This is a genomic window from Spirosoma endbachense, from assembly GCF_010233585.1.
GTDB classification, from domain to species: Bacteria; Bacteroidota; Bacteroidia; order Cytophagales; family Spirosomataceae; genus Spirosoma; species Spirosoma endbachense.
Genome location: NZ_CP045997.1, coordinates 9,586,494 through 9,644,164, shown reverse-complemented (window position 1 = coordinate 9,644,164; position 57,671 = coordinate 9,586,494). Strand labels below are relative to the sequence as shown.

The 57,671-nt window shown below is 46.8% G+C and carries 49 protein-coding genes and 1 pseudogene; 34 read left to right on the top strand and 16 right to left on the bottom strand.

The features are described 5' to 3' along the window. Window positions 1–79: 79 nt before the first annotated feature. Entirely contained in the window at window positions 80–1,438 is a 1,359-nt protein-coding gene (locus GJR95_RS38810) for a PQQ-dependent sugar dehydrogenase (RefSeq protein ID WP_162390977.1), read from the bottom strand. A 99-nt stretch (window positions 1,439–1,537) separates the two neighbouring features. Between GJR95_RS38810 and GJR95_RS38805 the strand changes: the two genes are divergently transcribed. Further along, complete coding sequence (locus GJR95_RS38805; RefSeq protein WP_162390976.1) at window positions 1,538–1,879, top strand: tRNA-binding protein; 342 nt, start codon at window positions 1,538–1,540, stop codon at window positions 1,877–1,879. Between the two features lie 68 nt (window positions 1,880–1,947). Here the strand turns inward: GJR95_RS38805 and GJR95_RS38800 are convergent, their stop codons facing one another. The 4 genes from GJR95_RS38800 to GJR95_RS38785 form a co-directional block, all read right to left on the bottom strand. Further along, window positions 1,948–2,847, bottom strand: coding sequence for an oxidoreductase (locus tag GJR95_RS38800; protein ID WP_162390975.1), 900 nt, complete (start codon window positions 2,845–2,847; stop codon window positions 1,948–1,950). A gap of 78 nt (window positions 2,848–2,925) precedes the next feature. After that, entirely contained in the window at window positions 2,926–3,801 is an 876-nt protein-coding gene (locus GJR95_RS38795; protein ID WP_162390974.1) for a helix-turn-helix domain-containing protein, read from the bottom strand. Window positions 3,802–3,978: 177 nt separating this feature from the next. After that, window positions 3,979–4,827 carry an oxidoreductase gene (locus GJR95_RS38790; RefSeq protein WP_162390973.1) on the bottom strand — a complete coding sequence of 283 codons (849 nt, stop codon included), beginning with the start codon at window positions 4,825–4,827 and terminating at the stop codon, window positions 3,979–3,981. A 77-nt stretch (window positions 4,828–4,904) separates the two neighbouring features. Further along, entirely contained in the window at window positions 4,905–5,492 is a 588-nt protein-coding gene (locus GJR95_RS38785) for a TetR/AcrR family transcriptional regulator (protein ID WP_162390972.1), read from the bottom strand. Between the two features lie 430 nt (window positions 5,493–5,922). On the opposite strand from GJR95_RS38785, the gene GJR95_RS38780 reads away from it, so the two are divergent. Together GJR95_RS38780 and GJR95_RS38775 are read left to right on the top strand one after the other, a co-directional pair. After that, window positions 5,923–6,450, top strand: a complete 528-nt coding sequence (locus GJR95_RS38780) for a hypothetical protein (RefSeq protein WP_162390971.1) — start codon at window positions 5,923–5,925, stop codon at window positions 6,448–6,450. Between the two features lie 72 nt (window positions 6,451–6,522). Then, window positions 6,523–7,851, top strand: a complete 1,329-nt coding sequence (locus GJR95_RS38775; RefSeq protein ID WP_162390970.1) for an adenylate/guanylate cyclase domain-containing protein — start codon at window positions 6,523–6,525, stop codon at window positions 7,849–7,851. 14 nt (window positions 7,852–7,865) lie between these two features. Here the strand turns inward: GJR95_RS38775 and GJR95_RS38770 are convergent, their stop codons facing one another. Next, a complete protein-coding gene (locus tag GJR95_RS38770) occupies window positions 7,866–11,525 on the bottom strand; it encodes a BamA/TamA family outer membrane protein (RefSeq protein ID WP_162390969.1) in 3,660 nt (1,219 codons plus the stop codon). 191 nt (window positions 11,526–11,716) lie between these two features. Between GJR95_RS38770 and GJR95_RS38765 the strand changes: the two genes are divergently transcribed. From GJR95_RS38765 to GJR95_RS38745, 5 genes are all read left to right on the top strand, one after another. Next, complete coding sequence (locus GJR95_RS38765) at window positions 11,717–13,012, top strand: Pycsar system effector family protein (protein WP_162390968.1); 1,296 nt, start codon at window positions 11,717–11,719, stop codon at window positions 13,010–13,012. A 161-nt stretch (window positions 13,013–13,173) separates the two neighbouring features. Then, window positions 13,174–14,574, top strand: a complete 1,401-nt coding sequence (locus GJR95_RS38760) for a M28 family metallopeptidase (protein ID WP_162390967.1) — start codon at window positions 13,174–13,176, stop codon at window positions 14,572–14,574. Window positions 14,575–14,735: 161 nt separating this feature from the next. Next, complete coding sequence (locus GJR95_RS38755) at window positions 14,736–14,954, top strand: hypothetical protein (protein ID WP_162390966.1); 219 nt, start codon at window positions 14,736–14,738, stop codon at window positions 14,952–14,954. A 6-nt stretch (window positions 14,955–14,960) separates the two neighbouring features. Further along, window positions 14,961–15,374 (top strand): putative toxin-antitoxin system toxin component, PIN family, encoded by a 414-nt coding sequence (locus GJR95_RS38750; protein WP_162390965.1) that lies wholly within the window; start codon window positions 14,961–14,963, stop codon window positions 15,372–15,374. A 104-nt stretch (window positions 15,375–15,478) separates the two neighbouring features. Continuing rightward, complete coding sequence (locus GJR95_RS38745; RefSeq protein WP_162390964.1) at window positions 15,479–16,753, top strand: aminotransferase class V-fold PLP-dependent enzyme; 1,275 nt, start codon at window positions 15,479–15,481, stop codon at window positions 16,751–16,753. 30 nt (window positions 16,754–16,783) lie between these two features. Here GJR95_RS38745 and GJR95_RS38740 read toward each other — a convergent pair whose 3' ends face one another. Continuing rightward, a complete protein-coding gene (locus tag GJR95_RS38740; protein ID WP_162390963.1) occupies window positions 16,784–17,623 on the bottom strand; it encodes a hypothetical protein in 840 nt (279 codons plus the stop codon). A gap of 606 nt (window positions 17,624–18,229) precedes the next feature. Between GJR95_RS38740 and GJR95_RS38735 the strand changes: the two genes are divergently transcribed. From GJR95_RS38735 to GJR95_RS38710, 6 genes are all read left to right on the top strand, one after another. Continuing rightward, window positions 18,230–18,703, top strand: coding sequence for a hypothetical protein (locus GJR95_RS38735; protein WP_162390962.1), 474 nt, complete (start codon window positions 18,230–18,232; stop codon window positions 18,701–18,703). Window positions 18,704–18,815: 112 nt separating this feature from the next. Continuing rightward, the gene (locus GJR95_RS38730) at window positions 18,816–20,813 is read left to right on the top strand and encodes a S9 family peptidase (RefSeq protein ID WP_162390961.1); all 1,998 of its coding nucleotides are present in this window, start codon (window positions 18,816–18,818) and stop codon (window positions 20,811–20,813) included. A 368-nt stretch (window positions 20,814–21,181) separates the two neighbouring features. Then, a complete protein-coding gene (locus GJR95_RS38725; RefSeq protein WP_162390960.1) occupies window positions 21,182–21,658 on the top strand; it encodes an FKBP-type peptidyl-prolyl cis-trans isomerase in 477 nt (158 codons plus the stop codon). Between the two features lie 180 nt (window positions 21,659–21,838). Then, entirely contained in the window at window positions 21,839–22,399 is a 561-nt protein-coding gene (locus tag GJR95_RS38720; RefSeq protein ID WP_162390959.1) for a TetR/AcrR family transcriptional regulator, read from the top strand. Window positions 22,400–22,486: 87 nt separating this feature from the next. After that, a complete protein-coding gene (locus tag GJR95_RS38715) occupies window positions 22,487–23,038 on the top strand; it encodes a carboxymuconolactone decarboxylase family protein (protein WP_162390958.1) in 552 nt (183 codons plus the stop codon). 123 nt (window positions 23,039–23,161) lie between these two features. Next, the gene (locus tag GJR95_RS38710; RefSeq protein WP_174260290.1) at window positions 23,162–23,617 is read left to right on the top strand and encodes a nuclear transport factor 2 family protein; all 456 of its coding nucleotides are present in this window, start codon (window positions 23,162–23,164) and stop codon (window positions 23,615–23,617) included. Window positions 23,618–23,928: 311 nt separating this feature from the next. Here GJR95_RS38710 and GJR95_RS38705 read toward each other — a convergent pair whose 3' ends face one another. From GJR95_RS38705 to GJR95_RS38695, 3 genes are read right to left on the bottom strand one after another with little or no spacing between them, the layout of a single operon-like run. Next, window positions 23,929–24,084 carry a hypothetical protein gene (locus tag GJR95_RS38705; protein WP_162390957.1) on the bottom strand — a complete coding sequence of 52 codons (156 nt, stop codon included), beginning with the start codon at window positions 24,082–24,084 and terminating at the stop codon, window positions 23,929–23,931. A 32-nt stretch (window positions 24,085–24,116) separates the two neighbouring features. Further along, on the bottom strand, window positions 24,117–24,461 hold the full coding sequence (locus tag GJR95_RS38700; RefSeq protein ID WP_162390956.1) for a site-specific integrase: 345 nt from the start codon (window positions 24,459–24,461) through the stop codon (window positions 24,117–24,119). A 19-nt stretch (window positions 24,462–24,480) separates the two neighbouring features. After that, entirely contained in the window at window positions 24,481–25,386 is a 906-nt protein-coding gene (locus GJR95_RS38695) for an AraC family transcriptional regulator (RefSeq protein WP_162390955.1), read from the bottom strand. A gap of 293 nt (window positions 25,387–25,679) precedes the next feature. Between GJR95_RS38695 and GJR95_RS38690 the strand changes: the two genes are divergently transcribed. From GJR95_RS38690 to GJR95_RS38665, 6 genes are read left to right on the top strand one after another with little or no spacing between them, the layout of a single operon-like run. Continuing rightward, window positions 25,680–28,679 (top strand): SusC/RagA family TonB-linked outer membrane protein, encoded by a 3,000-nt coding sequence (locus GJR95_RS38690; RefSeq protein ID WP_162390954.1) that lies wholly within the window; start codon window positions 25,680–25,682, stop codon window positions 28,677–28,679. 13 nt (window positions 28,680–28,692) lie between these two features. Continuing rightward, complete coding sequence (locus GJR95_RS38685; RefSeq protein ID WP_162390953.1) at window positions 28,693–30,366, top strand: RagB/SusD family nutrient uptake outer membrane protein; 1,674 nt, start codon at window positions 28,693–28,695, stop codon at window positions 30,364–30,366. Between the two features lie 59 nt (window positions 30,367–30,425). Beyond that, window positions 30,426–32,126 carry a glycosyl hydrolase family 32 gene (locus GJR95_RS38680; protein ID WP_162390952.1) on the top strand — a complete coding sequence of 567 codons (1,701 nt, stop codon included), beginning with the start codon at window positions 30,426–30,428 and terminating at the stop codon, window positions 32,124–32,126. A 58-nt stretch (window positions 32,127–32,184) separates the two neighbouring features. Next, a complete protein-coding gene (locus GJR95_RS38675) occupies window positions 32,185–33,264 on the top strand; it encodes a bile acid:sodium symporter family protein (RefSeq protein ID WP_162390951.1) in 1,080 nt (359 codons plus the stop codon). A 1-nt stretch (window position 33,265) separates the two neighbouring features. Beyond that, entirely contained in the window at window positions 33,266–34,360 is a 1,095-nt protein-coding gene (locus tag GJR95_RS38670; protein ID WP_162390950.1) for a phosphotransferase family protein, read from the top strand. Then, window positions 34,357–35,091 (top strand): HpcH/HpaI aldolase family protein, encoded by a 735-nt coding sequence (locus tag GJR95_RS38665; RefSeq protein ID WP_162390949.1) that lies wholly within the window; start codon window positions 34,357–34,359, stop codon window positions 35,089–35,091. Before GJR95_RS38670 ends, GJR95_RS38665 begins: the two co-directional genes overlap by 4 nt. A gap of 170 nt (window positions 35,092–35,261) precedes the next feature. Here GJR95_RS38665 and GJR95_RS42440 read toward each other — a convergent pair whose 3' ends face one another. Together GJR95_RS42440 and GJR95_RS38655 are read right to left on the bottom strand one after the other, a co-directional pair. Then, a complete protein-coding gene (locus tag GJR95_RS42440) occupies window positions 35,262–35,426 on the bottom strand; it encodes a hypothetical protein (RefSeq protein WP_232541005.1) in 165 nt (54 codons plus the stop codon). Between the two features lie 388 nt (window positions 35,427–35,814). Then, a complete protein-coding gene (locus tag GJR95_RS38655) occupies window positions 35,815–37,053 on the bottom strand; it encodes a DUF4249 domain-containing protein (RefSeq protein ID WP_162390948.1) in 1,239 nt (412 codons plus the stop codon). A 486-nt stretch (window positions 37,054–37,539) separates the two neighbouring features. Between GJR95_RS38655 and GJR95_RS38650 the strand changes: the two genes are divergently transcribed. Continuing rightward, entirely contained in the window at window positions 37,540–39,192 is a 1,653-nt protein-coding gene (locus GJR95_RS38650) for a hypothetical protein (RefSeq protein WP_162390947.1), read from the top strand. Between the two features lie 232 nt (window positions 39,193–39,424). On the opposite strand, the gene GJR95_RS38645 is transcribed toward GJR95_RS38650, so the two are convergent. Next, complete coding sequence (locus tag GJR95_RS38645; RefSeq protein WP_162390946.1) at window positions 39,425–39,787, bottom strand: hypothetical protein; 363 nt, start codon at window positions 39,785–39,787, stop codon at window positions 39,425–39,427. Between the two features lie 541 nt (window positions 39,788–40,328). Here GJR95_RS38645 and GJR95_RS38640 point away from each other — a divergent pair. Together GJR95_RS38640 and GJR95_RS38635 are read left to right on the top strand one after the other, a co-directional pair. Beyond that, entirely contained in the window at window positions 40,329–41,144 is an 816-nt protein-coding gene (locus tag GJR95_RS38640) for an oxidoreductase (RefSeq protein WP_162390945.1), read from the top strand. 8 nt (window positions 41,145–41,152) lie between these two features. Continuing rightward, window positions 41,153–41,956 carry a helix-turn-helix domain-containing protein gene (locus tag GJR95_RS38635; protein WP_162390944.1) on the top strand — a complete coding sequence of 268 codons (804 nt, stop codon included), beginning with the start codon at window positions 41,153–41,155 and terminating at the stop codon, window positions 41,954–41,956. 353 nt (window positions 41,957–42,309) lie between these two features. Here the strand turns inward: GJR95_RS38635 and GJR95_RS38630 are convergent, their stop codons facing one another. After that, the gene (locus tag GJR95_RS38630; RefSeq protein ID WP_198424778.1) at window positions 42,310–42,972 is read right to left on the bottom strand and encodes an NUDIX hydrolase; all 663 of its coding nucleotides are present in this window, start codon (window positions 42,970–42,972) and stop codon (window positions 42,310–42,312) included. Window positions 42,973–43,450: 478 nt separating this feature from the next. On the opposite strand from GJR95_RS38630, the gene GJR95_RS38625 reads away from it, so the two are divergent. The 6 genes from GJR95_RS38625 (at window position 43,451) to GJR95_RS38600 (ending at window position 50,069) form a co-directional block, all read left to right on the top strand. Continuing rightward, complete coding sequence (locus GJR95_RS38625) at window positions 43,451–45,130, top strand: sulfatase family protein (protein ID WP_162390942.1); 1,680 nt, start codon at window positions 43,451–43,453, stop codon at window positions 45,128–45,130. Window positions 45,131–45,644: 514 nt separating this feature from the next. Continuing rightward, window positions 45,645–46,643: an aldo/keto reductase gene (locus GJR95_RS38620; protein ID WP_162390941.1), complete on the top strand. Its 999-nt coding sequence runs from the start codon at window positions 45,645–45,647 to the stop codon at window positions 46,641–46,643. 109 nt (window positions 46,644–46,752) lie between these two features. Continuing rightward, window positions 46,753–47,673 carry a helix-turn-helix domain-containing protein gene (locus GJR95_RS38615; RefSeq protein ID WP_162390940.1) on the top strand — a complete coding sequence of 307 codons (921 nt, stop codon included), beginning with the start codon at window positions 46,753–46,755 and terminating at the stop codon, window positions 47,671–47,673. A gap of 91 nt (window positions 47,674–47,764) precedes the next feature. Continuing rightward, complete coding sequence (locus tag GJR95_RS38610) at window positions 47,765–48,676, top strand: helix-turn-helix domain-containing protein (protein WP_162390939.1); 912 nt, start codon at window positions 47,765–47,767, stop codon at window positions 48,674–48,676. 127 nt (window positions 48,677–48,803) lie between these two features. Beyond that, entirely contained in the window at window positions 48,804–49,535 is a 732-nt protein-coding gene (locus tag GJR95_RS38605; protein WP_162390938.1) for an SDR family oxidoreductase, read from the top strand. 141 nt (window positions 49,536–49,676) lie between these two features. After that, window positions 49,677–50,069 carry a limonene-1,2-epoxide hydrolase family protein gene (locus tag GJR95_RS38600; protein WP_162390937.1) on the top strand — a complete coding sequence of 131 codons (393 nt, stop codon included), beginning with the start codon at window positions 49,677–49,679 and terminating at the stop codon, window positions 50,067–50,069. Window positions 50,070–50,559: 490 nt separating this feature from the next. Here the strand turns inward: GJR95_RS38600 and nhaD are convergent, their stop codons facing one another. Further along, window positions 50,560–51,855, bottom strand: a complete 1,296-nt coding sequence (gene nhaD, locus GJR95_RS38595) for a sodium:proton antiporter NhaD (protein WP_162390936.1) — start codon at window positions 51,853–51,855, stop codon at window positions 50,560–50,562. A gap of 270 nt (window positions 51,856–52,125) precedes the next feature. Between nhaD and GJR95_RS38590 the strand changes: the two genes are divergently transcribed. From GJR95_RS38590 to GJR95_RS42925, 4 genes are all read left to right on the top strand, one after another. Then, entirely contained in the window at window positions 52,126–52,407 is a 282-nt protein-coding gene (locus GJR95_RS38590) for a transposase (RefSeq protein WP_162390935.1), read from the top strand. Window positions 52,408–52,648: 241 nt separating this feature from the next. After that, on the top strand, window positions 52,649–54,010 hold the full coding sequence (locus GJR95_RS38585; RefSeq protein ID WP_162390934.1) for an IS110 family RNA-guided transposase: 1,362 nt from the start codon (window positions 52,649–52,651) through the stop codon (window positions 54,008–54,010). Between the two features lie 269 nt (window positions 54,011–54,279). Beyond that, the gene (locus GJR95_RS38580) at window positions 54,280–54,600 is read left to right on the top strand and encodes an IS3 family transposase (protein ID WP_162390933.1); all 321 of its coding nucleotides are present in this window, start codon (window positions 54,280–54,282) and stop codon (window positions 54,598–54,600) included. Window positions 54,601–54,804: 204 nt separating this feature from the next. Next, window positions 54,805–55,020: an integrase core domain-containing protein gene (locus tag GJR95_RS42925; RefSeq protein WP_162392024.1), complete on the top strand. Its 216-nt coding sequence runs from the start codon at window positions 54,805–54,807 to the stop codon at window positions 55,018–55,020. 23 nt (window positions 55,021–55,043) lie between these two features. On the opposite strand, the pseudogene GJR95_RS38570 reads toward GJR95_RS42925, so the two are convergent. Continuing rightward, window positions 55,044–55,973 (bottom strand): annotated as a pseudogene (locus GJR95_RS38570) (alpha-L-fucosidase); the annotation flags it as partial. Window positions 55,974–56,498: 525 nt separating this feature from the next. Here GJR95_RS38570 and GJR95_RS38565 point away from each other — a divergent pair. Further along, complete coding sequence (locus tag GJR95_RS38565) at window positions 56,499–57,374, top strand: helix-turn-helix domain-containing protein (protein WP_162390932.1); 876 nt, start codon at window positions 56,499–56,501, stop codon at window positions 57,372–57,374. Window positions 57,375–57,671 lie beyond the last annotated feature (297 nt).

Here is a 57,671-nt window from a genome sequence, read left to right as displayed (position 1 = left end):
TAAAAAAGTAATTTCACTATAACAGAAGCGGTTAAGGGCATGTACTGCATGCCCTTAACCACTTCTGTTTTTCTTTTTTTTACTTCTTCGCCGTGTACATAACACGCCATACTTTACCCTTCACCGAATCAGAAATATAAAGCGATCCATCCGGGCCCTGAGCCAGTCCTACGGGACGGGCTTTAGCATCACCTGGGCTAGCCAGGTCGAGTTTACCCGCGTTAACATCGGTACCAGGTTTACCTAGTTCGGCTACCCCCGCGAAATTCTCGGCAAATACTTCATATTTACCCGACGGGCGACCATCTTTCCCAAAAGGGATGAAAGCAACAAAGTAGCCTCCCTGCTTGAGTGGAGCACGGTTCCAGGAACCATGGAAACAGACAAATGCACCATTTTTGTAACGCGCCGGAAATTGACTGCCCGTGTAGAACAGTAAGTCGTTGGGTGCCCAGTGCCCTGGAAACGCCATAATTGGCTTATCTTTTCCAGCACAACGGTCTATTTTCGAGCCATCACCACCGTATTCGGGCGCTAAGAATTTCTGATTTTTATAATGATCGTTGTAACAATAAGGCCAGCCAAAATCAGAACCTTCTTTTACCATCAGAAACTCTTCGGATGGCAGTTCAGCACTCACTTCATCGGTAAACACACCACCCCAGTTATTGAGATTGTCGCGGCCATGTTGCAGTGCATACAGGGTGTTTGTCGCCGTGTTCCAGTCGAGGGCAACGGCATTCCGAATACCGGTTGCATACCGTTTGCCATCTGCTTTGTGCTGGTTGAGCTTGTTGGCATCGAACTGCCAGATTCCGCCGTACTCTTCCAGAATCGGGCAGGGGTCCATTCCTTTCGATCCTTTTTGCCGGTCTTTCTCCTGACAGGCATTGGAGGGTGCGCCAAAGTTCACGAATAACTTACCGTCTGGACTGATAGCCAATGATTTACTGGCATGTTGACGCTGGAGGGTCAATCCCGAAACAATCGGTTCGGCGGGTGACGTTTCCATTACTTTGCCATTGGTCAGTTTATAGCGATAAACCGACGTATCGGATGACGCATAAACATAGCCGTTGTAAATAGCCATGCCGGTGCCCGTGTTGTTGCCGAGCATGACAGTCTGATCGGCGCGACCATCGCCGTTATTATCGCTCAGTTCAACAATCCCTTTCCCATCATTGAGTTTCTCTAATTTCACGAATACCGTGCCAGCCTGATCGACAGCGATATGGCGGGCTTTACCAAGATTGTCGGCAAATACGAGCCCCCGGAAACCACTGGCAAGTTTAATACCACCGTTGTCGGGATCTGGCGCAGGCAGGGTTACCGCATTCTGGGGTGATTTCGAATTCCCCGTTTTGACAGGAGACCCGTCATGTCGACCGGTAAAAGCAACAGTTGCGGTCATAGCCAGCAACAGTAACGTTGATTTCATGATAGTAATTTGATTGTAGGAAGTGTTATCATGCGTGTAACGACGCGTCGTTCACAAAAGTTTTTGGCTTATAAAGCCATTGGATGACTAATTTGCGGCATGAGTAATGAACTACTAACCTGGTCGGATTTCGAAAAAGTTGAAATCCGTACTGGTACCATTATTTCGGTAGAAGCTTTTCCGCAGGCTCGCAAACCAGCCTACAAACTTACCATTGATTTTGGTGATTTTGGCACCAGACGTACGTCCGCTCAAGTTACTAAACTCTATCAGATGGACGACCTGATTGGTAAGCAGGTCGTGGCTGTTGTTAACTTTCCTCCGAAACAAATCGCGACGTTCATGAGCGAGTGTCTGGTGCTGGGAGCCGTAGCCGACGATGGCACCGTTACGTTATTGCAAACCGAACGTCCGACGACTAATGGCCAGCGGATTGGTTGATACCTAGCTCGAACAGCCAAATTAGTTAACCGCCTAAGACTTTCGCCCAGTTACGCATACCTGTCATCTTAAGGGTATATAACCCCCGTTAGTCGTTCAGCCGTTTGCCAAAGGTGAGCTGCAAGACTAGAATTCAGCGCAACAACGTCTAGTTCGGCCTTTGCCGGATAACCTCTCAGACCCCCATTCTGGTCGGGGCCGTAGAGACAGCCGCCTTCAACCTCTGACGATACGGCAGCATACAGGCTGGGCAAGGCTCCCTGCGCCGTTTCCATAAGGGCACCAAGCCGTTGGGTTGCTGCTTCTATGGCCGCCTTGTCCATATTACGGGAAAGGTCGGTTTTAGTTACGCCGGGATGGGCAGCTACTGACAGAACGCTGTCATGAGCCGTTGTAATTCTTTTCTGGAGTTCAATAGTAAACAGTAAATCAGCCAGTTTGCTCTGGCTGTATTCGCGCATGGCGTCGTATCCTTTTTCTGATCGCAGGTTATCAAAATCGATCGTTCCGTAGCGATAGGCAAGGCTGGTAAGCGTTACTACCCGAGCATTAGTTGTCTGTTTTAACAAGGGATACAGATAGCCCGTCAGTGCAAAATGCCCTAAAAAATTTACCCCGAATTGCAATTCGAAGCCATCGGCGGTTACTGACGCCGGAGGCACCATAACCCCGGCATTGTTGATGAGTACATCAAGTCTGGAATGGTGTTGCAAAAAATGGTTGGCAAACTGCTTTACTGAAACCAGGCTAGCCAAATCGACTACCCCCGCTTCCAGCGTGCCATTTCCAGCATGTGTGTTTAGGCTGACAATGGCATTCTGGGCTTTATTCTCATCCCGACTGGCAACCACTACATGCGCCCCAGCCTCATAGAAGGCCAGTGCTGTTTCATACCCAATACCGGCATTCGCGCCGGTAACAACGACCGTTTTACCGCTCTGATTCCTGATGTTTTCTTTTGTCCACATACTATTCTTAGTTCAGGACAAAGTTCCGGCGAAGTAAAAGCAGTATGGTAACACATTCCAATGTAAAATGTATACAATTCAAATAGACGCTTTTCGATAAGTGGCCGGTGTCTGACCGGTCTGTTTCTTAAAAAATCGATTGAAATAGGTGGCATACTCAAAGCCCAGACAAAAAGCAATGTCAGCAACCGGCCAGTCAGTATAGTGCAATAGCATCCGGGCTTCATTGGCCACCCGCGCCTGTATGTGCTGAATGGTTGGCTTGCCGGTAACCTGCTGAATGCTGTGATTCAAATGATTTACGTGTACATGAAGGGCGTTGGCGTAGTCGGCTGGTGATTTCAAGGCCAACCGTTGCTGCGACGAATGGATTGGGAATTGCTCCTGCATTAATTTGAAAAACTGATCCGTCAGCCTTTCTGCAGCCAGATTGTATACGGGCGACCTGTTGGCCTGGAGCTTAAGTGCTTCGTGCAGGATCAGGCTCACATAGTTCCGCATGACATCTTCTTTGTAGGCATAGTCAGAAACAGCTTCATGGCTTAATTTCTCAAACAGCGCGGTCAATTCGTTCCCCAACTCTTCATTGACGGGATAGGCAGGCACCACGTTGGCGCTGAAGAGGGCTGATCGCGCAAGCGTACCTAATTGCTCTTTGTTATGAAAAAACTCTTCGGTAAAAAGACATGTATAGCCCGAATGGACAGCCGAGGTGGGTTGCCAGGAGTATGAAAGCAGTGGATTGAAAAACAGCAGATAGGGCCCATCGATATCCACCCTGGTTCCGCTAAAGTGCATGACCCCGGTTCCCCTGGTTATAAACGATATTTTATAATAATCGCGCCGGTTGTAGGACACCGTCTTGTATTCATCCGACTCAATTTTTACAATGCGTATCGGACTAATCGGTAAACCTATTAACTGGCTGGTATCCATTCGTGTCGGTTGATGCATAAATTGCACAAATCAAAGTACGCTTAAACGCTCTGTACAGAGAAGTCGAACAAAGCAGGTTAATATAGAAGCTGCTTTGTTCGACTCATTGACGCTTCTTCAAAGATACTTTTGATCTGGCTAATTCAATATATACCAAACGGTATATATTGATGCAAAAAAAATACGTTAGCCGCTTTATGCTTTTAGATGATCGGTACTACTAGCAACTTCCTCCCATTCGGCCACTTCTTTTTCCATCTGCTCTGTTTTGCTTCTGAAAGCAGCCACGGCATCCTTCCCTACAGGCAGGTGAAGCGGTGGATTTTCGCTTTCTGCTAACTGGATAATAACCTGGGCTAATTTGGCAGGATTGCCCGGCTGATTACCATCCAGATGCCCGATTACCACTCTCATTTTCCCTACGGTATCCTGATAAGCATCCAATACAATTTCAGAGGTATTGTAGGAATCACTGGAGGCAAACTGGGTACTGAAAAGTCCCGGTGCTACAGCCGTCACATGGATACCAAACGGCCTGACTTCAAGCGATAATCCTTCGGAAATGCCTTCTACGGCAAATTTGGTAGACCCATAGATACCGAAGCCTGGAGCAGAAGCACCATAACCAAAGAGCGAGGAAATATTGATAATATGACCTGCTTTGGCTTTACGCATGAAGGGCAAAACGGCTCTGGTTACATTCAATAATCCAAAAACGTTGGTGTCATACTGCTTTTTAACTTCCGCATCTGTTATCTCTTCTGTTGCGCCCAACAGCCCATAGCCCGCATTGTTGACCAGAATATCAATTTTGCCAAACTGGGCAATTGCGCGTTGAACTCCTTCTTTTACCTGGTTTTCTTTGGTCACGTCCAGCACAACAACAAGTAGATTGCTATTGTCATTTAGCGCGGCAACAAGTTGTTCGGGATTTTTCCGAACGGTGGCTACTACTTTGTCGCCCGAATTCAGGGCAGTTTTTGCGATGTCGAAGCCAAAACCGCGTGAAGCTCCCGTAATAAACCATACTTTCTGGGTTTTCATGGCATTTAAAATTTAACTGATTGATAGGATTAAGTCTTTTAAAAATGACCGATCGGTCATTTTCTGATCAAAAAAAATTACACTTCTTTTTCCTCAATTTCTTTTTTCAATGAGCGGGCAATAACCTTCATCGACTTGTTATTACCTGCAATGCGTGACATCATGATGCCACCTTCCACCAAGGCAAATAGTTTGGTGGCAAATTCTCCAGGCTCCCAGTCCGATTTGAACTCACCCAGGGCAATTCCCTCCTGAATAATGCGCTCAATAGTTTGCTGAGCTCCTTCAATAACGGCATTTACTTTTTTTCGGATTACCTCATCTGTATCATCGGCTTCCATACCAAAATTAAGCATAGGGCAACCACCCTCAAGTGGTGGATCAAGTGGGTCAATAAATGTGTCGATGTAAGCGAATAGCTTTGCTTTTGCGGTCTGGTGCTTATTCAGCCCGGTTTCAACCACATCCGACAGTTTCGCCAGCTGATAATCGACCACGGCATAAGAAAGCTCCTTTTTGCTTTCAAAGTGTACGTATAAGCTTCCTTTCGCCAACTTTGTGACGTCCAGTATGTCGCTCATCGACGTACCTGCAACACCCTTGGTATTGAAAATCGGAGCGGATTTACTGATAATTAATTGCCGGGTTCGCTCTGCTTTAGTCATGTCATCTAATTGATAGCACAAAGAAAACTGACCGATCGGTCATTTCCAAACAAAACTTGACAAAATAAATTTTTCACGAACAGAAAATTGTATTAATAAGGCTGGTTATTGGGTCGATTGGCAGGAGTAGAAACAGGAAAAGTATGCGTAACTCCGGTTCTATGATTCAGACGCTCAATCGTTACAGATTGAGATGATGCACTTACTTACCATCGAAAGCCCAATGACCGATCAACAAAGACAGTCGACGTGGATTAAATTAATTTTGTCCAAATTCGGAACTGATAAATCAGAACAATTGGATTTGTAATTTACCGGTCCTACTGCTCACTAAACTTTTATGGCAGTAATGAAGTCTTTGTGTAAAGAAGGCAATATGACCGCAAAAAAAATCATTTTTATTTCTATGCCCTGTTTCCGTTTTACTTGTATGAAAACCCTTCTACTGATCGCTTTTTTCAGTTTATCACTCACTAGTTTTACCCACGCTCAACGCGCCGACGATACATCCCACTATCGTACCGCTCCCATTCCGGCGCACCTGTTACCCATTGAGCGCACGGCTGCCTCATCATTTGGTAGTGTCTATTTCTACGGGGGCAAACGACTTTCTTCGCCCTTTGCGCTCGAAGTACCCTTTTACGAACTCAATGATCCAACAGTTAACCACCATTTTCGCGCATTCCGAACGTTAACGACCATCAGCCGGCTCACTTCATTAGCCACGCTCGCCTATGTAATTTTCAACAAAAACGGCCGCAATAGCACCTACTGGATCGTTTATGGCTCGTCTATTGGTGCTTCACTTACCTTAGCGATCATCGGAAATGGCCACGTAAACAAGGCCGTAACGCGTTATAACGAAATGCTTCGACAACCGCGTGTGGGCATGTCCATTGCGCCAATTCCGCTAACGGGCCGGCAGGCTATTGGTGTGGGCGTTGCCTATCGATTCTGAAAGCGTAATCAATAGGAATCAATCCTGAAATGTCTGTGTTGAATTCTAACGAATCATCCTGTTTACTATGAAATGACATTTCCGTTTCGCTCAACGCAACAACCGCCGATAGAATCTTACTTTCAGGAGCATTTTTCGGATGAAAGCCTGAAACGGGAAGCCCAGCGGGCGGGCGTTTTATCGGCTTTGTTTCTGTTTAGTACGGTCATGCTGGCTCTTTTACAGCCGTTTCTGCGGGCCGACAACCTGATGTACCTTCCCGGCCCTATTATGCTCACAGTTGCCCCCTATCTGGTGGGTATGGGTATTTATGAGTGGGGTATTCGGCGGTTATTCAGGCAACAGCTGGAGCGCCATCAGGACTTACCTACATTTTTTAAGTTTGCCAATGCTACGTTCGAGATTACGTCTATTTCATTCATTCTGTTGATTGTATCGCGTCATCTTGGCGATCCGTTGCTGGTGTTGAACAGCCCGCTGGCCTATATTTATCTGTTTTTTATCATTCTCTCTACCTTACGGCTTAACTTATGGCTGTCGGCCTACACAGGTTTCATTGCCGGAGCTGAATTTATCGGCGTTTACTTCCTGATTGCCAAGCCCGGACTAGTCGAGCCTTATCTGGAAATAGATATGTTCCTGCATTTGCCGCTGATGTTTATTGCCAAAGGGGGACTGCTCATTCTGGCAGGGATGGCCGCCGGTTATGTGTCCCGGCAAATCCGGCAAAGCATTACCGACACCATTCGCGCAACCGAAACAGAGCAGCAAGCCGTAACGCTCTTTGGTCAGCAGGTATCGCCCGAAATTGCCCGCGCGGTACTGGAGCAAAAAGGAAACTACCAGAGTCATCGGATGCGGGTTGCGGTCATGTTTCTCGACATCCGTGATTTCACCAAATACGCCAGCCACGAAACGCCCGAGGATGTAATGGCTTATCAAAATACGTTCTTCGGTATTATCATCCGTATCGTCGAACAGTATGGTGGCGTTGTCAATCAGTTTCTGGGCGATGGCTGTATGATCACATTCGGGGCACCGGTCGAAGTCGACAATCCAGCCGAGGTGGCCGTTGAGGCTGGCTTCACCATTTTAAAAGAAATCCGCAAAGCCGTTACCGACGAGTTAATGATTCCAACAACCATTGGGATTGGCATACACCTCGGCGATGCGGTAGTCGGCAATATTGGCACCGAAACCCGTCAGCAATACTCCGTAACGGGCAATGTCGTGATTCTGGCTGCCCGCATTGAGCAGTTAAATAAACCCTTTCATACACAGTTTCTGGTATCGCGGGAAGTGTATGAATCATTGACAAACCCGCCCGAAACAGTTCGTGCTCTCGGTCCAACGGTCATTAAAGGTGTCGATGAAGAAATTGAATTGTATCAGTTGTTTTAGCCGTTCTGTTCTTCTTAGAAGAAAAATCCTACCCGAAGCATTGGGATACGATCTTCGCGGGAGACCGCATAGAGCAATGAAATAACCGCTGTATTGTAGGGCGATAACCAGAGGCCGCCACCGTAGCCATGATGCCAGACGTTTGACTTTTCGCCATCGACCCATACCCGTCCAACATCATTAAAAGCGAGAATCCCGGCATAAGCCGGAAACAGGTAGGTTTTAATCGTAAACAGGCGCATTCGCAGATCCAGGTTGTGGTAGAAGGCGTTCTCGCCCGCAAAGCGTGTCCGCCGGAATCCCCGTAGATTCGTTAGACCGCCGAGCGTACTGGCCTGGAAAAACTCATAGTTATCGTTTAAATTCAGGCTGGTACCTACGCGCGTTGCAATGGTCAGAATGGCCGGTAACCGAATGCTGGCATAAAACGAGAGATCAGACTGTAGTTGCGAAAATGATTTCGATTGATCATTCAACCCTCCGTAAGCCGTCAGCGATGTTCGCCATAGCAATCCACGCGTTGTCAGCAACGGATTATTGCGGGTATCAACCGTAAAACCAGCCTTCAATCCTCCATACAGAAATGAGTTGAAGAGTCGTTGACCATCTGGAATGCTCGCGGCATAGTCCTGAATAAACTTCTTCTGGCCTTCTTCCACTTCAATCCGCTCGACCGATGGGCCGTAGAAAAATGTGGCTTTCCCCAATTTATGCTGTAAAAGAGCATTTAAGCTCCAGTTCTCGAATCGGACCCGGTAATAATTGACGCCCAATTCTTTATTGAATACCGTTTCATTGCCGATGCCAAAGAAATTCTGGACGAAATTCGGGGCTTTTATATCGGCATTGAGTAACAAATCAGCCTTGCCCAGTAAGTCTGTAAATGTTCCGTCGTAATGAAAATTGTAAGCTTCGGTTGCAAACGCATGGCTGACCATGATTCGGTGTTGCTGAGCGAATGGCTCCTTGCGGAAGCCCTGCGTCCGACGCAAAATACCTCCGCCAATAAACAGACCATCATCGGGGTTGGCCTGCACGGTGGCCAGCGGCATGGTAAGGTTATACCGGAAAGCCGTACGGTCGTATTTATTGACATCTTTATTATCCGACAAGCGATTACGCGTTTCTGAACCTCCCGAAATGGTCGTGTTCTTGCGTAGATCATACACCCACGTTCTGCGTGATAGCCCCCGAACCGATGAACTATCCGTTATGACATCATCGCCTTTGCCGCCGATAATCCGGATCAGACTGCCTTCCGGGGCCGTACCATGAAGCACAAATCTGTCGTCGCCACCCAACCCATACAACCGTATCTCCTGCGTTTCGGCCGGATCGAATCGGCGCTTATACAGTTCCTGGGTTGGTTCTTTGTCTTTATTGAGTTTATAAACAACCACATCTGTCTGGCCGTCAGGTAGCCGGGTCAGATCGAAGAGTTCGTCCTTATCGCTACCCACTACATCAACGGCTTTGGCCAGAAAACGGTATTGTTCGTCGGCATAACGCAGCAGATCCGCACGACGCTGACGCAGTTTAGCCGCTATCGTTTCGGCGGTCAGGCTCCGCGATGGCTCAGGTAACTGACTCAGGGCTTTATTGATGGCCTCATCGGTCAGGCTTCGTTGCAGTGAATCGGCCACCGCCAGCCAGTCGGCGCGGCTTGGTTCGGTCAGAAATGAGCGGTCGAAAAAGCGGGCGTTGGTATTGAACCCAGGCACATACCGGATTTTATAATCAAATCCCTGTATTTTAGGCAGTAACCAGCGTCGGCTGACGATTTTCGGCAGAATACCTTCATTGACAAAAAACGCCTGATCGCGGTCGCGCGGAACAGGCATAAAGCGCAAACCTTTACTCGACTTAAAACTAGCCCACCGCCACTGATCGTCATGCCGGTCCCAATCGCCAATCAACATATCGAACAGCCGCGCCCTCAGCACAGATCGCTGATCGACCCGATTGTCGTTGTCGTCCTGTAGTTTCTCAAGGAGTTTGGGGGTACTATAAAGCTTTGACGTATTCCCAAACAGCCCCGTTCCTTTGTAATCACCGTCGGCCCGTTCTTCGAGCAACATGAGCATGTTGGCAAACGTATGCTGGTAGTCGCGCAATGCCGTATCATCGGGCATCACGACTACCTTCGGATTTGTATGATAGACGCCAGCAGTCTCGGCCAGTGGCGCTATGGCCAACGCGGCAAACGGATGCGAAGCCGAGATCTGATCCTGTACGATATCGTTGGCAAGTCCACTCCGTAGCGCTTCCGGAATCGCCTTCTCCGGGTATTTTTCGATGGATCGGATCGCAAATTCATGCTTCTTTGGGTCAACAAGCCGCAACGACAACGTCTGGAAACCGCCACCCCGCTCAGTAGGCACCAGGCCCGCCTTCTGCATATTCAGCACAGGAACGGTCAGGGGATTCGTCCATACATCGCGGTAATTGGCACCGAACCAGAACCGCTTACCCGATCCGGCGGCATAGCCAGCGCCCGGCACAATCCGCAAACTATCCGGTTGTTTCTGGGTCTTTTCGATTAGGCTCGGAATTGGGTCCGGACGAAGCTGGATCGTTGTCTGATACAATAGTTCGCCGGTTGGCTGCTGATCGCTCGGGGCAAAAAACGAAATGGTCATCTGGTTGCCAACCCCGAAATCCAGCCTAGCAAATCCCTGCTTTTCAAGCGCAAATAACGACTCGGCTTTTTTGGCAACCGCCGTATGTTTTGATCCACTGCCACTGGTCAGATAATTCAGGCTATCACGCCGGATCAGTTGCAGGTTATGATCGTGGCCGTTGGTATAAATCAGGTTGCGGTATTTCTTAAAAAGAGCAACCATACCATTCCGCATCTCGCGGTATACGGGGTTGGGCAAATCCTGTAAGCTTCCGAACACCGACCGATAGATTGGGTAGATCGAGCCAATAACGGGCAGCGGCACATATAGCCATTTACGAATGTCTGTCAATGGAAACAGGTGGTCTTTGAGCGTAAAATGCCCTCCATGCTCACCGTGGCTATACATCGGGTGGTGGCCCGCTACCACTACGCGCCGATGCCGGTTGCGGTACAGAATATCGTCTAGTTGAGTCAGAAATTCAGGAAGGCTCTTGGCTCCACAATCTGACTCTTCGCCAGGTCTGTCCCACGGATGCAGCCAGTACTGCGTGTCCATCAGCACCAGCGTCAACGAATCGGACAAAGGCACCTCAACCGGCCCAGGGCACCCGTCATTCGGAAAAAAGACGTCGTCCCGGCCGGTATATTGGCGCACAAAATCCTGCTGATTTTTAATCCGTTGCCATCCTTCCCGGCCGCTTTTGTCCCAGTCATGATTACCCGGAATGGCAAAAACCCGACCCGTAAACGCAGTCCGCAAATCGAGTTGGTCGCGCATCCGGCGTTCAGCGTCCGGCCGGTTCGGATTATCGGCATCCGGCAATCCAAATTGGTATATATTGTCACCTAACAGAATCAGGGAACTGTTCGATCCGGCCTTTTGTAGCTGTGCGCGAAGGGCGTTCAGTACGGGATCCTGACCGTTGGGCAGGGGCGCTCCGGCATCACCCAGCAGAAAGATACTGTAAGAAGTCTGTGCCCAGCCAGGCATGCCAACGCTAACAAGAGAACCGGCTATAAACAGAGAAATCACTATGTAAAGAGATCTCATACAAAGAGGAAATTTATCAGGTGTATCATCGAATCTGTCGGGCAGATTCATAAAGAGTCAAACAATCTACTAAAATTCACATTGAGGGTCAGGGCGATACAGGCGAACAAAATTAACATGAGACTCGTAACGGAATCCGTTTTTTATTCGTTACCTTGTAGCTTACCGGCAAGTATAGTTAAACAAACCGTATGATCGCACAGGAAACCACGTTGCTTCATCAAACCCGGATTTACGCCGAATCGTTGCTAAAGCAGCTCACATTAGATTATACCTATCATAACCTGAGTCATACGCAGGCAGTGGTAGCATTTGCCAATGAAATTGCAGACCACGAAGGACTATCGGACACTGATCGCGAAACGGTGCTGATTGCGGCCTGGTTACATGACACCGGCTATAAGGAAGGCTGTACCAATCACGAAGACAACGGTATCGACCTTGCCCGCCCTTTTTTGAAAGAACACGGCCTGCCGAGCAAGCGAATCGAGGAAGTAATCACCTGCATTGAAGCCACTAAAATGCCGCAGTCGCCTAATGGTCATCGGCTGGCCGAGGTGCTTTGCGACGCGGATCTGGGCCATCTGTCAACCGACGATTTTGTTGAACGCAGCGAGCAGCTACGGCAGGAACTAAAACATACCGGCAATAAAATCAGCAAGAAGAAATGGCGAAAGAAGACAGCTGGTTTTCTGGAAAGTCATCGGTATTTCACGCATTACGGCCAAACCGTACTAGGCCCGCGTCAGGCCGCTAATCTCGAACTTCTTCGTCAGCAAATAGCCGACGATGGCGACGATGATGATGACGATAAGCACGGCAAACAGGACAAGCATGATAAACACGACAAAAACGAGAAGCATGCTAAACAGGAGAAGCAGGACAAACAGGACAAACAGGAAGAGATTCTGAATCAACTGTTTGACGCTCCGGCGGCCAGTTCTTCGGCTAAAGTCAAAAAACCAGAGCGTGGGGTCGAAACCATGTTTCGGTTAACATCGCAGAACCATTTTCAATTGAGTGCCATGGCCGACACCAAGGCCAATATCATGATCTCGATCAACACCATCGTCATCTCGCTGGTGGTGAGTATACTGATTCGGAAACTCGAAGAATGGCCCGCATTAACGATTCCAACCGTTCTTTTCACGATAACCAGCGTCATTGCTACTGTATTGGCAGTGCTGGCTACCCGTCCTAATGTTACGAGTGGTGTGTTCAACCGGGAGGATATTGAAAACAAAACCTCAAATCTGCTGTTTTTTGGCAATTTCTATCGCATGGACCTTGCCGATTACGAATGGGGCATGCGCCGGATGATGGATGACGCTGATTTTCTGTATTCAAGCATGATCCGCGACATTTACTTCCTGGGAAAAGTGCTGGGCCGGAAATATAAGCTCCTGCGCTGGTCCTACTCGGTGTTCATGTTTGGGCTGGTTGTGTCTGTGATCGCATTCGGTGTTGCTGCTTACATGAGCCGCTAATCCAGGTAGTTAACCCGTTCTCAAGCGGTATCTTATCAGAAACAATCATTTTGCATAAGCCTTAATTGCCGGAATATTCATTGGCAATCAAGGCACTTAAAAGCGCAAACTAGGCTGGTTTGCGCTTTTTTATTAGCTTCGTTGATTCAATCATCAAACTCATGCAGACAAAGTCTTTACTTCCTCTTCTTCTCGTATTCTTTCTTGTTTCCCCTCTATTAAAAGCTCAAACTATCCTAAATCGTGACGCTCAGATTGCCGATTTGGTCAGTCAGGTTTCGGCCGACAGCCTGCGGGCGCACATCAATGGACTGGTTAGTTTCGGCACTCGTCATACACTGAGTGTACCCGCCAATGCAACCGACCAGCCCGCCAAAAAAGGACTGGGAGCAGCCCGGCAATGGATTCTGGGCAAGTTCAATCAATATGCCAAACAATCGGGTGGGCGTTTAACGGCCACTCTGGATACCTGGACGCTACAACCCGATGGCCGTCGTGTTGACAAACCTGCCAATATGGGCAATGTAATGGCAACGCTTAAAGGAACTGACCCGACCGATGATCGTATCTTTATTGTACAGGGCCACATGGATAGCCGTGTTACGAATGTCATGAATCGGGAATCTGACGCACCGGGAGCCAATGACGATGGCTCAGGAACTGCTGCTGTGATCGAACTGTGCCGGGTGATGAGCAAATCGTCGTTTCCGGCTACGATCATTTTCGTCACGCTAACGGGCGAAGAACAGGGCTTGTTAGGTGCCGAACACCTTTCAGAGCGAGCCATTAAGGAAAAATGGAATGTTGAAGCCGTACTCAACAACGACATTATGGGCAGCAACAACAGCAGCGATACCCGCATCATCGATAACACCCGGCTCCGGGTTTTTAGCGAGGGCTTACCTGGTGTTTTGCTGAAAGATACTACCGGACGCATTGGGCAAATCCGGCAGTTTGGGAATGAAAATGACGGCAAAGCCCGTACCCTTGCGCGTTACCTCAAAGAAATTGGCGAACGCTACGTCGAAAACCTGGAGGTTGTGATGGTCTACCGCAACGACCGCTATCTGCGCGGGGGCGATCATACGCCTTACGTACAACGTGGTATTGCTGCCGTTCGCTTGACCGAGATGAACGAAAACTACGAGCATCAGCATCAGGATCTGCGAACTGAAAACGCCGGAACGCCAGCCGCCATCGAATACGGCGACTATCCTAAATTCATGGACTTCGAATACCTGCGCAAAAACACATCAGTTAATCTGGCTACGCTAGCCAACCTGGCGAAATCGCCAACGGTACCGCAAAAAGTGACCGTTGATGTTCGCAATCTGACCAACTCGACGGTACTCTACTGGCAGGCACCTCAATCGGGCAAGGTAAAGGGCTACTATGTGCTCATGCGCGAAACCTACTGGCCATTCTGGCAGAAGAAATTCTTCACCACCAAACTTGGCATGACGCTGCCTTACTCGAAAGACAATTATTACTTTGCCGTTCAGGCAGTTAGCGAAGATGGCAACGAAAGTTTGCCGGTGCTACCCGTGCCGAATTTACGGTAACAGTTAATGATTAAGCGACGGTGAACCTTGACTCATCGTCGCTTAATCATTAATTCGTCGGCTATTTTTGAGGTTGGCCTGGTAGCCCATCTCAAGGTCTTGCCCAGTTGGCTCACCCCTGATTATTTATTAGCTTTGAGAAAGTAAGCATTATACATATCATGGAAACGCTCACGATAGAAATAAAGACCGCTAAAGCTCGAAAACTCATCGATGACCTGATTGATCTGGGTATTATTTCCATAAAAACGGATCAGCCCACGTGGACAGACATATGGAATAAAGTCGATAGCCAACTGCCCCAAACCGAACCAGACATCACCGAGGATGAAATTATGGCTGAGATCAAAGCCTATCGGCTCGAAAAACAAACGAAATAATCCTGCATGAGAATTGTGGTAGATACCACTGACTTTATCAGTGCATTGATTGGTAAAAAACATCGTGAGAAATTAAAATCAGTTTTAGACAAACCTGAGATTGAGTTATTTGCCGACAATAATTTACTGACTGAACTTTCAGAAGTAGCCCATCGGGATAAATTTCGAAAGTACGTCAGTTTAAGTGAAATAGCCCTTTTTCTGGAAGTGATTCAGGCACGACTTACGATGATTACACCGACCACCGTTGTCACAGATAGTCCTGATCCTGACGATAATTTTTTATTGTCGTTAGCAATAGACTCACAGGCTGAATACCTTATCACCGGAAACAAGAACGACTTGCTTGCACTCAGTCCATATCGGGGGATCCAAATCATACGTCTACAGGCATTTTTAGAAATACTGTCAATCTCGTGAACGTAGTATAGTTCATTCATAAAGATGGCAATGAAAGTTTGCCGGTGCTACCCGGAATTTACGGTAAACTCCAGTGCCCGTTACCTCAGCCCACTTGATCACTCATGTCTACCTTATCGAAGCGGAAGTTTTTGAAAAGCATGATCGGGGCAACCAGCCTGCCGATGATGCAATGGCCTGACCTGACTGATTGGGTGGGTCAGGTGTCGTACGTTCCAGCGGTAGAGCTGGCGCAGCAGGAAGACTTCTGGATAAAAATCCGGGCTTCATTTCCGGTCACAACGGACTTCATCCAACTCGAAAACGGCTACTATTCGCTGGCGGCTCAACCGGTGCTCGATAACTACCTTCAGCATATTCAGCAGGTCAATGCCGTATCGTCCTATTACATGCGTACGCACCAGTTCAACGACAAACGGGAATCGCAGGCACAATTGGCCCGGTTGCTGGGTTGCTCGTCCGACGAACTGATCATTACCCGCAACACCACCGAATCGCTGGATACGGTGATTGCGGGTCTGAACTGGAAAGCAGGCGACGAAGCGGTGATGGCCGAGCAGGATTATGGAGCCATGCTCGATATGTTTCGGCTTCAGGCCCGGCGACACGGTACGGTCAATCGGTTGGTATCGTTACCCAATCACCCTCAATCCGATGCGGAGATCGTTCGCTTATACGAGAACGCGATTACACCGAAAACCCGGCTATTGATGGTTTGCCACATGGTGAACATTACGGGGCAGATTCTGCCAATTCGCCAGATTGTCGACATGGCGCATAAGCGTAATGTAGAAGTGTTAGTTGATGGCGCTCACGCATTCGGGCATCTGGCCTTTACGATGGCTGATCTTGGCGGCTGCGATTACTACGCCAGCAGCCTGCATAAATGGCTCGGCACGCCCCTCGGCGCGGGTATTCTCTATGTCCGCAAGGATAAGATTCCGGCGCTCTGGCCATTGTTCGCCGACAGTAGCGTTCCCGATGACGACATTCGGAAGCTGAACCATACCGGAACCCACCCGGTTGCAACGGATCTAGCCATTCAGGACGCGATTCGGTTTCATGAAGGAATTGGTATCGAGCGTAAAGAAGCCCGGCTTCGCTACCTGCAACGTTACTGGACGGATCAGGTACGGCACCATCCAAACATCATTCTGAACACGCCCGAAGCACCAGCCCGTTCCTGCGCGATTGCTAATGTTGGTATAGCCGGGAAAAAGCCAGCGGAGTTGGCCAAGCTCCTGTTCGATACCTATAAAATCTTTACAGTTGCCATTGACAGCCCAGCCGTACGAGGGGTACGCGTTACGCCACATCTTTATACAACCACATCAGAATTAGATACCTTTGTAAAGGCGTTGAAGGAACTAGCCGGTTGAAGGTTAAATAGAGAGTAGTAGAGCTGATGATTAGGGGCAGATATAGGTAAAATCTATTACTTCGATAAAATCACCGCCACCACCGTATAGGTATGGATGCTCACCATTTTTTCCCTGAAAAATTTGGCGTTTCACGAAGCCATTTTCGTTAAATACATAAGTATATGTAGCTTGATACACATCAGGATATGTCCCAAAAGGGCCATTCTGCTGAATTGTATATTTAACAGGTAAGTTGCGAGATGCTTTCCCATAGAAGGATTGAGTAGAAAGCAAACCTGATTTATTCAAATCATACTCAAATCGATAAGTATGGTTTGGGGTAGCATCTTGGCCTAAAATTTCCTCTTCTATAACATTCCCATTATTGATCTTTGCCGTTGTCCCATATTCATCCGTTTGGCTTATCAAATACCCATTCTTGTCATACGTTACATGATAGCCAAAGGGCTTTTTCTCAGCATACCCCTGGCTGTTTAAAGCTACAACCAGCGTATCCACTGTTTTAGGCGTAGTCAGTTTCACCGTCCGAATCGTTACTGCTCCTGGACTGTACTGATACAGCACCGAGTCGGCTTTGTTACCCGCATACTGATTATATTCGGTCAGGATACGACCTTGCGTATCGTACGTGTAGACACTCTTTTTGGTGGTCGTGACCTGGAAGGATTCACCGTTAATCGTCACCGTTTCGGGGTCGAGAGTGGAGGGTTGACTTGCGCTAACCAGTTCTTTAGTAGTTTGTGTGGCAATCAGGCATGTAGACGGCTTTAGTGTCGTTCCTTCGTCAATTGTGGACTGCTTCTTACAGCCAGAACAAGAAACGATGAAGAAAACAAATAGCAGATTGTAAGCAAAGGAAGCCGTCATGGGTTCAACGAGTTTATTATCGGTTTCGGAGTTTTACCCCGCTATCGTCAGAAAGATAACTTAGTTGAATGCGTTTTGGATGAACACGACAAAAGTAGGAGGAGTCATGGCAACCCACGAGCACTGCCGATCTGATTTGCAGGAATGCAACCCACAGAAGCGTGTTTTAGGGGATTGTTGTGAGGAAGGGGTCAGATGAGGCATTCATCTAATTTGCTACAAATATATATAAATTAAAATATAAAATACAAACTTTATATTTTAAAAATGATAAATGTATACTATTGGTGGTAAACTTCATGACTATCCTTTTAACAAAAAACAATATACACCTGATGATCAACTACTAATGGCTTCCTTCTCGTTAGTCAGGCAAGCTTTAAAGGGTCAGAAAGTGTGTTCTATTTTCGGTACATTTTCGGATCAGTCCATAATAAGAGTTTGGCCCAGAGCCAAACTCTTATCTACTTATCGGCAAATTTTGTTCTGGCCTAAAGCAACATTAAGTCATATTTCAGCGTACTGAACGTAGTGCCCTATTCGTTTTTTTCGTAGTTTACGCTCACTTGTCTCTTTTCATGCTCTGACTCCAAAATCTAATTCCTTATGAAACGTTACATCTATTTATTCAGCCTGGTAATCTCTCTTGCGGGATTAAACTCTTGTAGTAAAAGCAGTGACCCAGCACCAGATCCAGTGGTGGTGGGCAAATGGGCATCCGATTATCTTTTGACAAGTGGTTTCGTTGCTCCTTATACATCGAGCAATGCACTGAAGCTTAACCCCTTAGTTTACGGGATTAATGATGTTTATGATATAAAAAGCGATAAGACCTTTGTTGTAACAGATCGTTCAACCAGTGTTATTCAGACATTCCCAGGGACTTGGGACTACTCAGGCACTCAATTGAATTTGAAGTATAATGATGGTAATACAGAAACATTGACTTATGATGCGTCAACTACCCCTGCTCACTTATCATTTGCCCCCGTTGCAGTTCAGGACACCCTACAGAATCCCACAACGAAAGTGAAGGAGGTGGTAAAATTCAATCTTCAACTGGTTTACACTAAGCAATAGTGGTACTTACCGACAATTAGGACTTCGTCATTAACATATACTTTATCAAAGCCGGTGGATACCCACCGGCTTTTTTCGTAATTTGTAGCCTTCTTTCCTGTTTAACACGACCATGACAAACCGCCCTCTACTTGTCTCTCTATTTGCTCTTGCCAGCCTTAGTTGTTTCGCGCAGACAGTACCTAAAAAACGACCCATCACCCCCAAAGATATTTATCGGCTTCAAACCATCAGCGATCCGCAACTATCGCCCGATGGAAAATGGATAACTTATGGCTTATCGACGGTCGATACCACGAAAGACAAACGGAATTCTGATTTGTGGATGGTGAGCTGGGATGGTAAAGAATCCGTTCAGCTCACCAATAGTCCGGATGGCGAGTCGAAAGCCCGATTCAGCCCCGATGGAAAATACATTTCATTCGTATCGGCGCGGCAGGGAGCCACCAAAGGCCAGATCTGGCTCATGGATCGCCGGGGCGGTGAAGCGAAAAAATTAACCGACCTGAAAACCGACCTCGACGATTATGTCTGGTCGCCCGATAGCAAGCGGCTCGCGCTCGTCCTGCGTGACCCCGACTATGCCGATTCAGCGAAAACAAAGGTCCGGAAGCCCTATGTGCTCGATCGCTACCATTTCAAGGCCGATATCAAAGGCTATCTGGAGAAAGGGTCGGTTCATTTATATGTTTACGATATAGCCGACAAAAAACTGGATACGCTGACAACCGGCATTTTCGACGAAACCTCGCCGGTCTGGTCGCCGGATGGATCGCAACTGGCGTTTGTGAGCAACCGTAGCGAAGACCCCGATCGGAATCAGAACACCGATATCTATGTCATCGATGCGCATAAGGGCGCCAGCATGAAGCAACTGACCAACTGGTCTGGCTCCGACAACAACCCGGTCTGGAGTCCCGATGGCAAGCGGATCGCTTATTTGCGGTCAACCGCTTCGGGCAATTTCCTGATGTATGACCAGCCCATACTGGCCGTCATGAATCGGGATGGTGGCGAGCCTACGCTACTGTCGAAAGCATTGGACCGTCCCGTTCGGAATCCGCGCTGGGCGAAAGACGGCCAGACGATCGGTGTACTGGTTCAGGATGATCGCCAAACCTATGTTGGCAATTACACACTATCAGACGGCAAATTCACTAAAGTAGTAGCAGGCAATCGGTCGTTCAGCGAGTTAGAAGCTGTAACGGCTGGCAACTGGCTAACTCAGCTAAGCGATCCGCAAACACCAGCTGAGTTATATGCCATCGAAAATGGAACACCCCGCCGGTTAACGCACGTACATGACGCGTTCCTGGCCCCGCTCGAACTGGCCACCGTCGAAGGATTTACCTCAAAGAGTAAAGACGGAGCGCAGGTGTCGAACATCTTGCTTAAACCTGCCAACACACCCGCCAACAAAAAACTGCCGACCGTATTTTATATCCACGGAGGCCCCGTTTCGCAGGATGAATTCTCGTTCGATCTAACACGCCAGTTACTGTCGGCGGGTGGTTATGCCGTGGTGGCGGTCAACTACCGGGGTAGCAATGGGCGTGGCCTCGACTACACAAAGGCGATCTACGCCGACTGGGGCAACAAAGAAGTGCTGGACATTCTGGGCGCGGCCGATTATGTCGTTGAAAAAGGCATTGCCGACCCCGACCGCTTGGGCATTGGCGGCTGGAGCTACGGCGGTATTCTGACCAACTATACCATTGCCACCGACACCCGGTTCAAGGCCGCAGCCAGCGGAGCCGGTAGTTCCCTGCAACTATCAATGTATGGTGTCGATCAGTATACCAACCAATACGAGAATGAATTGGGAGCGCCCTGGAAAAACACCGACAAATGGTTAAAACTCTCCTACCCATTCCTGAAAGCGGACCGGATTAAAACGCCAACGATGTTTATGGCCGGCGAAAAAGATTTCAATGTGCCCGCTGTAGGGAGTGAACAAATGTTTCAGGCCCTTCGGTCGTTGGGTATACCAACCCAGTTGATTATTTACCCAGGCCAGTTTCATGGCATCACAGTGCCCAGCTATCAGAAAGATCGCGTTGATCGGTATTTGCAATGGTTTGATAAGTATCTGAAACCTAAAACGCTGTAGGTGTCGGCTATCACGAAACCGTTTAATCTTTCTTTTACGCTTAATACTGCATTTTTAGTCCCGGCGGGGAACTGCGACAAACCTGATTCTGACGTACCTGTTTATTAAATCTGAAGAAACCAGTTTTTCAGTACAAAAAAGCAGCAAAATGCTGAATATCAGCAAGTAAGATAGCGATTTAGCCATAACGACGGCCATCGACAAAATCGTTGAAAGAGCAGGGAATAAAGACACGGTTTTCGCAGCACTCATTTCTAAAGGCAGCAATCATTCATTTAGCTTAATTTTACACGTATTAAACGCCCGTTAATGGACGACTGTCCTGGCTAAACGCTGCTTTCCCGAGACAGTTGTCTAAATTTGCTTGTATGAAACCCTATATCTTAGTGCTGTTGCTGGGAGGGATGATCGCCGTGTCTTGCCAGTCCGCGGATCAATCCCCCTGCTCACAAACCACTGTTACGACGAAAGCTCCTGAAGAAGAAGTCGCTGCCCTCAAAAAATTGATTGACAGCCAAAAGATTTCGGCTCTCCTGGATGAACGGGGTTTCTATTACCACATTCAGTCGCCTGGTTCTGGTTTGAAACCAACTGGGTGTTCGACCGTGACAGTCAATTATAAAGGCACACTCACCAGCGGAACAACCTTCGATAGCGGATCAGGAGTGCGCTTTGGCCTGAATCAGCTCATTGTAGGTTGGCAGGAAGGCATTCCCTTAATTGCCCCTGGTGGCTCTATCACTTTATACCTGCCACCCAGCCTGGCTTATGGCCCCCAGGCTCAGGAAGGCATTCCCGCTAATTCAATTTTGATCTTTAAAATTGATCTGCTGGAGGCAGAGTAAGGGTACAGCGCTATGACTGTCGGCTACTATCAGGAAGCTAAATGCATTCGGCAAGCCAGGACTTTGGCCAATTTTGAACTCAATTAATACATGGATTTTTAAGCCACTTCACTTTTATAGTATTGGCTGAACTTATTATATTTACCGAACGTTCGGTAAATATAATAGCAGATGGATGTTATGGCAAATGTAAAAGTAGAATCCGATGTGGTCATTGACCGACTAATGGAAGTATTCCGTTCGGTTGGGTACGATGGTGCCAGTATGGCCCAACTGGCTGACGCCACCGGTTTGCAGAAAGCAAGTCTGTATCATCGCTTTCCGGGTGGGAAACAGGAGATGGCAACGGCCGTTCTTGATCACGTATCTGAATGGAATCAACGTCAGCTAGTGGATGTGCTGTACTCATCAGCTTCGCCTAAAACCCGGCTTACAACAGCGCTTCGTTCAATTAGCCAGCTTTACGATGGTGGGCGATTAGCTTGTATTCTTCGGGCTTTATCTCATGGTACGGCTGCTGATTTATTCCGCCAACCGATTGCCTCCATTTTTACCAAATGGGTAGATGCCTTTGCTCATCTAGCGCAGGATTTGGGCTTTGATCAGCAAACGTCAAGGCATCTGGGCGAGTCGACCTTAGTTCGAATTCAGGGCTCGTTAATTCTCGCTCAGACCCTCAATCAGCCTACACTATTTGAGCAGGCCCTACACGATATAGAAACTGATTTTCTCATCAACTAACAAATTGAGCAGATAAAGTCTCATTTGCTGGCCCACAATTTTTACCAAACGTTCGGTAATTTCTATTCTACTAAACAACTTTATTGTATGTCATCTTCACAATTCACCGTCCCAACCCGCGATCAGGTATCGCCTGCTTCACAACAAGCCTTTGATGGCTTACTTAAAGCGGTTGGCTTCGTGCCCAATCTCTACGCTGCCATCGCTTACTCTGAAAATGGCCTGCCCCGCTATTTGGCTTTTCAGGGAGCCAAATCCTCGCTCTCCAATAAAGAGAAAGAAGCAGTTAACTTAGTGGTCAGTGAGGTGAATGGTTGCCAATATTGCCTAAGCGCTCATACGGTTCTGGGTAAAATGAACGGATTGGCCGAAGCCGACACCTTGGATCTTCGGGCTGGGCACAGTACCAATCCTAAATTGAATGCCCTCGTTAGCCTGGCCAAAGTCATTACCGAAAACAAAGGACGGGTCTTCCAGGAGCAACTCGACGCATTTTTCGCAGCGGGCTACACCCAGGGTAATCTAGTGGACGTGATCCTTCAGGTGAGCGACAAAATTGCCATGAACTACCTACACAACCTGACCCAAATTCCTATTGATTTCCCCCTTGCACCAGCTCTGCAAACGCAGCCTGCTTAACTAATTTCACTTAGCGGATACCTGAATCCGGTTCTTGCTATCCGCCTATTCTCTGTATGGATCATGAGCACAATTAACGACTCAGATGATGTCCCCTTTGTCAACGAGGAATGTGGTGACACGATGTGGGATGAAACTATTCTCAACCAGATTTACACACCAGTGACTACCCAGCGATTACCCCTCCCACCCTTTACCCTGGAAACGGCCCGGCAGAAAGTACAGATGGCTGAAGATGCCTGGAACAGCAAAGATCCCGAACGGGTCAGTCAGGCCTATACACTGGATACCGAATGGCGGAACCGAGCCGAGTTTATCAATGGGCGTGAGCAGGTTAAAGATTTTCTGACTCGAAAGTGGACTACCGAATTGGATTACCGGCTCAAAAAAGAACTTTGGGGCTTTCGGGAAAACCGGATGGCCGTGCGCTTTGAGTACGAATGGCACGATGAAACGGGTCAGTGGTATCGTAGTTACGGCAATGAACTGTGGGAATTTGATCAGAACGGCTTGATGGCCAAACGCTATGCCAGCATCAATGATGCCCTCATTACTGAAGAGGAACGAAGAATTTTTTAACGTTGAAGCCAGTCAGTTTCGTAAAGGCGCAGACTGGCCTGTACGTATTTCTTTACTGGCTGACGCACATCAATAAACGTAAAATACCAGAGACAATCTCCAGCCAATTTAAGGATTCACATAAGAAGCTTATTGGTTTGTTTGAGTAGCTAAAACAAAAACTCTGTCAATCAATATGTTGGCAGAGTTTTCCTAACCTATATAACAAGATTACGAAATTAGACGGAATATTTCCTTTCGTTATCAGCAAGTTAGGGTGTTTGCGGTATCGTGTGAGAAAGGCATTTTTTCGGGCATTTTCGCAAAATGTTTTACAGGTGTTTTCTACGGGCTGGGATAACTTCCGACTCCGGCTCCTGTTCATTGGTTATGATCTGCGGTCCACTACCGGCCCGTTGTTTATAAAGCACATTGGCCTTATCGACAACGTCTTGAGCAAAGCCAGACAAATAGCGTTCTGTTGTCACGATGGAAAATGACCGAGCACCTGTTGCACCAGTCAAACATTCTCGGTCAGCTCGAATAAATGCTCGGCAAACGTATGCCGGGCCGCGTAGATGGTCAGGTTTTTAGGAATCTCCAAGTAAGTGGCCACCCGTTTGAGGACTTTGTCAATATAATTGATCTTGATGCCGATAGCGTCGGAAAGTTCGCTTTCTGTCATTGTTTTGTAGTGGGCCTGGCGCAGGAAAGGAAATATAAAATCCTGCGGTTCCTTGTCGGCTGCATGGCGGAGTATGATCGACAGGGCGGGCTCCTCCAAAACGACGGATTTGGGTTTATCTTTTTTGTCACTGATAAAGGCGAACCGCCACTGGCGAACGGGTTTCCCGTAGCTACGCACTACTTGATCTGCACAGTTTTTAATTATCCGGTTGTTGATAAAGGGGGGGCATTTGCACATGATGGCATTTGCGTTTGTACTCGAAGGGAGTAATACCGGTTATGCGTTTGAAATGGCTGAAGAAATTAGAGCGATTGTTGAACCCACACTCAAAACAAACAGCTTCGGTGGTAATATCGATATCCTCAACAAGCATTCGCTGAGCGTGGCTGATGCGTATTTCGATTAAAAAATCGTGGAAGGTCTTTTTGGTCACCATCTTAAAGTAGCGGCAAAAGGAGGTAACGCTCAGATTCGCTACAGACGCAATCTCCTCCAGCGTCAACTCTCTTCGGTAATTTATGAGCGCATAGTTATATACCTTATTCAATCGGTCGGTCTCTTCCTTGTTAGGGTGATACAAACCATCTTTGGTCGAAATTGGATGCATTTCTTCACTAGTTGTCAGAATATCTACCATCGAAAGAATCAGAACGAGTCGGTGGAGCCCCGACGTTTTTGCCGATTCAAGCATAAGCGGAATCAACGCTTCCCGCGTCTTTCCTGTAATGACAAGCCCTGCCTTGGCCTTGTCATATAAGTGCAGAATTGGATCGACCTCCGGCTTTTGCAGAAAATCCTGCCCCATGAAATCAGGCAGAAACTGAACAACAACGGCCTCTGCGGTAATCGTTGGGTCCTGTCTGAAGTATTGTTCATTACAACGCCACATATGCGGCAGATTTTCGCCCAGTAGTAGCAACTCGCCCGCGTTGAAATTGCTTACATTATCGCCCACGAATCGAACGCCCTCGCCACGAACAATAAAGTGCAGTTCTAATTCAGGATGGTAATGCCAGATGGTGCCAAAATTTGGCAGGATATGATGGCGCGACACATGCGAACTTAAAACGTCTCGTGGTACAAGATAAAATTGAGGTTTCATCTTTTTAGGGGCGATTAGAGTAGTAGGCGCAGCAATTTTACAATAATTATAATTTATCTGAAAAACATGTAATTAAGCTGATTTCGCCTGAAATCGACCTAGTTCTACAACTTTTATTCCATATAGCCCTAAATAGACCGACATATGGCCTTGCCCATAGTTTCATACTATTTCACCAAAAAGTGATATGATAATTTTAAGGACATACTAGATAATTGATTGAACGCCAATTAGCCTTGTTTCCAGGAGCTTTGCAGTATGATTACGGGTCAGTCCTTCAAAGCCAAAAACAAATGCTAAAACTCTTACAGTCAAAACGGTCAATACAATCCGCTGGCAGATTGGTGCTCCTGGTATCATTCTTTCTTTCCTCAATTACTACCGGCTTCGCCAGCACTACGCCCCCTGAACGGATCATACGCGGAACGGTTCGGGATGCAGAAAACAATACACCGCTACCTGGTGTCAATGTCCTGATCAAAGGTACACAGCGGGGCACTGTCACTAATGGCGAGGGGCAGTATGAGCTTACGGTTCCTGACCAAAACGCCCAACTGGTCATCAGTTTCGTCGGCTATCTCTCGAAAACCATCGATGTTGGCAGAAACACTACGTTAGATATCGTGCTTCAGGTAGACCAGAAAACGCTGGATGAAATGGTAGTGGTCGGTTATGGTACTCAGTCGCGTCGGAACGTAACGGGCTCGGTGACGAAAATCGACATGAAGCAGACTGAGAATCTTCCCAACACAAACATTACCCAATCGTTACGTGGCCGTGTGGCTGGTGTTCAGTTTACCGACAATGGCAGACCGGGGCAAAATGGTTCGATTCTGATACGTGGCCCTCGTTCGCTCAGCGGTGGTAATAATCCGCTGATTGTACTGGATGGGATCTTTTTCAACGGTAGTCTGGCCGAAATAAATCCCAACGATATCGAGTCGATGGAAGTGTTGAAAGATGCCAGCGCAGCAGCCATTTACGGCTCACGTGCAGCTAATGGTGTCATTCTCATTACGTCGAAGAAAGGGACTACCGAAAAACCAACGATTCGGGTAAACGCCTTTTACGGCGTGGCCGACCGAAGTTATAAGGTTAATCTGCTCACGCCTGAACGGTACCTTCAACGGAAAATTGATTATAACAAAGCCGTCGGGCTGTCCACCAACTCCATCAGCGATTATCTGCATCCGTCTGAAGTGGCAAACTATGAAGCTGGCCGGGTAATCGACCACTGGGATATGGTATCGCAAAAAAGCAGCATTGCGTCGTACGACCTTAGCCTCTCAGGGCGTACCAATCGGACAAACTATTATCTCTCAGCCGCTTTGGTCGACGAACGGGGCTTATACCTCAACGACAATATGAAGCGGATATCCTTACGGGCTAATATTGAAAATCAGGTAACGGACTGGTTCAGAGTCGGTCTGAATACAACCTATAGCTGGCGGGATTATTCGGGGCGCGAACCCGACCAGGCCAGTAACATCGGCCCGTATGCTACGCCATTTATTGCCGGTAATCCAACATTCTATCTTTTACCCGAAGACCAGACCAATCAGGCGAATCCACTCCGGGTGGCCTATCTGACGCAAAATGAAGAAATCTGGCACAATCTATTTACCAACTTCTACGCCATTGCCGATATTCCGTTCCTGAAAGGGCTTAGTTACCGGCTTAATTATTCGCCCAATTACCGCTGGCAGCATAACTACAATTTCCTGCTGCAGGACAAGCTCGCTACGGCCAATACCACCAGCGCCAGTAAGTTTAACCGGGAAGATTTCGACTGGGTTCTGGAAAACATTGTTACGTATAACCACCAGTTTAATCGGGACAATGCGCTGGACGTTACGTTGTTATACGGGCGAAATCACATGGGCTGGGAGTCTACGACGGCCAATGCCTCGCAGCTTTCATCCGATGCGTTAGGCTGGAATAATCTAGGTTTGGGTGGGTTAATGACTACTTCGTCCGATGCACAGGCACTGGATGGCATCTCTTCCATGCTACGTTTCAATTATCGCTTCAGAAACAAGTACTTACTAACCCTCACAACCCGGCGGGATGGTAGTTCAGTTTTTGCCGCCAACAACAAATACGCTACGTTCCCATCAGGCTCAATAGCGTGGGTTGCTTCAGAAGAAGATTTCGTTAAAAAGCTCAATTTCATTGACTTACTAAAAGTGCGACTGTCGTATGGGGCCGTAGGTAATCAGGCCATTAACCCGTATCAATCGTTGAGTCTTTCTGGTATCAATCGCTACGTTTATGGCGATGGTGGTGTGTCTTCATTAGGTGTGTTTCCCTCTCGAATGGCCAATTCCGACTTAAAATGGGAAACTACGTATACGGCCAACGCAGCTATCGATTTTGAGCTTTTTAAAGGACGTTTAGGCGGTACCGTCGAGTATTACAACATGGATACGCACGACCTGCTGGTACAACGTTCGCTACCAACCATGACGGGCTACACGTCGGTATGGACGAACATCGGTGCCAGCAATAACAAAGGTTTTGAACTGAGCCTGAATACGGTAAACGTTAGAAAAGGGAAATTTGAATGGAGCAGTAATCTGGTCTTTTCGACCAACAAAAATAAAATCGTCCATCTCTATAATTCCGACACCAATGGCGATGGTCGGGAAGATGACGACTTAGGAAACCGATGGTTTATTGGCCAGCCTATGAACGTTGCATACGATTACGTATTTGACGGAATCTATCAGGAAGGCGATGAAATTCCAGCCGGCAATAAGCCAGGTTTTGTCCGCCTGAAAGACCTGAATGGGGATGGAAAAATAGAGCCAACCAACGATCGGACCATTATTGGACAAACCGGCCAGCCGCAATATCGCTGGGGTCTTACCAACACGGTACGTTACAACCGCCTTTCGTTATCCGTATTTGTCAATGCGATGCAATCCTGGATATCATCTATCGATTTAGACCCCGGCATTCACACACACCGTAATTACAACCGTATTGACGCAGGCTGGTGGACGCCCGAAAACAAATCGAATATCAGCCCTTCGGTAACCTACGTGAACCCGCTGGGACATGGCTATTATCGAAGTCGGGATTTCGTCCGGCTACAGGATGTCTCGCTAGCGTATGACCTGCCAACTACCTGGGTCAATAAAGCTCACCTGACCAACGCCCGGATTTTTCTGAGTGGAAAAAACCTGCTCACGCTATCGAAGTGGCCCGGCGCAGATCCCGAAAGTGGAGCAACTCAAAATGGTATTCCTGCCTCGCGAATCGTAACCATTGGTGTTAATGTAGGCTTCTAAACCTTTCCAAACTATGAAACTATTCCGTCAATCTTCGTTAACCTACTGGTTCGGCCGGAAACAGCTCTGGATTGTTCTGTTGCTAGCATTTACCGCCTGTAAAGACAATTTTCTGACCGAAAAACCGCTGGCTTCGCTGAGTTCAGATAACGTACTGAATTCGAAATCCGGATTCGAAAATTACATAACCGCCTTACACAATGCGGCACGGGAAGAACTGACCAAATTCGACTACCTGACCTGGTACATGAATTTGCAGATTGGTACCGACATTGCCTGTAATGGCGAAAATGCAACGCCCAATTTCCGGAACTGGAATACATTTTTAACCCCCGTTACGGCTTGCGTTGAACGCTACTGGGACTGGGCTTATGCCGATATGCTCGTCAGAGCCAACACGATCATTCTGTATGCCGAAAAGCCAGAGACGCAAACGATATGGGCTAACGAAGCCGAGAAAAACGCAGTCATTGCCGAAGCCCGTTTCTTCCGCGCCTACACCCACAATTTCCTGGCTAATTTATACGGTGGGGTTCCAGTTATTACGAGTGTATATACCGGCCCTAAAACCGATTTTATACGGAATACCCGTCAGGAAGTCTACGAATCAGCAAAAGCGGATCTGGAATTTGCGTCGCAATGGTTACCTGCCTCCGTCGAAAAAGCCAAAGAAGGACGTATCGTTAAAGCAGCCGCCGATCATTTATTGACAGAGGTCTACATCAGTCTGGGGCAACATGACAAAGCCATTGAAAGCGCTTCCCGAGTTATCAATTCCGGGTTGTATAAACTCATGACTACCCGGTTTGGCAACCAGAAAGATAAACCGGGAGACGTCTATTCTGACTTATTCAAGACTGGCAACCAAAACCGTAGCTCCGGCAATCAGGAGACAATTTATGTCTGGCAATTTGAGGACGTAACGCCCGGCGGTAATGGTTCCAATGCGGGTGGCAACCCGTCGCTTCGGAACTGGTCACCGTTTTATGTCAATGTACGGGACCCGGATGGGAAGCCCGGTATGGTGGTTGTGGATAGTTTAGGCCGAGGGGTAGGTATCGTACGACCAACAACCTATTTCCTGTATAATCTCTGGAAAGACAACTGGGATAACGACATTAGAAACTCTCCGCACAACATCCGACGAACCTATATTTACAATAATCCGGCATCGGCCTGGTTTGGCAAAGTGGTTGAAAAAGCCCATTATGCCAAATTAGATACCTTCCAGTTAATTTATCCTACACTACGTAAGATTGAAGGAAACATCAGTTGGTTAGGCGGCACCAGTTTGTTCAGCAAAGGCTTTACATCTTCCGATTTTATTGTCTATCGCCTTGCCGAAACCTATCTGCTACGTGCCGAAGCCTATATGCGTAAAGGAGAACTTCAAAAAGCGGCCGATGATATTAACGTAGTGAGGGCGCGAGCCAATGCCAAACCTGTACTGGCCAGCAACGTAACACTCGATTATATTCTTGACGAACGTGCTCGTGAATTAATAACGGAAGAACCCAGACACCGTACACTCGTGCGGACAGGAAAGCTGGTAGAGCGGGTTCGCAAGTACAATATGCGCGACGATGCCCGCGCAACGATTCAGGATAAGCACGCGTTCTGGCCAATCCCTCAAAAGGCTATTGATGCTAACTTCAGTACCAAACTAGAGCAAAATCCTGGCTATTAATCGACTAATTGGACCAATAAGAAGGTATCACGACTACGTCTTACACTGATCATATAGAAATGAAGGCAACCAGAGCGTTATCTAAATTAGTTTATCTAATTGGCCTTGTTTTGCTGAGCCTGACGGCTGCGCTCGCTCAACCCGCCAAAAGCGAAGAGCACACCCAGGCAAAGGTGCTTTATAATGGCATTGAGCTACCCAACGAATGGCCGCCTAAAACACAGGACCCTAAATCGGCCGAACCAATGGAGGTGCCCTATCTCCGGAATCCACCAAAGGTCATTCCCATTAATGTTGGGCGACAACTTTTTGTCGATGATTTTTTGATTGAAAACACCACGTTGAAACGGGTTTTCCATACGGCTGAAAAATATGAAGGGAATCCTGTGTTTAAAGCCGAGACGCCGGAGGAAATAAACCCCACAGGCACGCCCGAACCTGGCCAGCAATACGTTACGTACCTGGGTCACGGTGGTGTGTTTTACGATCCTCAGGAAAGTCTTTTCAAGATGTTCTACACCGCTGGCTGGCGCGGTGGGTTAGCGATGGCAACCAGTAAAGATCTCTTGAAATGGAACCGTCCCGAACTGGGTATTGTGGGCAAAAACAACCTGCTCTTACCACCCGGCTGGCTTTGGGCTGGTGGTGATAACTCAATCTGGCTCGATCTCAAGCCAAAAAATCCCTCAGAGCGGTTAAAGTACCTGACAGATCGCGGAACGCATAATAAAGAAAGTCGCCCCCACACCCTGCATACGTCAGCCGATGGCCGGGTTTGGTCGCAAGGCGTTCCGGTAGGAAAAGCGGATGATTACTGTTCGTTTTTCTACAATCCATTCCGAAACGTCTGGGGCTATAGCATTAAGCGAGGTGGCCGGGGACGCGCCCGGTATTATTCAGAAAACGCCGATTTTATAAAAGGGGCTGACTGGAGTAATGCCGTTTTCTGGGCGAACGCAGATAAGCTCGATGAGCCTGATCCCGAAATTAAAGCTCCAGCACAGTTATACAGCCTTAATGCGGTAGCTTACGAAAGCATTATGGTCGGGGAATTCTACATCCATTTAGGTCCCGACAACCGTATTTGCGACGAAGGAAAATTTCCGAAGATTACCGAACTGAAATTGGGATTCAGCCGGGACGGATTTCACTGGGATCGGCCAGACCGACGCCCGTTCATCGCCACAACGCGCAAAGAAGGCGACTGGGACCGAGGATATTTGCACGGAACAACTGGTGTTTTCGCTGTCATTGGTGATAAATTATGGTTTCCTTATTGCGGCTATGCAGGCATCGCTCCCAATGGCTCACGCGGTATGTATACAGGTGCCAGTGTTGGGCTGGCCACGTTACGTCGCGATGGGTTTGCCTCAATGGAAGCCACTACCCAAAAAGGAACGCTGACAACCCGTCCCGTAACCTTCACCGGACAACAGCTATTTGTCAACATTGACTGTCCGCAGGGGGAATTAAGAGTCGAGATTTTAGACGAATCCAATAAGGTAATCGCGCCCTTTGCGGTAAAGAACGCCGAGGTTGTTAAAGTCGATAAAACGTTGCAAGCCGTCAGTTGGAAAGGTGTTTCCGATCTCTCATCGCTAAACGGTAAGCTGGTAAAATTCCGATTCTATCTCACAAACGGCAAGTTGTACTCCTTCTGGGTCAGCCCCGACAAAAGTGGAGCCAGCCACGGCTATGTGGGCGTGGGCGGGCCGGGGATGGATGGCGTAGTTGATACCAAAGGTATCAATGCCTATTGATGTCATACTCCGCAATTCACTTCTACTGTCCAATTAAACTAGTTAGTCCCCTAACCGAATGAGTCTCTTAAAACTGGGCATCAGTGTTGTCTGTCTGTGTCTCCTGTTAACGATTAGCCTGTTCATTTCTGGAAACACAACGCTGGCCGGTCTTGCCATTATTGCTTTTTTACTTTCACTGGCGTTCACGTTTCGCCAATACGAATCCTTAAAAGGGTTTACGTACACGATTATGGTTTTTGCGGCAGTAACGGCTGCTCTTTTCTATCCACAGTATTTTAACGAATGGAACGGATTTGCGCTGACGGCTCTTATCACCCCTCTAATCCAACTTATTATGTTTGGGATGGGTACGTCTATGAGTATCGATGATTTTGTCGGCGTAGTTCGTATGCCCAAAGGCGTGCTGATTGGTGTAGTGAGCCACTTCATTATTATGCCCTTGCTCGGTTTTACACTCGCTAACCTGAGCGGGCTGGAGCCCGAAATTGCGGCTGGCATTATCCTGATTGGCTGTTCGCCCAATGGAATGGCATCGAACGTAATTTCCTATCTGGCCAGGGCAAATCTGGCGTTGTCAATTACCATCACGGCTATCTCAACCATGCTGGCTCCCTTCATTACGCCGGTACTGATGCACGCCCTGGCTGGCGCTTTTGTCGAGATCAATGCACTGCACATGATGTGGGATATTAGTAAAATGGTCATTTTCCCCATTGCCGCCGGGCTTTTATTCAATAAGCTGTTCAGTGGGAAAATCAGTTGGCTCGATTCGGCAATGCCCTACATATCGATGTTTGGTATTGCCGGAACAATCGTCATCATCACCGCTACCGGGCGCGATCGATTGCTATCGATTGGCCCAATTCTGCTTGGGCTCGTCTTAATCCATAATCTCACTGGCTATTTACTAGGGTATTGGTCAGCCCGGCTATTCCGGATGAGTGAACGCGATTGTCGTACCATTGCCATTGAAGTAGGGATGCAGAATGGCGGTTTAGCATCAGGAATTGCGAAAGAAATGGGAAAGATTGCTACCCTAGGATTAGCACCGGCCATATTCGGACCGCTGATGAACGTAACAGGTTCGCTGCTGGCATCGTGGTGGCATAAAAAAACGCCAAACCAGCTTTCTTGACATGACCAATCGACAAAGTATTTACTACTGGAAGTGTGATCGTCCTTCAGCATTTTTCGCCCTCAGTAACCGGGAAAATATCTTAGGAGAATCTGCGCTGAAAACCCTGCTACGTCCTATCCTTACTAAACACTTCGGTAGTAACGACATCGTTTTACGTTCAGGAAATGGGCAAGGCAACCACGTAACCTTTATTGCCGAGCATAATAGCGTTCAGCGATTTATTCGTCTGGAAGACGGTCCTGAAGGTGATGATTTCATGGAAATCGAAGCGAGGGTACTAACCGAAATAAAAAATCTGGGCGTTCCTGCACCTCACGTTTTTTCGGCCGACGCTACCCGTTCGAGCGTCCCTTTTGCGTATCAGATTCTCGAGTACCTGCCTTACCCTGACCTAAATAAACTCAATAAGAAGGGGACATTGAATTTTCCTGTAATTGCAGAGAAAATTGGGCAATACGTTGCTGTCTGGCAGAAAATTCAGTTCAGTGGATTTGGGCCATTCGACCCAACCGCACTACGTAGTACCGACAAACTGGTAGGCTTACATGCTACGTATCGGGATTATTTTCTGCTGAACTGGAGCAGACATTTACACTTTCTTGTCCTGAAAAATTTTTTAACTCCTTCTGAATCTGAGGATATTCAAAAATTAGTAGAAACATATAGCCCCTATCTGGATGAGGCCGAAGGCTGTCTGGTTCATAAAGACTTGGCTCTGTGGAACATGCTGGGTGAGTTGGAAGAAATTAAAGCATTTATCGACTGGGACGACACGATTTCTGGCGATGCCACAGACGACCTGTCGTTACTAGCCTGTTTTCATTCGGGGCAAATTGTTTCCAGAGCGATTGAGGGCTATAAAAAAGTCAGCCAATTGCCCGAACACTTCCTTATCCGATTCTGGCTACACTTGTTACGGAATATGATTGTTAAAGCCGTGATACGTGTAGGAGCCAATTACTTTGAGCGACAATCCGATTTCTTTCTAATAGGTTCTGGGGCTACAGGTGCTACGTTGAAAACCTTTACCTACCAACGTATTAAAACCGCCTGTTTGGGATTACAGCGTAAAAAGCAGATAAGCGATTTATGAGCAACAATCAGAACTCAAGACAACTTGGCACGGGAACCTGGCTTTCTATTGGGTCGCCTGTCATCGCCGAATTAGCCTCAGAATGTGGTTTCGACTGGCTCCTGTTCGATATGGAACATGGCTGTTTAACAGAAGCAAGCCTGTTGGCAAACTTACAGGCAGCGAAACGAGAGGGCATCAAGCTTATTGTGCGGGTTGGGCAAATGGATAGTGCGTTGATTGCACGGGTTCTGGACTGGGGGGCGTCGGGAATTATGTTGCCGCATGTTTCCACCGCCGAACAGGCCAAAAATTGCCTGAAAGCAATGCGCTATCCTCCAGAGGGTAGCCGTGGCTACTCCCGTTCGACCCGCGGCTATCAGTATGGTCTCGCGGCTCAATCTGAACCATCAGAAACTCCTCTTCCTCTTTTTTTGCCGCAAATTGAAAATTATCAAGGTGTTATGAATGCCGGGTCGATTGCCGCCGTCGATGGGGTAGATGCTCTTTTCGTTGGCCCCGCCGACCTTATGTTCGACTTTTCTGTGCGCCAGTCCTCTGAAACGATGCCGTTTGAAGTCGCCTTACAACTGGTCAGTTCAGCAGCTCAAAAGCACCAGAAACAGGCTGGTATTTTGGTCCGAAATGTAGCGGATTTATCTGCGCTGAAGCAAATGGGTTTCTCCTGTCTGGCCATCGGCTCTGACCTTGGGTTCATCCGCGAGGGCTTTAAGGCAACAGTAATTCTATAAGAATGCAGAAGGTCTCATGAGGATGTATTGTACAGGTCTGATAAAATTCTCTGGCGAGACACACCTGGTTAAACTTTGGCCCAATTAGCCCTAAAAGTCTTTCTTGTCTACCTTATTTTAACTCGTCCGGTTGTTATAACTAGAGTTGTTAACCTTGTCTTAGCCCCCTATTAACTGGACAGATTTTCTGAAAAGGCGGCAGCCGCTGCTGTTGTGTCGTAAATTACCTGTGCTTCTTCCCATTTTTGCTGGGGTCCGGGCCGCCGGGCGGTTATAAACCCAATCGAACGGTGCAACCGATGATGGTTGTAATGGAAAAAATAACGCCCTAACATTTCTTTGGCGGCTTCGGCCTTTAGACACGACGGGCTCTAATCATTTTAGAGGTCCTAGGAAGGGCGGTTACAGTATTACTTATGAATTTATCCCGAACAGCTCCTCTGATGTCACCATATTGAATATGGGCCAGCTGATGTGGGTAAAACGCTAAATTGGTAGCTACTGGTTTTGAGTATGGGAGTTGAGTTTAATTGCTGGTCACAATTTAAGCTGACAAGGCATGTTACGTAAGCTGTCCCACAAAACGCTCCTACCTAAGACGACGAAGGAGAGTTCAGGTGTCTGCTTCAAGAATGGGCTTTTTAAGAAACGGTAAAGTAAGAAGGGGAAAGGTCAAGTGAAGTCGTGACTAGCACAAGTTTCATCGCTCAGGACGTAGGTAGATTAGGGCCATCCTTCCGGCTTGAGGGGGGTCCGCCGATCAAGCGGTACGCACAGTGCCGTGCGATCAAGGGGCAAGTTCAAAATGAAATCCAGATAGGTCCCTACGACCGGCGGTCGGCCATTGAGAGCAAAGAACAAACCGGGAGCCTCGGCCCCTTGCGTATCCGTTCGAGTCAGATAATAGTGAGTAATCGCCACCGAGGAAGCCGTGAAATAGCCAATCACGCCTTCGGCGGCATTCGCCTGGTTATGAATATTGCCCCCCAGCGCCGACGGGGGCGTATCGGATAGCCCGCCCGGGCGCTGGGTTTGTTGTTGAAATAGATCAAAATAGTGAAAGGCATCCACCGGTAATGATTCTTGCCGAATATCCACCAGACAAGGGGTCTCCTGGTAAAAGGGAATATGAGCAACGCTTCGTTTGCTAATCAGGCCGCCATTGGAGTATCGGTCTGAAAACACATTGATACCTTGACTATGCAGGATTTCCCAACACTGTGTCCGGCAGGGGTTATCCGCGTATTGATTCGCCAGACGATTACGAGGGAGACTACCCACAGGTGGATAAAAACAGTCTTCATAGGGTTGCTGGGTGGATTGGTAATAGTAGGGATAAGAGGCCGGCACAATCGGTTCGAGCAGATTCTTGGCGTACACCCCCTCGTAGCAGGATCGACACCAGGGCTGAGGTTCATACAAGGTCCATTTCCACCGATAATAGTTGCGTTGATCAACAGGATCGGTCAAGTCAATGAACAGGTCATAGCCAGCCGTAAACCGATTATCGGCGAAAGGAGGGGAGATTGCTTTAGGATTAAACTGAGCAGTTACCTTACTAATTGGGGGGACCGGCTGCATCACCTGTTGATTGGACAGATACCGGCTGCCATCCGACAGGGTAAACCGTAATTGATAGGCATGGCCAATCTGGCCTTTAAAATCGCTGGGTAATTGATAGGTTCCCGGCGTAGTTTCCTGGCAAACCACCACTTGGGCAGAGTCGACAATAATAGTTACCTGGGCTTTTGTCAGCGGCAAGCTACCAAAGCGGCCCGTAATTGAATCCGCTTTGGACCGATTGAGTTGAATGGTTTGCGCTTCGCTCCGATCCGTAATTGTGCCATCAACGACGAGCACATCGTTGGTTGCTCGTAGGGTATTATCCCAAGGGTCTACACAAGCCAGGGGGAGGCCACCAACCGCTAGGCAACAAAGTAAGCAGACAATAGCTGTGCGCATGGCTTAAGCTGGAGTTTAGGCTTAAAGCTCTGATAACGTCTTGTTCTACTGCTGATTATACCTCTCAGAGGTGTGCTAGTGAGTACTTCACCTGATACTTTACATTTTCAAAAATAGAGTAAACCACAGGCATTCATATTCTCAAAATACGCTCCCATAGGAAACGAATGAACAGTCATGTAACTGCTCTATAAATGGGTGTTTGGGTCAAACTATATCTTCTCATTAGACCTACTTTCAGAATATTCTTATTGAAGCATTGGCTTTAAATAGCCGAACGCTCATGGGCTGGCATACCCATTCATAGAGAGAAGTAGTACAATCTACATAAAATTCCTGTAACCTTTTTAGGGATAGGCGGTTTCCACGGCGACTTTCTCACAACCCATCTGAAAAGCCATGAAAACAAAACTAGCCTCTCTAGTACTAGTAACCCTTTGCGTAATAAACCCTTTCCAAGGGCTTGCTTGTACTATTGTTAGTGCAATGGACCCTAAGGGCCATGTCTGGTTTGGCAATAATGAAGATGCCAGTTTCAGTTTTTACAACTACATCAACGTATTTCCAAAAAAGAAGGGTGTCAAATTCGGCTATTATACCTTGTCAAAAGATAAACCTGAAAATGGAGAAAACGCGCAAATTGCTGGCGGGATGAATGAAGCTGGCTTAGCCTTTGATTTTAATGCGACTGCCTTATACCCAGTCAAGGGCATGTATTTGAAAAAAGAATTCCCCCAAGGCGACAAGGCTATGTTAAGCTATATTTTAGGCAATTTCTCAACGGTGGAAGAAGTCGTTTCCTTCTTCCAAACCTACTGGTTTCAGTTTGGCTTCCGAAGTGCCCAGATGCACCTGGCCGACCGGCACGGTCATTTTGCGCTGATTAGCCCAACCGGTAGCCGAATTCTAAAAAATTCTCTCTTCCAGGTCTCAACCAATTTTGACATCTGCAGTAAAGCGGATAGCACGGCTTGCTGGCGGTATCCGATTGCTCAAAATAGCTTAAAAAACCAGTCGCCAAGCCTGGAGGTATTTACCGACATCTGCAAAAAGACAGCTCAAGGTCGACATACGATCTATTCCAGCATCAGCGATCTCACAACGGGAGCCATCTGCTTTTATTTCTCTGGCGACTATGTAAATTCCTACCAAACCACCCTCCATTCACTATTAAAAAATGGCCGTAAATCCTATGCCCTTTATGAGCTTATTCCTCAAAATCCAATTTGCCAGGTGTATAAAACCTATCAGTCGAACGGAGTGGAAGCGGCTTATGAACAATACAATAAGCTGCCAGTAGCAACAGAACATAAACGAATCGTGCTGGAAAACCTATTGGAATTCTTCACCACGGAGAAAAACGAGTATACGATCTATCCCTTTGTAACCGAGTTGACAAGGATCGGAAACGCTGATCTAGACTATTGGTTGATCAAATCGGCCATCGAAGTACAAAAAGGAGATGTTGGTCAGGCAAAATCTACGATTGAAGCCACCCTTAAAAAGTTTCCAGATCGGCAAGAGTTGATCCAAAGCTTTTTTAATCGGATCAATGGCCAGTTTGAGGAAAAGGCCAATGCTACATTTAGCCTAGAAGGATATCCAAATGCGCGCTTTGTGATCATTAAAAGTATTCCGGCCAGTAGCAATTTTTATCCCTTAAATAATTTAACGTTTATGCATAAAGAAGGCGGACAGTGGGTCAGTAAATTCAAGCTTGCCAATGGGATTTATAACTATGTTTTTATCGTAGACGGTCAGGAAGTTTTATCGAAGCAGTTGCCAACAACCCAGATAAAGAACCTGTTGCAGGAAACGAAAACATGCCACCAGCTCTGCCTTGGATTCAGCCAGGAAACCTATCCGCTGCACATTGAGTTAAAGGTGCCCAATCAAGAAGATGAGGTATATATTGTCGGCAATCAAGAGTCGCTTTTTGCCGCCCCACTGATTTATATGAAACAAACGTCGCCTTTTGAACGCAATATAACGGTGAGCGTTCATTATCCGGCTGCTTTTAAATTTGTGAGCGGGGCGGGTAAACAAGAAGCTCTCTTGAAAGAAATTGATAACAAACAACCCATTATCATCAACTCGTTGTCTCCTCGTAATACATATGAAGTTATGGAATGGAAATGAGGTTATTCACTTGCTCTTTAATCCCTCTCAGACCAAGACGAATAGGCTTCTACAACTAGCTGTACGTATTCGATGAGGAGTCGATAGCAACAACTAAACAGCTTGTCGATGCTATTTTTTATAAATAAACCCACCAATAGGTAAATGGGGATCATGGACAATAAAGAATCGGTTAATCAGGTCCGACTTTCGCTATACCTGATTAACCGATAAGACGTTAACTGTAAGTAGATTAACTGATCAGAAAATTAATCGCTTGCTTCAGGGTACGTTCATTTTGGCTTTCCGGATCCGTGTAGGAGCGTTGGCCTACCTCAATGGTGAGCTGTTTACCCACCAATTGTTTAGTATCCAGTTCCTTTCCCGACTCAACGGGTAAACCCACCTCGTCAAATAGACTAACAATAGCTGGCATGCCAGCCTGAGATTCATAGAATCGGTGCGATATGTAGCCCTCATCATTTTCAAAGCGGGCCGCAAAAAAGGGAATGTCTTTATGCTCACTTTTTCCCTCTTCAATATGGGTAATGGTAACCAGTTGGCGACCATCGGCCAGCAGTGATTTATCCTGCCCTTTTTCAACAATAATTTTCATAACGCTATAATTTATTTATATTATAAACAGGGCCGATTACCCGATTGTTTTTGAAAATTAGGCGTAAATGATAAACTACCCGTGCCCATTTTCTTAGACTATATTTTAGTTGTAATGGTTTTTTCTAACTTGATTAGTGTCCATGGCTACGATAGAGCTAGATTGTAGCTACTAAAAGCAGGGTATTTGTCAATACACATCGGTAGTTTTCCAACTGTGTTAGTTGCGACTTTACCTGACAATTGATGGTTTCCTGGAATTGTAGGCACGATTTACTTAATCTCACTATTACGATGCTCTTATCCTGATTAACTCAAGAAAGTAGATGTTGCTTTGATACGGATACGATAAAGCGGTGCCGAGAAGCCCCCAGAACCTCTTTATTGTATCTGTATTGCTTTGACCCACTGAAGGATTCAACATTCGGGATAGCACCTGTTTTAACCGTGAACGTGTCAGAAAACAAACTTGGACGTTTCACCAAACCACGCCTTTCATGCCTAATCTACCTTTGTCCTATCAAGTTTAACAGGTTATCGACATGAAAAAAACAGTGTTAGTAACGGGCGCTTCGGCCGGAATTGGCAAAGCAACCGCTATTTATTTGGCCCAAAACGGCTACACGGTGTATGGGGCGGCACGCAGAATGGAAAAATTGCAAGAACTCAAAGCCTACGGTATTAAACCCGTTGAATTGGACATTACAAAACAGGAAAGTGCGGAAGGGTGTATCAACCAAATTTTGACCGAAGCAGGCAGCATCGATATTTTGGTCAACAATGCCGGGTTTGGCGCGTATGGCTCGATTGAAGATGTTTCCATGGACGACGCCCGGTATCAGTTGGAAGTCAATGTCGTGGGGGCCATGCGGTTGACCCAACTGGTTTTGCCCAACATGCGGGAAAACAGATACGGTAAAATTGTCAATATTTCCTCGGTGGGGGGTAAGATTGTTTTTCCCTTAGGGGGTTGGTATCACGCAACCAAGTTTGCCCTGGAAGCCTTGAGCGATAGTCTACGAAATGAAGTTCGGGGCTTTGGCATTGACGTCATCGTGGTTGAGCCAGGGGCTACCAAATCGGAATGGGGCAACATTGCTACCGATAGTTTGATGAATGTATCGGGCCATACCGCCTATAAAGACTTAGCCACGAAAACCCATCATGTATTTACCCAGTTATCCCAGACTATTGCGGAACCCATCGTGATCGCTAAACTGATTAAACGGGGAATCGAAGCCATCCATCCCAAAACAAGATATACGACTAACCAGATGGCTTCTACGGTTTTGTTGTTCTTACGAAAGATTTTATCCGATAAGCTAATGGACAAATTAATTATGAGTCAACTCAACTAATACCCGCGATGGAAAGCAACCTCATTCTTCAACATAACATCCTGTATTCGCGTGGGTATCAAAAAGTACAAAGTAGCGAACATTACTTTCCCGACCACGCTTTAGGCATCATGCTTTCGGGGGAATCGCATTATTTTTCCAACGAAGGCACCTTTGTCATGACCGAAGGCACCATCTGTTTAATGCGTAGAAATCAGCTATTCAAAAAGCTCAAAAAACCGGGTCCAACGGGTGAACCGCCTTCGTTAATCAGCGTATTTCTGGACCAAAACGCCTTACACCAGTACGCCACTGACAATACGATCCCAAAACAACCTACGTATAAAGGCCAGGCGATGATTGACCTCACCGGCAATGTGTTTTTGAAAGGTTTTTTTGACTCCTTATTGCCCTATAGGGATCATCCCAAAAAGCTTACGGCAAAAATGGCGGCCCTGAAAACCGCAGAAGCCATTGAGTTGCTGCTGCAAACAGGGGATGTGTTTCGACCTTTTTTGTTTGATTTTCAGGAGCCCTATAAGATTGATCTGGAGACGTATATGAATCATCATTTTCAATATAATATTCCGCTATCCTCGTTTGCCAACCTGGCGGGTCGTAGCCTTTCCACCTTTAAGCGGGATTTTACCAAGATCTTTGACACTACGCCCAAGAAGTGGTTACAGCAAAAGCGGTTGGAGCAGGCCCACTATCTGATTTCAACGAAAAGACTACGTCCCTCAGCGGTGTATTTAGAAGTTGGTTTTGAAAACCTGTCGCATTTTTCGTCTGCCTTTAAAAAGAAGTTTGGTGTAAACGCTTCGGATTTGTGAAACTACTCAAACCATAGATTACTACTTGAAGTTGCCATTTAGTGGATGGTAATCAGTCAATTAAACGCTCCCAACTGAGACGAACGAATATTCATGTGTCTACTTCTTTAATGGGGCGTGGCTGTTGCACAACTCAGTTAAGGTCAAAAAGACTGCCACTGAAGTGTCTATCCTAGTAAATTATAGAGCATCCTGAACTCAAATCGAGCTGATTAGACCCCGACTGGGGGTTGTGCAACAGCCACGGGCGTTTGTTGAAACGTTGAGCTATCGAGAGCGCGTACATCGATTGTCACCTGCGACTCGTATCTGAACTCATGTATGGCAAAGTCCCACCAAATCAACGGGGGAGGCTAGAAATCTTTTTCCAACCCGTTCTCCAAAGCTTTGAAGTACATGTCTTCCCTGAACGAATACAGAAAGGGGGCCTTGTGGGAAGCACCACTGTAATGTTTCTCTTTCTTTTCTAATATGCCATAGGACAGTAGCTTCCGATTGAAATTACTGCGGTCCAGCTTTCGGCCCAGAATGGTTTCATAAACCGTTTGCAAACTCTTGAGGGGAAATTCTTTGGGTAACAACGTATAGCCAACGGGCTGGTAATTCAGTTGTAAGCGCAGGGCATGCAACGCCTTGGCAATGATGTGTTCATGGTCAAAAAGCATCGGGGGGAGCTCCCTGACAGCCTGCCAACTACAGGCCAGTGAGGTCTCATCGGGGTGGGGAATTACCTGATCATAATTAACCAGCGCATAGTAGCCAATCGTAATAAAGCGTTGCATAAACCAACTCTCTGCCGTGAGCTCAATACCCAGCGTTTGCAGTACGTCACCCAGATGCTCCTTTCGGTTCCGTTTGGCACTGCCAAAAACATAAAATTGTTGCAAGAATACATTTGTCAAGCCCGTGCGGGCAGTCAGAATCCTGACCGCTGCGGAATCCAAATCTTCTTCTTTGCCGATAAACCCACCCGGTAGCATCCACCCCTGATTGCTTTTAGCTTGGAGTAACAGCACGGTCAACTCATTGTGGTGAAAGCCAAAAATTACGTTATCTAGAGAAACAGCTGGCAAAAGTTGGACGGAGCCTGTCTGCAGATCGTTGCTTGGCGAAGACTGATTTAGCATAATTTATTACTTTCCTTGGCAACAGGTCAATTAACTTGTATATTGGGTCAAAATGACTCAATAGGATGTAGGTTGATTCCCATTTTTGAATGAGCAAAGGTAAAGCAATGCCCGATGAAAAGACTACAAGCGATTGCGTTGAGTCGGTGACTTAGTTCAACAGCTCACCGAACGGAAGGGATTAACTATAACTTTAGCGCATCCATCTGCTTTTGGTTGAAGTTCGTATAATCCCGCCCTAAAGTAGCTTCGGCCGTATGTCCGCTCCTTGTCCTAAAGCTGTTCCCTTACCAAGTAAACTAGAAAAATCGTTCTTACTGGTCAACCCTTTATTGAAGCTGTTGTATCTGATAACCCTTTCTAAATTATGATTCGACCGTTTATTTTCCGCACCTTGTTTGGCTTACTGGTGCTGGTAGGTTTATTGCTAGCCCTGCCAGGTTATATAGTTCCGTATGAAGAACGCTTCAACGCACCCAAACCCACTCGCCCCAACGTTATCTTTATTATTTCCGATGACCATACGTCGCAGGCTATCAGTGCGTATGGAAGTAAACTGGCCAAAACGCCAAACATCGATCGCATTGCTCGGGAAGGGGCCATTCTGTATAACAATGTTGTCGCCAATTCCATTTGTGGGCCAAGCCGGGCGACCTTACTGACGGGTCAGTATTCACACCGCAATGGCTACAAACTAAATGAAAAGGTCTTTGATATCAATCAGCCGGTATTTTCAGAAGAATTGCAGAAGAACGGCTATCAGACCGCCTGGATTGGTAAAATGCACCTGGGAAGTTTGCCCCACGGGTTCGATTACCTCAACATTCTGCCCGGACACGGTAGTTATTACAACTCCGACTTTGTTGACTCTAATAACAAAACGACCCGTCATCCCGGCTATGTGACGGATGTGGTGACGGGTTTGTCGACCGACTGGCTTGATAAGCGGGATGCAACAAAGCCCTTTTTTCTAGTGGTTGGCCATAAAGCAACGCACCGCGAGTGGATGCCAGCCCTGGAAGATCTCGGGGCCTATGATACCGTTACGTTTCCGATACCGCCCACCTTCTACGATACCTATACCGGGCGTCTGGCGGCCCAGCAGCAGGACATGAGTATTGAAAAAACGATGAGCCTGCAAGCCGATCTAAAAGTGCACGTTGAGTATGAGGTCGACGAAGCCAAAGTCCCCCAGGAGAAAGCCCGGTTGAAAAAGATGCTGTACGGCGATGCCGAGCCTACTCCCGAGCAGGATCAACAGCTCGACACGTACGTTCGGGAGGGCTCCTACAAACGGCTTACCCCCGAGCAGAAGAAAGCCTTTTCAGCCTATTACGCCAAAATCAGTCAAGAATTCGACCAGAAGAAGCTGACGGGCAAGGCCCTGACGGAATGGAAGTACCAGCGCTATCTGAAAGATTACTTATCAACGGCCAATTCGCTGGATCGCAACATCGGCAAACTCCTGGCTTATCTGGATAAGCGTGGTCTGGCGAAAAATACGGTGGTCATTTATACGTCCGATCAGGGTTTCTATCTGGGGGAGCACGGTTGGTTCGATAAACGTTGGATCTACGAAGAGTCCCTAAAAACGCCGTTTGTTATTCGGTATCCGGGCGTGATCAAACCCGGCAGTCAAGTTAAACAGGTTGTCTCGAATGTGGACTGGGCGCCCACGCTACTGAGTCTTACCAATACGCCCATTCCAGCTTATATCCAGGGGGAATCATTTTTGCCCGTCTTGACCGGCTCAACGAAGGCGTGGCGTGATCGGGCTTATTATCATTATTATGAATATCCCCAGCCGCATCACGTATCGCCCCACTTTGGCTTACGGACGAACCACTACACGCTGGCGCGCTTTTATGGTCCGGCCAATTTTTGGGAATTGTATGATATTCAGAAAGATCCGCATAATCTGCACAATCTGTATGGTCAGAAAGGATATGAAACCCTCACCGCTGGCTTGAAGCAGCAACTGAAGCGTGAAATCGTCAAGTACAAAGATGAGGAGGCACTTAAATTGATGGATAGCGTCCCAAAGTAGCGAGAATGGCCCCGTATGCGACTGACAGTTGTACATCAAGTGTCCAATACAACGCTCCTACTTGAGACCATAGGGATGGTATACGTATGGTTCGAGAAATGGGCGTGGCTGTTGCACCACTCTGCTACCCACATCGATTTTTCAACATCTGAAAATGGCGAATAAAAATTTCTACCATCGACTGCCCGTCTGCCTTGCATGGTTGAAGATACAAAACTCTACCCAGTCAGCCATTTTATGCACAGACAGAGTTGTGCAACAACTACGGCGTTTTGTGAGACAACTTCTAAAATGTGTTGGCCATTTTATGAGTTAATCCAATTTTTATAGATCAGTAAATTAAAGACTTGATCCAGTTGATGGTAAGTTTTGTCAGAATGCTGATACCCCAGCTCTTTGAATTAACTTATATACCTGAAAACTGGACACATATTTCGGAAATACGGATACAGTCGGGGCTCGATTTCGGCGGAATTTTGTGAAACAAATTAAACGTCGCAGTACGACAAATCACATGGAAGCTATCAAACAAGTAGCATTAGGCAATCAAGGGTTAATCGTTCCTCGGATTGGCCTGGGTTGCATGGGTATGAGTCAACTGATGGGTGCCGATACCTACGGGAAGGCAAATGACGAAGATTCGATTGCAACCATTCACCGTTCGCTCGAATTGGGAGGCAATTTTCTAGACACGTCCGATTTATATGGCCCTCTAGTCAACGAACGGCTTGTCGGAAAGGCTATCAAGGGACAACGGGATAAGTATATCATTGCCACCAAGTTTGGCTTTGAAATTGATGATAACGGGCAAATGGTGCTGGCCAACAATTATCCAGTTATCAACAACCGGAAAGAATACATGCGAAAAGCCGTTGAACGCTCGCTGAAAAACCTAGGTACTGACTATATTGACCTATATTACATGCACCGGCAAGACCCTGCTGTTCCTATCGAAGAAACGATAGGTGCTATGGCTGAACTGGTGAAAGAAGGGAAAATCAACTATATAGGCATTTCGGAAGTCGATTCAGAAACGATTCGTAAAGCCTATGCGGTGCATCCGATTTCGGCGGTACAGAATGAATACTCCCTGTTTGAGCGGGAAACGGAACGGGCAGGAGTACTGGCAACAGTAGCAGAACTAGGGGTCGGCATGGTCGCCTACTCACCGTTGAGCCGTGGCCTGGCAACGGGTAAAATTCAGTCAAACAGCGAGTTAGCCGATGATGACTTCCGCAAACAGTTCGGCAAGTTTAAAGATGGGCAACTGGATAAAAATTTGGTCTTAATCAACGAGGTGGAAACCCTGGCCACAGAAAAAGGCCTGACTGTTGCCCAACTCGCGTTAGCCTGGGTGATTGCGAAAGGAGTTGTTCCCATTCCAGGAACGAAAAAAGTAAACTACATCGAGCAGAATATTGCCGGGGCTCAAATGGATTTGACCGACAACGATCTGGAACGGCTAGAAGCGATCGTACCGATTGAGACAGAAACCGGCAGCCGGTACTTGTAAGAAAAACAGTAGATAATCGCTGGTTGTCTACCGTCAGAGATTACCGATAAACGTATAGCCTGTACACAGTAGTGACTTACCTGAGTCACTGCTGTCATTTTATAGATCTATGAAAAATCAGCCAGTACCACCGCATATTATCCCGTCAATTTCTGCTATCCATAAATGGCTCGGCCTGCCCAAACCAGCACACCCGCTCGTCAGCGTAATTGATCTAAAAACCATTTCTATTCAAGTAGATATACTCGAACAGGCTTTTGCTTACTCTTTTTATAGTATCAACCTCAAAAAGAACTTCGACTGGAAAGTCAAATATGGTCAACAACACTATGACTTTGACGAAGGTGTGATGACATTCCAAGCACCGGGGCAAGTATTAAAAGTGGATGCCGACGGGTCAACCCAGGTGGAGGGCTATTCGTTGTTTATACATCCTGATTTTTTTAATGGTTACCTATTAGCGGCCAAAATCAGGCAGTACAATTTTTTTTCCTACGCTGTTCATGAAGCGTTGCATCTGTCCGATACAGAAGAACAGTTGATTATGGGGATCATGGAAAATCTTTCCCGTGAGATTAATTCATCAATCGACACGTTTTCTCAGGATCTGATTATTTCTCACATCGATTTGTTATTGAACTATGCAAACCGCTTCTATCACCGGCAATTTATCACTCGAAAACCGGCAAGTTTCGACGTATTAACAAAATTTGAAACGTTGCTTGATGAGCATTTCAGCGAAGATCACTTAGCTGAATCGGGGTCTCCAAGTGTGCAGCTCCTGGCCGATCAGCTAAATTTTTCCTCGAAATACCTGAGTGACCTGCTAAAAACACAAACGGGGATGAACGCTAAACAGCACATTCAGAACCGGCTCATTGAGAAAACAAAAGAGATACTAACAACGACTTCACTGTCGGTGGGTGAGATCGCTTTTATGCTTGGCTTTGAATACCCCCAGTCTCTGAATAAGTTGTTTAAGAACAAAACCAACGTGTCACCCCTCGAGTATCGGGCTTCCTTCAACTAAAAGTAATAATGGTTGACTATTTTCTCCTGATAACGTGTTCCTTACCCATCAGACACGTAAAAATCATCGAATAAGCGCATCACGTAGCCCCATGCAAACAGACACAACTACAATTCCTGGACTCAGGAATATTGAGCAAATATCTACTCTAACAAACAAAAGGGATGTAGAGAATTTTGAGATACTGGATCTGAGTATGGTGGACAACAATACCCCCTTATCGTTAGATTATTCGAGAAAAACGTTTTATACAGTTACCCTTCTACAAGGTAACTATACGCTTGAATTTGACGAAAAACAGATTGATGTATCAGGCAATTCATTACTATTTACCAGCACTAAAATACCCTTTGGCATACAGGCAGCAGAAGGCGTGTATGCAGGAATAAGCTGTCTATTTAAAGAGGATTTTATTACAAAAAGTAATAGTGGGTACCGGTTGCTTGACTTCCCTATTTACAAACCAGGGAGGCAGACTATTTATTCATTGACCAATGAACAAACAAAAAACTTCGTTGAAATTTATACCAAACTGTTTGACGAGAAACACGAAAACGGCGATTTCAAGGAAAACCTGCAACGTACCTATTTGCTCGAGCTGATTTTCAATGCTCAAAAGCTTGATCCGGTCAGTTCCTACATAAAAAAGAATAACACGACTGAGGAAATAGCCTGTTCCTTTATACGGTTGCTGGAATCACAGTTTCCTATAGAATCTGCCCAGAGTACCCTCCGATTAAAAACGGCAAAGGATTTTGCCGATGACCTGTCATTACATCCCAATTATTTAAACCGACAGGTGAAACGATCGAAAGGCAGAACGGTAAGCGAAATCATAGCGGCACGAATCGTTCAGGAAGCGAAAATTTTATTGAAGGTAACGAACTGGAATATTGTGGAGATTGCCAGCTCCCTGGGTTTCGAGCAGGCATCGCACTTCAATTTGTTTTTCAAGAAACACGTACTGGTTTCACCGACAGCTTACAGGAAAACAATAAAATAACTAGTTTTAGTCTGATTAATAACTACTTACGTAGAAGTTTGATTTTAGTAAGGATTGGTTTTATTTAGGCTAACACGGCCTCGTTGATCTGCTTCATCTTTGCATTGTAATTAGAACACTTTGCGAAATGACAAAAATAGCATTAGTAACAGGGGCCAACAAAGGCATCGGTTTTGAGACAGCTAAACAACTTGCCCAGCATGATATTAAAGTCCTGTTAGGAGCAAGAAATGAAACGGAAGGAAAAAAGGCAGAGGAGATTTTACGTGCGCAGTCATTAGATGTGACATTCGTCAAACTTGATATTAGTGTTTCCCATGATATAGAAAATATCAAAAACTATATTGACCGTGAATTTGGTAAGCTGGATATTCTAATCAACAATGCAGCGGTATTCCTGGATAGTGCCTGGTTTGGGAATAACACCGAAACTGTACCCTTAAAAACGTTGCGTGATACATTCGACATCAATTATTTCGGTACGGTTGAGCTAACGCAATCATTACTGCCAGCGATTAGAAAAAGTGAAGCCGGGCGAATCGTGAATATTAGCAGCGTTTCAGGCTCCTTTGGTGTTCATCTTGATGAAACCCATTGGTTATATGCCTTGAAACCTTATGCTTACAGCGCGTCAAAAACAGCCTTGAACCAGTTTACCGTGTTTTTGGCAAACGCCCTGGGCAATACTAAAATCAAGGTAAATGCAGTAAATCCGGGTTGGGTAAAAACATCAATTGGCTCAGACCAGGCACCACTTACGCCAGAAGATGGGGCGAAAAGCGGTGTGGCACTAGCATTGATGGACGAAAACGGACCGGCTGGTACATTTTCTCAGGCGGGTGAGACGTTGCCTTGGTAGGCGGTTGCCGCCTAGTGCAGCCCACTACCTCACGCGGCCAGTAAATTAATAACCGGTCAGGTCGCCTTTCTAACAATTCGTCAAAGCCGCCATTATCTATCGGCTCGGCACTAATTATTTTTACTTCACTAAAAAAGCAACATGTCCAACACACCTCTCGAAGTCGCAGAAACCTTCTTCGCCCATTGGCAGGCCAATCGGATGGAAGACGCACTCGCCATGCTCTCGCCTGATGTCATTTACCAAAATTTTCCTACCCCCGACCTTATCGGCCGCGAGGCTGTCCGAAAGTTCAATGTCGATGCCGGTATCGGTACGACCTTGCAGGCGAACTGGGAAATCGTTCATCTTGCCGCCGTCGGCAATGTGGTGCTCAACGAGCGGATTGATAACTTTAGACATGCCAACGGCACTACCCTGACGGTACCGGTAATGGGAACGCTTACCATTGAGGAGGGCGCTATCACCGTCTGGCGGGACTATTTCGACTCGGCCAACGCAGCGCAGCAGCAGCTCATGCGCTCACTCGCGTAACCCACGCAAGCGCACTTTTCGCTGCTGTTCTGCCAAGATGAGTCAGCGTTGGTATAGCTACCATCAATCAGTAAGGCGACCCTATTGGTACCATATCGTTTCTCTGTTAGTTAAGTCTTTGCCTACATTTTCCCGACGAATATGTTTAAACTGGCCAGATAAAGATTGTCCAAATGACCGTTTCCCGGATTACTGGGTGATTGTAAGTCATGTAGTATGGTTGTGGCGAATAAGCGCCCCCTGATGAAATCTACCACGTAGACCGTAGACCATGGATGCAACAGATCGGATGATGTGTTTTCCAGTTACACATGATCTGATTTGTTTCTCAGTAAATGCTCCCTCCCGAGACGAATATCGATTTGGGTATCTATAATCGGGCGTTTGGTTAAACACCTGCATAGCGATAAAATCAACGCCTTTTTGAGGAGTTATTTAGCACAACTTCTACCGTTGCTCCCTGCAGTACACCAGCATACGCTAGCAATATTTAGTGATGACTGAGCGCATAAATACCTAGATAAACTAAGGCACCAGCTATGTATCCTAACAAAGCTAGTCCGCTGATGCGTCGTAAATACCAGCCGAATTCTAATTTCTCCATCCCCATCACGGCTACCCCAGCCGCTGAACCAATTACTAATAAGCTGCCTCCTGTACCAGCCGTGTAGGCCAAAAACTCCCACAACTTGGCATCTATCGGATAGGTGTTTAGATCATACATACCCATCATGGCGGCTACAATCGGGACGTTGTCAACGATGGCTGAAGCTACGCCAATTAATAACACAATTAAGTCTAAATCACCAATCCACTTATTGAGACTAGCAGCGACTGTGGTTAAAGCACCAGTTGATTCTAGCGTTCCCACTGCTAACAAAATGCCCAGAAAGAACAAAATACTTGGAACATCCACTTTACTCAATGCATAAGCGGCTGTGTAACGCTTTCGGTCCTGCTCATCTTTGTCGGCATGAATGATCTCCGAGATGCCCCAAACCATACCTAACGCCAATAACATGGGCATGTAAGGAGGCAAGTGAGTCACCGTCTTAATAATTGGCACCATGACAATGGCGGTTAATCCAGCCGCAAACACAATGCGCCGGTCACGCCGTTGAATAGAGGTAACATACGGTCGGCTAACTCCCTTCTGATTTGAGGAGCCTGTTGATAGTGAAGGCTTAAAAGACGCACTTAACCACAGTAAAGGAGCCAGTAGACAGATCAAGCTGGGCAGAAACAATTGGCTAATGATAGTCGTGGTGGACACTTGCCCTCCAATCCATAGCATCGTGGTGGTCACATCGCCAATGGGTGACCAAGCTCCTCCGGCATTAGCGGCAATGATAATCATGCCGGCTATGAGTTTACGCTCTTCTACATTCTTGACGAGCTTTCGGGTAACCGAAACCATAACAATGGCGGAGGCCAAATTATCGAGTAAGGCAGAGAGGATGAACGTGAGCCCACTGATAAGCCATAACAGCACTTTAGGATTACGGGTGGCAATGCGATCAGTAATGATGGTAAAGCCATCATGAATGTCAATTAACTCGACAATGGTCATTGCTCCCAAAAGAAAGAACAGGATTTGAGCAATCTCAATGAGATGATGGCTTAGATGCTCTAAGACAGGTTCGGGAGCAGTAGCCGAGAGAACGTAGATGATCCAGCAAAGTACACCAGTAATTAATGCCGTAGCTGTCTTGTTGAAGCGGATGGGATGTTCAAGCGTGATTAAGAGATAGCCCAGAACAAAAATGATGGTTATAGTTGTAATCATATGTATTACAAGCTAGGCTATGAGAGGCAAGTTCCTAGGTTCGATTAGAAAATCCTTAGATTATACTACATGAATGAGTATGCGATGAATTACATTGGATAGATATTAAAAAAGATTACTGTCTCACGTAAACGCTCGATTTTAGCAATAACCTCGATTAGTTTTAGCGACTCCTGCGCGAGTTCTTAACGATCGCTCGAATACCTGAACTTGCTACATTTGACTGGAGACGGATTTTAGGCACATTTGGGAACAAACCCAAAAGTACCCATGAAGAAAAGACGTGTATTTGACCTGGCATTCAAACAAATGGCCGTTGAGTTATCCCACGCCAAAGGCTCCGTGCAGGAAGCCGCTCGTGAACTCGGCATTGATTCGAGCCGGATTACCAAATGGCGACAAAGCCACAAAAGCCCTGGTCAATCTGCAACTGCGGCCCCCGAGCTGAGCGAGGATCAGAAGCTGATCAAACGACTTCAGAAAGAGCTGAAAGACGCTCAGCTTGAGCGCGATATACTAAAATCACTGTACAGCGCATCCGCTGTTGAATAGTCTTAACAACTTTTGTATCAGCCCAAAACCCTATTTTTGGCTGACTTTCAGAACCAAGCTCCCCGCTTTTACTGGTACTTTTAAAGTCCTTACTAAAATCTGAGCTGGAGCGTACCATGCTTTCCTACTCGGAAGGCATTTGGTGAATTGATTGGTGATCGCTTTGGCGAATCCCCCACAGAAAAATTTTACAGTCCCGATACGCTTCCTGGAAGTCATTAACCATTAATGTCCAATAGGTATGAACCAGCTATCGTTCAACATTATTAATCCCCAGGCTGCGGGGATTGATGTCGGTTCGCGCACTCATCTGGTGGCTATTGACCAGAATAAAGACAATGTGCGTGAATTTGGGGTGTACACCAAAGATCATCAAGAGATGATCAACCATTTGCGCCAACATGGCGTAACCACCATCGCTATGGAAAGCACTGGCAGTTATTGGCAAACGTTGTTTAGTGCGCTCCAGCATGCAGGTTTTAACGTGTTACTGGTAGGCGGTAACCAGACTAAAAACGTAAAGGGCAGAAAAACCGATGTAATTGACTGCATCTGGATTCAGAAGCTACATTCGCTGGGCCTATTATCAGGCAGTTTATTACTGAGTGACACCTTCCAGCAGTTACGTACCTATTATTACCATCACCTGCATTTGGTTCAACAGTCGGCCCGCTACAGCAACAAAATGCAGAAAGCATTGCGGCTGATGAACATCCGTTTGGATGTGGTGATTAATGACATCACTGGCCAGTCAGGTATGGCTGTTATTGAGGCCATCCTAGCTGGACAGCGTGAACCCGAACACTTAGTGTCACTGGTCAGTCATCGGGTCAAAAAGTCGCGACAAGAGATTGCCGATGCCCTGCAAGGCTGGTGGCGGGAAGAACTGTTATTTGAATTACAGGCTTCTCTGGATTTTTACCGTCTGTATGAACGGAAGATCAAAGAATGCGACCAGGTTATTGAAACCTTTCTGGTCAAGTATGCTCCTGAGGTCGAGGTTTCAATAGATGAGAAGAAGCAACTGAAAACTAACCGAAAGAGAGCTGGTAAACATGCCCCTAGCTTTAATCTATCTCATCTGGCCTACCAATATTTCAGAACCGACCTATTTGCCATATCAGGCATTAGTTACAACGCTGTTTTATGTTTGCTGACCAGCCTAGGTCATGATATACACAAGTTTCCGACGGCTAAAGGTTTTGCCTGCTGGTTAGGACTGGTACCCAATAACAAAATCAGCGGAGGCAAGGTCATTGGCAATCGAACTCCATCGGGGAAGAATCATATCGCTAAAGCACTGCGCCATGCGGCCAACTCGATTGGCAATCAGAAAGATCACGAGCTGACACCTTTCTTCAAGCGTATTGCCTTCAAAAAAGGCCGCCTGGCTGCCATTATCGCGACGGCTAGAAAGTTGGCTGTTATTATTTGGAACATGATTGTTAAAGCCGAACCCTACCAAAAGAACCAGATGGAATTAAGCAATGAGAAGCAGAAGGCGATGAAGTTGAAGCACCTGGATAAGAAATTACATGCCCTTCAACTAACCAAAGAGGAGCTGGAGAAGCTGTTTTTAAAGCATTCATTATCAGTAACCTAGTAGTGAGTTGTACAGAAAAAAGGCAGTCGGCATCTTCTCCAGGGGCGACCGCGCGGCGGACCGTGGGAAATATTCCGATTTGTAGCGGAACATGCCAATCAATTTCCCGTTGAGAGGATGTGTAAGGTACTGAAAGTCAGTAGTAGTGGGTACTATTATTGGCGCAAGCATCCGGTTGGCATTAGGCAACTAAAACAAGCTCAGTTGCTGGACGATATTCGACAGGTACATGCCCAGAGCGAGTCTCGGTACGGTAGTCCCGCGCCACGGTGGCCCGGATCGCTGATGAATTGCGGGAGCGGGGCGTAAAGACATCACGTAATCGGGTGGCCCGATTGATGCACAAAGCGGCCATTCGCAGCATCATGTATAAAAAATATCGTGTTCAGACTACCGACTCATCTCACGATTATCCGATAGTTAAAAACCTGTTAAACCGAGAATTCACAGCAGATAAGCCAGGTCAGAAGTGGGTGTCAGATATCACGGCACGGGCCGCCCCGCTACATTCCGACCGGCGAGGGTTGGTTATACCTGACAGCCGTGCTGGATTTGGCAGACCGAAAAGTAATCGGATGGGCATTGAGTGATGGACTGAAAGCTGCGGATACGAGCGTAGCAGCCTGGCGTATGGCTCTCAAAAACAGGAGCATAGACGGTAAACTTCTATTTCACTGCGCCGGCAGCCCGGTCAGATCGTGGTGTCCAGTATGCCTGCAATGAATTTCTGGGGCATCTAAAGGGCTTGCCCGTCGTACAGAGCATGAGCCGTAAAGGCAACTGTCGCTTCGGCGATCCGATGGGACAATGCAGTAGTTGAGAGCTTTTTCAAAACATTTAAAAGCGAATTGGTTAACCATGTTGACTTTCCGACGCGGGCCGCAGCCCGGTTGGCCACCTTCGAGTATATCGAGGGTTGGTACAATCGTCGGCGGAAACATTCAAGCTTGAATTACCGAACTCCTACTCAACAGGAATCTTATTTTTACACCTCTCAGATGGCTGCTTGAAAAAATCTCCAGTATACTGTTGCAAGTCCAAACGCTTCCTTGGTCGCTTTAGCGAAGGCCTGTACCGCTTTTTCGTCTTTTTCATGAATCAGGCCATTCGGCATGATTGGGAAATTGAGCAGTAACGTCGCGTTTCGCCCAATGGAGTGGTAATAAATATCCATCAGTTGGGGCAAGGTTTTCACTTTTCTATCTTCCCGTTCGTGGTAGAACCATTCGGGTCGAATCGAGGTGTTTACTTCTGCTGGCACCCAGGCATTGCCATTTTCGACACCATGACGCAACATCTGTTCCGGCACCTCGCCCGTTGCCTTTAACAGACTCCAGTTAGTTTCACCTACATACCCCGCTTCGGTGCCTACCCAGCGAAGGTCCGCTCGATCACCTCCGTCATTCCAGATGACAATGTTGGGCTGGAGTTTACGCACCAGTTTATAGGTATTGGGCCAGTCGTAGTACGTTTTAGCGTCAATCTTACGGGTTTCGTTGGCCCCGCCATAATAACCTGATCCGCCATTCGCGCCATCAAACCAGACTTCAAAAATTTCCCCGTAGTTGGTCAGTAATTCCTGCAACTGGTTGCGGAAGTAGGTAATGTAGGCAGGCTTTCCATAGTCAGGGTGATTTCTGTCCCAGGGCGACAAATACACTCCGAATTTCAGGCCATATTCTTTGCAGGCATTGGCCATCTCCCGCACAATATCGGCTTTCCCGCTTTGCCAGGGGATATTTTTGACAGAGTATTCGGTATACTTTGACGGCCACAGACAAAACCCGCTATGGTGTTTAGCCGTGAAAATAATACCTTTCATGCCTGCCTCTTTGCAAATTCGGGCCCACTGCCTGCAATCCAGTTTGGTCGGGTTAAACAACTTAAGATCTTCGTTGCCCAAGCCCCAGGCCATATCGGTATAGGTATTGATCGAAAAATGGATAAAGGCGTAGTATTCCATTTTCTGCCAGCGCAACTGGTTTTCGTTGGGAACTGGCCCGACTGGTTGAGGAGCCTTAACCTGGGCATAGGTGTTACTAGTTAAACCTACCAAGCAAAAAATTAGCACGAGAAGGTGTCTATTTCCAATACGACCAGTAGGTGGATAATTGAAACGGAACGTCATATTTGTTTTGTTACGAGTGATTTTCGGGTGTAGGATTCTTCATTCCATTCCATAAACCTGATCCATAAGTTGCCATTTTGGGTTTTGTCTTCGCTTAGGCAGACCGCCACTACTTGAGAGCAGGGCATCGTTGATCTGACAAAACGTAGCCGTTATCGAGCCGAGGGAAACGCTTATAACTAGCCCGCTACGAGCTTCTTCCATTGATATAGATAAACAAGCTCATCTAATGTTCGTATTTTGACCTTATCGATTCATTAACAAAACTAGCGTCAAGCAAAGAGTTAGATTATACCAAAACAGACTTTTTTCTATATAAAACAGACTTTCCCTAGTTTTATGCCAATTTTGTACTGACTAATGAATAAGCGTTTTTTGAAGCATACTTTATCGCTGCTCAATGTCGATTGGGTCAAACTGGATTCTCGGTGGAACTACAAAAATGTCATCAGCCCTTATCACCGCATTTATTACATTGATGAAGGAGAGGGGAAACTATTTGATCATGCCAAAACGCTTAAGCTGGAAGCGGGTTATTTATACATTATTCCTAGTTATACACTCTGTAACCTAATCTGTGAAAGTTACCTTAGTCAATACTTTGTTCAGTTCTTCGAAGAATCCGCTGATGGTACCTCCCTATTCTTAGCTAGCCGACTTATCTCTAGAGTGAAGGCCAGCGAAATCGACGTGCTAAATTTTAAACGCTTGGTAGAAATCAACCCAGGTAGGGGTATTAATCGGTCTGATAACCCTTTGGTGTACGAAAAGAACATTTATTACAAGGAATACCAGGAACTCAACAATCAGCAGAAGTTTGACCTCTTTTTGGAGACCCAAGGCATCCTGCTTCAATTATTATCACGGTTTGCTGTTCCAGAGTTGCTATCCGCCCGGGAAGCGGTCGAAGTTCCTATTACGATTCTGGACACTATGCGTTTTATTCTGGTCAACTTGCACTTACCCCTAACGGTAAAACGTTTAGCCGAAAGGGTACATCTGAATCCAGAGTATTTTTCCCGATTATTTGGGAAGCATACCGGGACGCGCCCACTAACGTTTATTAATGAAAAACGAATTGAACGGGCCGTACATATTATGGCCACTAGCCAGTCTTCCCTTTCTGAAATTGCGGCACTTACGGGATTTGAAGGTCTTTCCCATTTTACCCGGACATTTAAGAAGATAACGTCTTTGCCGCCAGGAATCTATCGCAAGCAGCTAAATCATACCTGACAATATCTGCTTGGGCTGTATTACCCTAAGATAGTTTGACTAATTTGTGTTTAGTTAACTCAGCCTTTTTACGAGATTATCCAATTGAGCGGGTTGTTTATTAATGCATAGTAACGAAATAGCTGGGCGATCCTTGCCATACGATTCCCCACTATTAAGCTGGGCCGCCCAATATAGTGCTCCCTATATTTAGGACCAGTTTTTGCTTTTTTTAATTGAGGTTTTCCGATTCTACGTCGACTTGCAAAGGAGTACAGTACACCTCAGCAGGTGTTTTTCTAGCCAGACCTTGATGGC

Coding starts and splice junctions, on each gene's coding strand:
- GJR95_RS38810 (WP_162390977.1), bottom strand. CDS start 1,438: ATGAAATCAACGTTACTGTTGCTGGCTATGACCGCAACTGTTGCTTTT.
- GJR95_RS38805 (WP_162390976.1), top strand. CDS start 1,538: ATGAGTAATGAACTACTAACCTGGTCGGATTTCGAAAAAGTTGAAATC.
- GJR95_RS38800 (WP_162390975.1), bottom strand. CDS start 2,847: ATGTGGACAAAAGAAAACATCAGGAATCAGAGCGGTAAAACGGTCGTT.
- GJR95_RS38795 (WP_162390974.1), bottom strand. CDS start 3,801: ATGCATCAACCGACACGAATGGATACCAGCCAGTTAATAGGTTTACCG.
- GJR95_RS38790 (WP_162390973.1), bottom strand. CDS start 4,827: ATGAAAACCCAGAAAGTATGGTTTATTACGGGAGCTTCACGCGGTTTT.
- GJR95_RS38785 (WP_162390972.1), bottom strand. CDS start 5,492: ATGACTAAAGCAGAGCGAACCCGGCAATTAATTATCAGTAAATCCGCT.
- GJR95_RS38780 (WP_162390971.1), top strand. CDS start 5,923: ATGAAAACCCTTCTACTGATCGCTTTTTTCAGTTTATCACTCACTAGT.
- GJR95_RS38775 (WP_162390970.1), top strand. CDS start 6,523: ATGACATTTCCGTTTCGCTCAACGCAACAACCGCCGATAGAATCTTAC.
- GJR95_RS38770 (WP_162390969.1), bottom strand. CDS start 11,525: ATGAGATCTCTTTACATAGTGATTTCTCTGTTTATAGCCGGTTCTCTT.
- GJR95_RS38765 (WP_162390968.1), top strand. CDS start 11,717: ATGATCGCACAGGAAACCACGTTGCTTCATCAAACCCGGATTTACGCC.
- GJR95_RS38760 (WP_162390967.1), top strand. CDS start 13,174: ATGCAGACAAAGTCTTTACTTCCTCTTCTTCTCGTATTCTTTCTTGTT.
- GJR95_RS38755 (WP_162390966.1), top strand. CDS start 14,736: ATGGAAACGCTCACGATAGAAATAAAGACCGCTAAAGCTCGAAAACTC.
- GJR95_RS38750 (WP_162390965.1), top strand. CDS start 14,961: ATGAGAATTGTGGTAGATACCACTGACTTTATCAGTGCATTGATTGGT.
- GJR95_RS38745 (WP_162390964.1), top strand. CDS start 15,479: ATGTCTACCTTATCGAAGCGGAAGTTTTTGAAAAGCATGATCGGGGCA.
- GJR95_RS38740 (WP_162390963.1), bottom strand. CDS start 17,623: ATGACGGCTTCCTTTGCTTACAATCTGCTATTTGTTTTCTTCATCGTT.
- GJR95_RS38735 (WP_162390962.1), top strand. CDS start 18,230: ATGAAACGTTACATCTATTTATTCAGCCTGGTAATCTCTCTTGCGGGA.
- GJR95_RS38730 (WP_162390961.1), top strand. CDS start 18,816: ATGACAAACCGCCCTCTACTTGTCTCTCTATTTGCTCTTGCCAGCCTT.
- GJR95_RS38725 (WP_162390960.1), top strand. CDS start 21,182: ATGAAACCCTATATCTTAGTGCTGTTGCTGGGAGGGATGATCGCCGTG.
- GJR95_RS38720 (WP_162390959.1), top strand. CDS start 21,839: ATGGCAAATGTAAAAGTAGAATCCGATGTGGTCATTGACCGACTAATG.
- GJR95_RS38715 (WP_162390958.1), top strand. CDS start 22,487: ATGTCATCTTCACAATTCACCGTCCCAACCCGCGATCAGGTATCGCCT.
- GJR95_RS38710 (WP_174260290.1), top strand. CDS start 23,162: ATGTGGGATGAAACTATTCTCAACCAGATTTACACACCAGTGACTACC.
- GJR95_RS38695 (WP_162390955.1), bottom strand. CDS start 25,386: ATGAAACCTCAATTTTATCTTGTACCACGAGACGTTTTAAGTTCGCAT.
- GJR95_RS38690 (WP_162390954.1), top strand. CDS start 25,680: ATGCTAAAACTCTTACAGTCAAAACGGTCAATACAATCCGCTGGCAGA.
- GJR95_RS38685 (WP_162390953.1), top strand. CDS start 28,693: ATGAAACTATTCCGTCAATCTTCGTTAACCTACTGGTTCGGCCGGAAA.
- GJR95_RS38680 (WP_162390952.1), top strand. CDS start 30,426: ATGAAGGCAACCAGAGCGTTATCTAAATTAGTTTATCTAATTGGCCTT.
- GJR95_RS38675 (WP_162390951.1), top strand. CDS start 32,185: ATGAGTCTCTTAAAACTGGGCATCAGTGTTGTCTGTCTGTGTCTCCTG.
- GJR95_RS38670 (WP_162390950.1), top strand. CDS start 33,266: ATGACCAATCGACAAAGTATTTACTACTGGAAGTGTGATCGTCCTTCA.
- GJR95_RS38665 (WP_162390949.1), top strand. CDS start 34,357: ATGAGCAACAATCAGAACTCAAGACAACTTGGCACGGGAACCTGGCTT.
- GJR95_RS42440 (WP_232541005.1), bottom strand. CDS start 35,426: ATGTTAGGGCGTTATTTTTTCCATTACAACCATCATCGGTTGCACCGT.
- GJR95_RS38655 (WP_162390948.1), bottom strand. CDS start 37,053: ATGCGCACAGCTATTGTCTGCTTACTTTGTTGCCTAGCGGTTGGTGGC.
- GJR95_RS38650 (WP_162390947.1), top strand. CDS start 37,540: ATGGACCCTAAGGGCCATGTCTGGTTTGGCAATAATGAAGATGCCAGT.
- GJR95_RS38645 (WP_162390946.1), bottom strand. CDS start 39,787: ATGAAAATTATTGTTGAAAAAGGGCAGGATAAATCACTGCTGGCCGAT.
- GJR95_RS38640 (WP_162390945.1), top strand. CDS start 40,329: ATGAAAAAAACAGTGTTAGTAACGGGCGCTTCGGCCGGAATTGGCAAA.
- GJR95_RS38635 (WP_162390944.1), top strand. CDS start 41,153: ATGGAAAGCAACCTCATTCTTCAACATAACATCCTGTATTCGCGTGGG.
- GJR95_RS38625 (WP_162390942.1), top strand. CDS start 43,451: ATGATTCGACCGTTTATTTTCCGCACCTTGTTTGGCTTACTGGTGCTG.
- GJR95_RS38620 (WP_162390941.1), top strand. CDS start 45,645: ATGGAAGCTATCAAACAAGTAGCATTAGGCAATCAAGGGTTAATCGTT.
- GJR95_RS38615 (WP_162390940.1), top strand. CDS start 46,753: ATGAAAAATCAGCCAGTACCACCGCATATTATCCCGTCAATTTCTGCT.
- GJR95_RS38610 (WP_162390939.1), top strand. CDS start 47,765: ATGCAAACAGACACAACTACAATTCCTGGACTCAGGAATATTGAGCAA.
- GJR95_RS38605 (WP_162390938.1), top strand. CDS start 48,804: ATGACAAAAATAGCATTAGTAACAGGGGCCAACAAAGGCATCGGTTTT.
- GJR95_RS38600 (WP_162390937.1), top strand. CDS start 49,677: ATGTCCAACACACCTCTCGAAGTCGCAGAAACCTTCTTCGCCCATTGG.
- nhaD (WP_162390936.1), bottom strand. CDS start 51,855: ATGATTACAACTATAACCATCATTTTTGTTCTGGGCTATCTCTTAATC.
- GJR95_RS38590 (WP_162390935.1), top strand. CDS start 52,126: ATGAAGAAAAGACGTGTATTTGACCTGGCATTCAAACAAATGGCCGTT.
- GJR95_RS38585 (WP_162390934.1), top strand. CDS start 52,649: ATGAACCAGCTATCGTTCAACATTATTAATCCCCAGGCTGCGGGGATT.
- GJR95_RS38565 (WP_162390932.1), top strand. CDS start 56,499: ATGAATAAGCGTTTTTTGAAGCATACTTTATCGCTGCTCAATGTCGAT.